Source organism: Paenibacillus sacheonensis (genome assembly GCF_009909195.1).
GTDB lineage: Bacteria > Bacillota > Bacilli > Paenibacillales > Paenibacillaceae > Paenibacillus_Z > Paenibacillus_Z sacheonensis.
The window spans coordinates 1-57,671 of sequence record NZ_JAAAMU010000015.1 but is presented as its reverse complement, the minus strand read 5'-3'; the positions used below and the strand labels follow the sequence as shown (position 1 = coordinate 57,671).

The window sequence follows — 57,671 nt, the reverse complement described above, 5'->3', positions numbered from 1 at the left end:
ACGCCGGCGAACCGATCCTTCCGGATGCGGAAGATGTCCTGCGGCCGGTTGCCTGGAGCCGCCCGTTGAGCGTCATGGAAGATTGCGAAGCGTATGCCCGTCTCGGCATCGGTTACCCGCTAAGCGAGCTTCGCATGTGCTGGAAGCTCGGCGGACAACCGCTCATCCAGCGCCAGCGGGACAAGCACCATTCTTGGGACCGGTACGGGTTATCCGGACTTATCCCGAATGCCATCGCCCAAGGACTGCTCGGATACGCTTATAATTGCCCGGATATGATCGGCGGGGGGATGGACGGGGATATCAACTCGCCCGATTTCCATTTCGACAGCGAGCTGTTTGTTCGTTATGTCCAATGCTCGGTTTTGTTTCCCGTCATGCAGTTTTCCATGGCTCCGTGGCGCGTGCTGCGGGACGACGAGCTCGCGTGGTGCCTCGATGCCGTTCGGCTGCGAACGGCGCTTGGGCCGGAAATCGCGGAGCTCGCGCGGCAATCGGCGGAGGACGGACTGCCTATCCTGCGAAGCATGGAATTCTCGTATCCGCACCGCGGCTACGAGAACATCCAGGACCAATTCCTGCTGGGCGAACGAGTCCTGGTCGCGCCGGTGCTGGAGAAAGGGATAACGTCGCGGATCGTCCGTTTCCCCGATGGCCGCTGGGCCGGAGACGACGGCAGCGTCATCGCAGGCCCGGCCGAGCTGCGCGTGGAGGCGCCGCTTGCCCGCCTGCCGTGGTATCGCAAGGTGGATTAACGTTCGAAAGAGGGAACGCGGATTGGCATAACCTCTACTCTATACTTCATGGGCGAGCGAGCAACCAACTGATTCGCGGTACGTACTTCATGTCATACGCCGCCTGATTGGAAATCCAACTAGTTCGTTCCGCGTATTACGCTCATAAACTATTTGGACGGATAACCTCCGAAGCCGACAAAGAGGTGCGCCATGTGCACCTCTTTGTCGGCTGGTTTAAAGGTTTCGCCATGCGTTGCCCCTGTCCCTTCCATGACCGGCGAGTTCAAGATTCCGCCGCCCCCTTCTCTCGCCTACGCATGGGAAAGAGGCGCACCGCGTGCGCCTCTTTCCCTCCCCACCGCGCACGAACCCGCACGATAGGCTAGCATTCCGGCTAACGGATCAAATTCAGCTTCTCCCCGCACTTCTTCAACGCTGCGATCGTCTCGTCCAGCTCCCCGCGGGTATGCTTCGCGGTGACGATGAACCGCAGCCGGCCCTTGTCGAGCGCCACCGTCGGATAGACGATCCCTTGCGCGAAGATGCCTTCCTCGCGCATCATGTCGGAGAACGTCATCGTGTCCGCGGGACTTCCCGCGATGACCGGCACGATCGGCGTCTCGCTCGCCCCCGTATCGAAGCCGAGCTCCTGCACCTTGGCGCGGAAATAAGACGCGTTGTCCCACAGCTTGTCGATCAAGTCCCCGCTTTGCTTGAGCACCTCGATCGCCGCCAAACACGTTGCCGCGACGGCCGGCGTTTGCGACGTGCTGAACAAGAACGGCCGGGCTTTATGGATGAGATAATCCTTCAGAACTTGATCGCAGGCCACGTAACCCCCGACGGCGCCGACCGCCTTGGACAGCGTGCCGACCTGGATATGAACGCGGCCGTGCAGGCCGAAATGGTCGGTCGAGCCTTTGCCGTTCTTGCCGAGCACGCCGCTCGCGTGGGCATCGTCCACGTAGACGAAGGCATCGTATTTCTCGCACAGCTCCACGATTTGCGGCAGCGGCGCGATATCCCCGTCCATGCTGAAGACGCCGTCCGTGACGACGAGCCGTTTCTTGAAGCCCGCGCTTTCCTTCAGGACCGCTTCGAGCTGTTCCATGTCTTTGTGCGCGTAGATTTTCCGAGCCGCTTTGGTCAGCCGAATGCCGTCGATGATGCTGGCATGGTTCAATTCGTCGCTGATGACCACGTCCTCCGGACCGAGAATAGAAGCCAGTACGCCTTGATTCGTCGTGAATCCGGACTGGAATACGAGCGCCGCCTCCGTGCCTTTGAATTCGGCCAGCCGAAGCTCCAGCTCGCGATGGATATCGAGCGTTCCCGTAATCGTCCTCACCGACCCGCTGCCCACGCCGTACCGGTCAACGGCATCGATGGCGGCTTTCTTTAATGCCGGGTGATCCGTGAGTCCGAGATAATTATTCGAAGACATCTGGATATACGATCGGCCGTCCAGCTCCATCCGAGTGCCCGAGCCGCCGCTCCAAACCGTCAATGGGCGATAGCGGCCTTCCTTCTTCAGCTGCCGCAATTCTTCTCCCAACGTTGCATCCCATTTAGACATAAGTAAGCCGCTCCTTCGTCGTTGTAGTGGATTCGTTCGCATCATGCAGAAACACGATCTTGCCGCACATGCCCCGGGCCATCAGATCGAATGCCTCCTCGTAGTCGCGCAGGGCAAAACGGTGCGTGATCAGCGGGGACAAGTCGATGCGATGGCGATCGAGCAGTCCTTTGAGCTGGTACCAGGTTTGATACATCCGGCGGCCGGTAATCCCTTCGATTCGCAATCCCTTGAAAATGATATGGCGGGACAAGTCGAGCGACACTTCCTTCGTCGGAATGCCGAGGAGCGATACGCGTCCGGCGGGAGCCGCGACTTCGAACCCGCTGCGTATGGCGTCCGGATGGCCCGACATCTCCAAGACGACCTCTGCCCCTTCGCCGTCGGTAAGGTCCATGACTGCGGCTTCCATCGCGATTGCCGCGCTGTTGATGACATCGTCCGCGCCCATGGTCTTCGCCAGCTCTAGCCGGTAGGGATTGATATCGACCGCGATCACGCGGCCGGCACCGCAGGCTCGGGCCACGGCGACGGCCATGAGACCGATCGGCCCCATGCCGATGATCGCGACGGACCGGCCGACGATATCGCCCGACAACACCGTCTGAACCGCGTTGCCGAGCGGATCCTGCAGACAGGCCAGCTCGAACGGCATCTCCGGCGGGTTGGGGATGACGTTGGCGCCTTTCACGATGGCATAGTCCGCGAAGCAGCCCGGCGCCGAGATGCCGAAGCTCTTCGTATGGCGGCAGACGTGCGAATTGCCGGTCCGGCAAGCTTTGCACAGGCCGCAGACGATATGTCCTTCCGCGGATACATGATCGCCGGCGCGCACATGCCTCACCTGCTCGCCGACCTGCTCGACGATGCCCGCGAACTCGTGGCCGAAGACGTTCGGCGTCACGACCGCGCTCTCCGCCCACGCGTCCCATTTATAGATGTGAACGTCCGTGCCGCAGATCGAAGTCGCTTTGACCCGCACCAGCACTTCGTCCGGTCCGCAGACCGGAACCGGGACCTCCAGCAATTCCGCGCCAGGCCCTCTGGTCGCTTTGACCAACCCCATCATCGTTGCCGCCATGACTTTCGCCTCCGGATGTATAATATATTGCACAAAAATGCGTTATTATCTATACCACTATAATATACATACGTACGCTATATTGTACATAGGAAAACGAAAAAATTTTCCTCCCGCATCGCAATCCGGTATAATGGGGACCATGATCGCTCTCAAGGAGGAACTATGGAGCACGAACAGATTCATAAGAAGATCGGCAAAAATCTGCAAAACATCCGCAAAGCGCGGATGCTCAGCCTCGATCAGGTCGCGGAGCTGACCGGCGTCAGCAAGGCCATGCTCGGTCAAATCGAGCGCGGCGATTCCAATCCGACCATCTCGATCATTTGGAAAATCGTCAACGGGCTGCATATTTCCTTCACGTCCCTGATCGAAGAGGACCGCAGCACCGTCACGCATATCCGTTTCGACGACCTCGAGCCCCTGCTCGCGGAGCAAGGCTACCGCTCTTTCCCTCAGATTCCGTTCGAACAGAAGAAGAAGTTCGAGATCTACTCCGTTCAGATGGAGCCGGGCAGCACGCATGCATCCGAAGCGCATCACGAGGGCGTCGAAGAATACATATTGATGGTGCGGGGGAAGCTGCGGCTGTCGATATTGAACGAGACGTACGATCTCGACGGCAAGGACGCGCTTCGGTTCACCGCGGATCAGCCCCATGTTTACGAGAACGTCACGGACGAAGCGTGCGCGTATTACACGCTGATTTACTACCCGGCCTGAGGCTGCTCCGACTCGCCTTCAATGATTGCAGCCAACGCAAAAAACCGCTCCGGCATCGGAGCGGTTTTTTGATGTTTCAAAGGGTAAGCCATCGCAATGCACATGATGGGAATCCGGCAAGCTGCTGCCAAACGGCATTAATTCATCTAGCCTGGCCTCTGGGAGCACCATTAAGCTGCCGAACGTGCGACTGAATGCCGACGGAAATCTAACGATTGCCAGCGTGGCTATTCCACGAAAAATGCCGCTTATGAAACGCTAACGATTGTGACAGATGCTATTGGGCGAAGATGGGCTGATTTGCACGGGGAAATCTTACAATAAGCCTTCTGGCAATCGTTAGCCGACTAAAAGGGGCATTTTGAGCCGAATAGCGATCCTCACAATCGTTAGCCAACCAATAGGAGCATTTTGAGCCACGTCAATCTTCCGGCTGCGCATGATCTGCGGAAGCGCGCGTTCCGCCTGCACCTGACGTGCCGGGTCCAGCAGCTGCTCCGCCGTCAAATCCATGCGATGGATCGGGCATCCCGCGCGAGCGAAGGCCTCGTACATCCGCCGGATCCGCCTGCATAGACAGGCAGGATGCCGAGCTGCGGGAAAGCTGTCACCAGGCTCAGCACATAGGTTTCCGTACCGCCGACGGCCAAGCTGTCCATCACCATCAGCAGCCGGATCCGATTACGCATCATGGCCTTGCTCCTTCTGCGACTTGCCGAAATAATTGCGCGAGCGCTGCTTCTGATGCTTGCGGTGGTAATACAGCACCTCCCGCAGATTGTCCACGTTCTTCGCTCCCGCATGGATGATTTTCGCGATGAATTCGTAATCCTCCGCGCCTTCGATGCGTCTCGTATGTCCGCCGATGCGATCGAACACCGTCCCTCGGAACATCGCCGTTCCGTGGCAGATGCAATGCCCGCCTGCCGCGTAGACCTTCCCGATCTGCTCGCCGTATTTGAGCCAATACACCGGCATCCGGCGCTCCGGATGCCCGTCTTCGAATACTTCGTAGTTCGTGCCGAGCAGCTCGAGGTGCGGATTGTTTTTCAGATAACGGACCTGTCTGGCAAGCCGCTCCGGATGGGACAGATCATCCGCGTCCTGGATGGCGATATACTCGCCTTTGGCCAAATACATGCCGGCGGTTATCGCGCCGGCGTAGCCCGCATTGCGCGGCAGCCGGATCGCGTAGATTCCCTTGCCTTCCCGCAATAACGGCTCGTTGCCGTTCAGCCAATTCATGACGAATTCGTACGACCCGTCCGTGGATGCATCGTCGACGAGAATGAGCTCCCAGCTCCCATAGGTCTGATCGAGCAGGCTGTTCAAGCACTCCGCCAGATAGGGAAGCTTGTTGTAGACGGTGATGACAACACTGACCAATCCCGGTACACGTTGAAACGACAATTGCCTCTCCTCCCTTGTCCTCTAGATGGTCAAAGCAGCCGGATATACGAAATGAAACGCAGCTCTTTCTCGTTCACGATAATCTTCATCGCTCGTCCATCCTCCTGTTCCATGTGAAGCTTCTCGTCTCCATCCCTACTAACGTATACAGGCAGGAGGTAGAACGATAGCGTCATTCCACCAGCGGAGATGAAATGTTCGGTTGCCATCGCAAGACAAAAAGGACACCTTCTCAGGTGTCCTTGGGAGATGAATAGCGGGTCATGCTTTCCTTAGGCGCGCATCGCGGGGAGTCGAATCCTTCTGCCTTCCCGGGAGGAATCCGCCGTCGCGAACAGCGCTGCCAGCGTGCGGAGATTGTCCGCGCCGGAGATCGCCGGCTCCCTTCGTTCGCGGATCGAAGCCGCGAACTCGGCCAATACCCCGTGAATGCTGTCCTTCCCGTTAACTGCGTCAGCCAGCTTCCGGACCTGCCGCTCCTCATCGGTCACGTACACGCCATAACCTTCGCCCATATCGGCGAGATGGACCGTTCCGCGCTGGAACTGGAAGCGCCAAACGCCCTCCCATGGGTCGGCTTTCCCCTTGGCCAGCAGGCTGCTGAGATAGAACACCGGCACGCCCGCCTCGGTATCGTACGCGGCCTGCACGTGCGGGTCGCCTTGATAGCCGCTGCCCGGATCGTTCCAGGTCCTGCCGTTAACGGCAACGATATCCGTATCCAATAGGAAGCGGATCATATCGACGTGATGAACCGACATTTCGAGCAGCGCGTAGTTGTCCATCGCCCGTTGGTACGGCTTCCCGTCATGGTTGCAGAAGAAGTGGGCTTGCGCGAACAACGGCATCCCGAGCGACGCGTCCGAGAGGGCTTGTTTCAAGGTAAGCACCGCCGTAACGTAGCGATAGTTTTGATTGATCATGATGTTGCGGCGTTGCTGCTCCGCCAACTCCACAAGCTCCCGCGCGTCGGCGAGCGACAGCGTGAACGGCTTCTCGATCAGGACGTGAAGGCCTTGCTGCAGCGCGTACTTGGCGATTTCGTGGTGCGCCGGCGAGATGACGACGAGCAGGAGCGCATCGGCGCCCGATTCCGTTACAGCGGCGCGGTAATCGGTATACAGCCGCTCCTCCGGAATGCCGAATTCGGCTCCTGCCGCCTGCAAGGCTTCCCGGTTCAGGTCGAGCAATCCCACGAGCTCGAAGTCCTCGGAACAACGGACGAAATGACGCGCCACGCCGCCTCCATGGCCGCCTAAGCCGGCTTGGAGCAGTTTCAGTTTCTCCTTCATGTTTCACGCTCCGTTTCTATGGCCGGATACGGAGGATCGAACCCGTCCGTCCCCGCATTCGTATTAGGGCCGTGCCGCGTCTTCCTGCGGCTTGTCCCGGTAACGGTACCCGATCGAACCCCCCGGAGGCAAAATGCCGTATATATAAACGGCCGCCATGTCCTCCGTCACGACGAGCGAATGTTCGTCGCCCTGTCTGGTCAGCACCATGTCGCCGGGACCGACTTCGTAAGAATCGCCCTCCGTCGTGCAGATGCCCCGCCCGCTGACGATAATCCAATACTCGTTGCAATCGTGATAATGCAGCGGCACTCGCTGGCCGACCTTCAGATCATTAATGCCATAATGATTGATCTCGCTCCAGTCCGGAAAACGCCCCTGATCCTTTACCCGGATAACCGGCATCGTCATTCACCTCGCCTATAGAATGGATGCATGCCCGCTTTCGAACGCCGAGGCCTGCAGCAGCAGCAGCACCCGCGATTCGATCGGCTGCATATCATCGAAGTGCAGTCCCTCGTTCATGAGCTCGGCGCCCGTTCGAACGAACTCCCCTCCGGTATCGGCGTCCCTCAAGGCATACAGCCGCTCCTCGGCAAGGCCTGCCAATCGGATCCAAGTGGAGGCTTCGCCGTGCTCGAGCCGGAAGACGAACAAGCAGGCCGCCTCTTCCCGCTCCGGCTTTACGTACGAATAAGCGTTCCATCCCGCGCCGTTGCCGCCGCGAACGGCTTGCGGCGTCAGACGATAGAACGTCCCGCCTCGAATGATATCGCGGACATGCGTTTTATAGAACGCGATTTGTTCCCGCATGGTGGCAAGGGCAGTCTCGCCATACCGCGGCAGCGGATGCGAGTATCCCGTCGCATGCAGCATCGCGACGCGCATATGGAACTTGAATTCAGCCTCGCTTAGCTCCGCGCTGCCGAAATCCATGCCCGGGAAACCGTCCCCGCACGTATTCGACCACGCCCAGTGCAGGCAGCGCCGCGGCGGCAGGACGATCGAAGCCGCCCAGAACACCTGCAGCTGATGCTCGGAATAGTCCGGATCGCTGAGGAAATTCACGTGCATGTGCCGCATGATGCCGAGATCGGTGCGTTGGCCGCCCGAGCTGCAGTTCTCCAGAACGACCTCGGGAAACCGCAGGCGAATTCGTTCCAGCACGCCGTAAAGCCCCTCGTAATGCGCGTAAAGACCATCATGCGCGCCGTGCCCGTGATCGTCGCAGTCGCAGCCTTCGCCGGGATCGAGATTGAAATCGATCTTGATCCAGTCGCAATCATACGACTCGATCATGCCGGCCAACGTATCGTATGCCCATCGCCGCGCTTCTTCTCCGCCCAAGCAGACATATCCGAGAAACGCTCCGTCGCGCTTCGCGACGAATTGCGGATTCGCGGCGCACAAGTCCGCCTTCGCGCCAAGCCCTTCGATCTCGCACCATAAACCGAACTTCATGCCCTTGCCGTGCACGTAGTCCGCCAGATAGCGGATTCCGTTCGGAAAGCGCTCCCTATTTACTTTATGCCAATCCCCGCGCACGTCGAACCAATGCTCGCTCCCGTCGTCGGAGCCGAACCAGCCGGCATCGAGCGTGCAGACCTCTACGCCGATCTCCGCTGCCCGATCGGCGTTGCGCAGGAAGACGTCCTCGTTAATCGACTTGTCCTCGTACGCCCACCAGTGATTCCATTCCACCGGCATCAAGTCCGATAAGGCATTTCGCGGCATGACGGCTTCGTACCAGGCATGGTACATGGCGCTGATTTCATTCAGCGAGCCCGTCCTTGAAGCCGCTCCGATGACTTTGGGCGTGGACCATGTCTCTCCGGAATCCAGCCGCTTCGCGACGGACGCCGATGCCATCCCGCCTCGTACCGTGAATCCGGCTCCGGAATCGGACGGCTCGATCTCCAATGTCCAATTGCCCGACCACGCGACGGCATAGGCGTACAGCGTCCCGCTCAGGCCATGCACCAGAAGCAGCGGATGCACGTCGGCCGACGACCGTCCTTTCCGGTTCTCGATGCGCAGCTTGCCGTTCAGTTCCACCGTTACGGGCGCGTACTCCCGGCCCCAGCCGCTTTCGTAGTAGACGGCCCGCACCGCGGAATCGCCGACGAACGCATCCAGACTGAACGCTTCTTGAACCTCGCAGCCCTCGGATTCAAGGCAGGTAAACGCCGTCCAATATTCCGTAACGCCGGCGGCCCCGCATTGAACGGCCGATTGCTCGCGTGTCAGCCCGTTCTTGACCCTCTTCACTTCGCTGCACCTCCGCTTATTTCAAAAAGCGCTCCCCCGAAGCAATCCTCGGCCAACACCCGCGGTGCTTCCGATTTCTGCTTTGGAGGCGCGCTTCCTGCCTATTCCGCCTTGTTATTTCGCAGCCAAATAAGCATCGATTTGCTTCTGCGTCTCGTCGATGACATCCTGCAAACCTGCAGCCTTCATCTTCTTCATGATTTCGTCCTTGACGGTGCCGATATCCGTAACCCCAAGGCCCAAGTTCTCGCCGTATTCGTTCATGACGGCTTGGATCTGGCTGATCTGGGATTTAATCTTGCTTTGGTCCAGCGTGAAGCCGACGAACGGACTGACTTCCGATTTGCCGTCCCATGCTTTCAGTTCCTCGATGTCCGACTTCGCGTAGTTGGTCGAGAAGCGGGCAAGGCGAAGGTCGTTCCACATCCATACGTTCGTGTTGTATTTGTCGGCATCGGCAATGCCGCTCGTGTCGACGGAGCCGTCGGTCAGCTTATAGTTCGTGCCCTCTACGCCGTATGACCACAGATCGAAGTTGGCTTGGTCCTTCTTGATCCAGTTCATTAATTCCACGGCTTCCTTCACGTGCTTGCTCGTGCTCGGAACAGCCAGCATATTGTCCCCGGCCGAGAAAATATAACGTTTCGCCGGTTCCAGGTATACCGTTTCGACTTTCGCTCCGGGAACGTTCTTCGTCAACGTGTCCACGCGCTCGGAGGCTCTGAAAATATTCGCGCCCAGGGCGGCAACCTTGCCGTTGTCGAACCCGGCTTCCGCGTCGTCAAGCTTGGAGGCGTCGGCGGAAATATAGCCTTTTGCGCGCCATTCTTTCTTCTTGTTCACGATATCGGCGAACGCTTGCGTATCCAAGAAGGATTTCACCTTGTGCGCCGGATCGGCGGGATCGACGTATACCGGATACATGCCTCCGTCGCCGATCGGGAAGTAGTAGTTGGCATAGATCGGGAATAACGCTTGCGTATTGGAGCCGACGAACGCATACATGCTCGGATCGTTTTTCAGGACGGCATCGAAATACGACTCCAGGCCGTCGAGCGTCGTGATTTTCGAAATGCCGTATTTCTCGCGCAGATCGCCGCGGATGTCGAACACGTTATTGAAGCCCGTCATCGGAATCGCTCTGGCGATCGCATACTGCTTGCCGTTGATGGCGCCGCCCTTAAGCACGTAATCCGGCGTATTCGCCAGCAGGTCGGGACCTTCGGATTTCAATTCGTCGTCGATCGGCTGGTAGACCCGCTTCGCGACGAGATCGGACAACGTGCTGCTGTGCGCCCAAGCCAGATCGTATTGCGTGCTGCCCGCAATGCTGAGCGCCAGCTTGTTCCAGTAATCGTCGATGTACTTGATGTCGACTTGGATGTTAAGCCCGTCCGCCTTCAGCTTGTCGTTGATCGCCTTGAGCACGTTCGGCGCCGCGGTCGACGCTTGTCCCGGAAATACGGCGGTAAGCTTCACGACATCCGCGCTCGGCTTGCCGCCATTCGAATCGGATGCCGCGGTGCCGCCGTTATTGCTTCCGTTCGATGCGTTATTGTCGTTGTTGGATCCGCAGCCCGAAAGCACGAGAGCTGCCACCGCGACGATGCTCATACCGAAAAACATTTTCCTGAACTTCTTCATTACCGTCTCTCCCCTTTGTCAACAGCCGGATGTGAATGGGTTTTTATACCGCTGTTGTTGAGTATAAAAACGTTCCCCTTGCATGAAGCGCGAGATGCTATCGCAAAAATCTAATTTGCATTAGATGAATGCCGGAATGAAAGTTACCCTTTGACGGCGCCGACCATGATGCCTTTGACGAAATAACGCTGAACGAACGGATATAGCAGGACAATGGGGCCGATCGTCACGAATAACGTCGCCACCTGGAACGTCGCCGCAGGCATGTCCGTGCCGCCCATGGCCCCGTTCTGGCGAACGAAGTCCATGATGGATTTAATGCGGTAAAGCATATATTGCAGCGGATAGAGGTGCGTGTTATCGATAAACCACAGCGCGCTCGACCAGTCGTTCCAATACATGAGGCCGATGAACAGCGCGACGGTCGCGATGATCGGCTTCGATAACGGGATGATGATTTTGACGAACGTCTTCATCACGCCGCAGCCGTCGATTTCCGCCGATTCGACCAGCGAGGCCGGAACCGTCGCAAAATAGTTGCGCATCAGGAACACGTTGAAAGGCGATACGAGCAGCGGCACGATAAGCGCCCAGACGGTGTTCTGCAAATGCAGGAACTGCGTGCAGACAAGATACCAGGGCAGCGTGCCGGCGTTAAAGATCATCGGCAGGTAGAAGAACATGGCGACGACGTTCCGATATCGCACGCGTTGGATGGACATCGCATACCCGGCCATGCCGCAGATGAACAGGGACAGCAGCGTGCCGACGACCGTGACCAGGATGGATACGCCGTAGCCGGTATAGATGAATTGGTTTTGAAACACCATGCGGTACGCCAGCGTCGAGAATTGTTCGGGAATCAGTTGATAGCCGTTGAAGAGAATGCTTTTTTCGCTGCTGAGCGAGACCATGAACGTCACGATAAATGGATATATGCAGCACACGGCGAATGCAAACAGGATCAGATGAATGAATAGCTGTGCAATCCGCTCGCTGGGAGAACGCTTATGCATCGAAACCCTTCCTTTCCGCTTCCGGCACGATTAGAACAGCGCGCTGTCCTTGTTATATCGCTTCACCAGCGCATTCGAACCGAATACCAGGATGAAGCCCACCACGGATTGATACAAGCCTACGGCAGCGGTCGGCCCGAAATCGGCGGCCTGTTTGATCGCGCGGAAAATGTACGTGTCGATGACGTCCGTATGCGCGAACAGCAATCCGTTATCGCCGACGATCGAGTAGATGGTGTCGAAGTCGCCGCGCAGCATGCCGCCGATGCTAAGAAGCGTCATGATGATGATGACCGGCGTGAGCATCGGCAAGGTAATCGTCCGGATCTGCTGCCAGCGCGTGGCGCCGTCGAGCGAGGCCGCTTCGTACAAATGATCGTCGATGCCGGCGATGCTGGCCAGGTAGATGATGGACGAATAGCCGGCCGTCTTCCAGATGTGGGTGCCGATAATGATCCAGCCCCACGGTCCCGATACCTGAGACCAGACGATCGGCTCATGCCCGAACAAATGAATGATCTGGTTCGCAATGCCGTTCTGGTCGGAGAACACGATGTCCGTGACGAGCTTGCCGACGACGACGGCCGAGAAGAAATAGGGCAGGAACATCATGTTTTGATAAAATTTCGTCGCCAGCTTCGACCGGATTTCGTTCAAGAGAATGGCGAAGAGCACGCTGACGAAGGTCGTCCAGACGAGATAGTTCAAATTGATGAAGATCGTGTTGAAGGTCGTCCGGTACGCATAGGAGCTCGTGAAGAAAAACTTGAAGTTATCCCAGCCGACGAACGGGCTTTTGAACTTATCGACGAAATTGAAATCCTGGAACGCCACGATCATGCCCGGCATAGGCAAATAGGAAAACACGAACATGATCAACGCGGCAGGCACCATCATGAGGTAGTACGGATAATTCCGTTTCATCTCGACCATGAACGCGTTCCGTTTCTTGCCGGCCGCGGGACGGACGGACGTCTCGATGCTTTTCATGCTAACACTCCCCTTCCTGATCGCGATTAGCTGGTCCGGCTAACCCGCAGCTCGTGTTTCCCTGCATTCGCGATGGCCACGACGATCGATCCGTCACGCGCCTCTGCCGTGACCGGTTCGCCGTCGAGCGTGACGAAGCAGGTGCCGTCCGCCGGCTGCAGCACGTCCAAGGTAACCGACCAGCCCGGCTGTTCCAGCTCGAAGCGGCACACATCCTCGCCCTCGGAACGGACGACCTCGATATCCAGCGTATTCGCGCATTCGCCCAGGCCGAGCTGAATCCGCTTCGCCGACATGTCGTTCCAGCCGTCCGGGAAACGCGGCCGCAGCGTTAATTCCTTCCGATAGGCGGCTGGCTTGATGCCGAACATGAACGTCATCAGCGGCCAAGTCATGCCGTAGTTCGTCCAGGCCTGCACGAAGCAGCCGTAATCCGGCGACATTTCCGAGATCGATCCGGGAAGGCGCTTGTTGAACGTGGAGGCGATGAGACGGATCATCCGCAGCGATTCGTTCATCCGGTCGTACCGGGCTTCGGCGACCGCCTGCACGCCCGTCGAGATCGTCATCATCTGATCGCGGTACATGCCCGACAGATACGTGCCCCAGGGACCCGTGAATTCCTCGGTTGCCATGCGCTCCAACGCTCTGACTGCCTGCTTCCGCGGAGAGAGACCGGTCTCCATCGGCGTGTTGATGACCCAATTCTTGAACAGCCAGGGCCGTTCGCATGCCGGATCGAGTCCGGCCAGCTCGGCCTTGATCGCCTCGAGATCGCCGACGGCGTCCAGCGCGCCGAAAGCTTGCGCCCGCTCGATATAAATGTCGATCCGGCTCTCGATCTTGCCTGCCGGCGCCATCGCGTCGGCATACAGCCCTTCCTTGTCGATCCACAATTCGCGGTTGATCTTCTCCCCGAGGCGTGCCGCGAGCTGCTCGTACCGCGCCCGCACTTCTTCTTCGCCGAACAGTTCGGCCATTTGGGCGCCCGCGAGCAGCGCGGACCACGTGTAGGCCGCAGAGTCGATCAGTTCGACGTTCAGGCCCTCGATCTCGATTATCCCGTAGCCTTCGGGCAGCAGGTCGCCGTCCGGATCCATGTCCTCGAGCAGCCAGGACAACCCTTTCTTCACCGCCGGATAGACGCTTCGCAGAAACGAGATGTCTCCCGTCCATCGGAACACTTCCCATGCGCATTGGATAAAATGGGCCGTTTCCTGCGTGTTGCCCGGATTGGCGACGAGTCCGCTCGTCGACAGCTCGTGGATGATCCGTCCGTTGCCGTTCGCTTCCTCCGACGCCTTCAAGACGAGCGACAGCGTCTCCTGCGCCATCGCAAGTCCGCCGACGGGCAGCAGACCGAGCAGCGTATAGCTGTTGTCGCAGCCGAACCACCACGGATATTCCGGATGACCGGCGCCCATGCCGCGGCCGATGCCCGGCACTTCCCGGACGAACCAGTCGTTATGGAACTTCACCCAATCGAACACCTTCTGCACGTGCTTGTCGGGTATGCTCACGACGGTCCGATCGGCGATCGCCTCGTACCTGTCGCGCTTGACCTCCCAGAGCTGCGCGCGGTGATCGCGGAGCTTCGCGAAGGTTTGCAGCGCCTCTTGCTCGGAGCGGTTCGATCCCGCCATATAAAAATGGATCGCCTCGGAGCCGACTGCCGGAATCGATACGTTCTCGTAAACCAGCGATCCGCCGATGCCCCTGCCAGACGTCCAATGCGGACCGAACATTTCTCTTCCGACAGCGCCTCCCGAGCTCTGTCGATCAGCGCCGACGACCACATGCCACGGATTGCGTTCGTCCTTCGCAAGGAAGAGTCCGCATGCCTTGTCTATGCGCCCTTCGTCCATGCCGTCCTCGATGCCGTTGCCTTCGGAGAACCACACGGGACTGAGGTCGGTACGCACCAGCATCTTGAGGTCCAAGCTGCGGCCGCGGCCGCTCAAATCGCGGAGAATATAGGTCACGATGATGCCCTCTTCATCGTCCGGGCAGAATTGACGTCGCACGACCTCGAGCTCAAGCGGCTCGAGCCGGTACCGATGCTCGTTGTAGAACGGATAATTGTGGAACGAGTCGGATTCCGTGAGCCACATGGCGGTTGAACCGTCCGAAGCGGCTCCGCCTTCGCGATCGGCGATATGCAGCCAGAAGCCGTCGAGAAGCTTGATCGGGTGCAGCCACAGTCCGCCCATCTCGAGCTTCACGTGATGCCCGAAATCGGGAAAGCCCCCGTTCTGGCTTCCGACCAAATAAGTTCGGTTGCCGGCGCAAATATAGAGGTCCTGCCAAGATAAGCCCTTCGTGTCCCGTCTTTCATGATAAGGGCCCAGTATCGGTCCAAGCTGAAGTTCGAACGGATTGTCAGGCATGATTTGAAGCATATCCTTTGCCTCCTCCAAGATGTCGCGTAATCCCGAAACGTTTCGGATCATGATCAAAAAAATAATGCGAAGCCTATATTGAATAAAATGCTTACATCTGTTCTATTAAGCGCTTTCAACGACCGGAAACGTTTTGGTAAATGCGCGTAAAAAAGCGCCGTGCCGCTAGCTCTTGCTGTCTCTTCTCAGGGGCGCCGTGCTTTCGCGAACCATCAACTCATTATTCAGCACGATCTTATGGTTTACATGCCTGTCTTCAAGCAAGTCGATCAGCAGCTGAGCCGCCTGATACCCCATCTCGTACCTGTCTTGGCGGATCGTCGTTAACTTGGGCGATGAATACGAGGCGATCGCAATGTCGTCGTAGCCCACGATCGATAACGCGTCCGGCACTTTCCGCCCGCTCCGCTCCACGGCCCGCAGCGCTCCGAGCACCATCAAGTCGCTTGCCGAGAAGACTGCCGTCACTTCCGGATAATGCAGCATGATCCGGTACATCGCGTCCGAACCGCCCTCTTCGGAGAAGTCCCCGTTAAACACGAGCTCCGGAACGAACGGTATTCCGTGCGCCTCGAGCGTCTTGCGGTAACCGGCCAGCCGGTCCTTGCTGACGGCGGCGTCATTATGGCCGTTGATCATCGCGATATGGCGGTGGCCTTGCTCGATCAGATGCGTGACGGCTTTCGCGGCTCCGGCGACGTTATCGGTCGTTACGTGGCCTACGTTGCTTCCTTCGGCCGGAATGTCGATCAGCACGCAAGGGAAGCTCGTATCGTTCGTGACTTCCTGCAAATAAGGATCATTCACTCGCAAGCCCGATATGATCGCGCCGTCCACGTTGCGTTCCTTGCATAAATCGCCGTAAGACTTGGAAATCTGCTTCTTCGGGTTGGTGCTGAACAGCATGATCTCGTAATTCAACTCCGACGCCCGGTCGTTAATGCCGCACAAAATTTCGAATGCCAGCGCATCCTTGGCTCCGGCGCGATTGATTTCCGATAAAATGACGCCGATGGAGCGCGATTTCTTCGTAACCAAGCTGCGGGCAAGGACGTTAGGCCGATAGTTCAGCTCCTTGGCTGCTTGTATGATTTTCCGGCGAGTCTCTTCATTGACGTCATAGTAGCCGTTCAACGCTCTGGAGACGGTGGTGACGGAGACGCCGGCATAGTGGGCCAAATCCTTAATGGTAGTCAACCGCGTGCTCCTTTCGATCCGAAACGTTTTCGGTTCCATGGGTCTCATTATATTCCAACTATGAAAGCGCATGCAACACTTTTTTTTCGAACGAGCCGGCATGCGAATCGTATCGCTGACGATAAAACGCGGAACAGCCCTAGGGCCGTTCCGTCGCCGGTTCCATCTTCATAAATAGGTGCATATCGCGGTTTAATCCGGTTACAGCACCCGTAAGTCCGGCCTCTATGGCCTCATCGTTACGAATTCTTCATGAAATTTTGCGATTCGAGATAATTCAGCACGGTCTGCGAGAATTCGAGATGGGATTCCTTCGTGTATTTGGCCCGGGTATAGATTTGAGCGAGGTTTTGCAAGCCTAACCGTTCCGTCATTTCCTTCAGCTCGGGGATGTCCATGTAGCGTTTCCAGCCCTTTTCGTTACGCTCGCTATAGAGATCTAAGATGTCTTCATCCGAGTAGTCACGATACTGCTCCTCGTGTACGAGCGCTCGCTTCGGCAGCCGGTCGCGAAGGGGAGGATTCTCTGCGGGGTACCCCAACGAATAGCCGACCACGGGCACGACGTTCGGCGGCAGGTTCAACAGCTTGCCGATTTGATCGCAGTTGGCAAGCGTCGAGCCCATGTAGCAGATGCCCAGTCCGGCATTCTCCGCGGCGAGCGCGCAGTTCTGCGAGGCCAGCGTGGCGTCGATGGCGCCGATCATGAAGCTCATGAAATTATCGAAATGAACGGGCGCATCATGGAGCGCCAGCCATTTGCGCATGCGGTTGAAATCCGCGCAGAACGTCAACAGCACGGGGGCATCCACGACCATGGACTGCTCCATGTGGGCCGCGTACAGCTTGTTCTTCAATTCTTGGTCTCTCGTCACGATAATCGAATAGGACTGCATGTTCCCGCTTGAGGAAGCACGGATGCCGGCTTCCAGGATTTGACCCAGCAGGTCTTGACCGACTTCCCGATCCTCGTATTCTCTTATGGATCTGTGGCCGTTGATAACATCGTTGAATTCCATAGAAAATAACTCCTTTTCGTCACTTAAGCGTGATCGGCTCGATAGTTAAAATGCCTTCCTAATTGTAGCCGACCGGGAGGGGCATTTGTATCCCTGCGCGTTGGTAGATCATTCCTCGCGAGGCGGCGGATCCGCGGTCGCAATCCGTATCAGGATTCGAAATATTTGCTGTATCGCGGGCGATTCGAATTCGCTGCACTTAGCATTAACAGCGCATTCAATCGGAAAAGGAGACATCCTCTATGTACAACGCGGCTATCGTGGACGACGAGCTGCAGACGGTCCTAATTCGGGCTGTCGCCGATCGCCTAACGCTTATCACAGTGCCTATTCCTCCGAAAAGAGGGCTGCAAAAAAGCTAACGCTTCTGACAGACGTTATTAGACGAACAGGAGTTTATTTATACGGGAAAATGTAGCAATAAGCCTCCTGGCAACCATTAGCGATATAAAATGGGCATTTTGAGCCGAATAGCGATCCGTACAATCGTTAGCGTTTAGGACACTTAGGTTTAGGTTCATTTTCGCCCAAGGATGACGATAATCGCTTGCATTTCCAATCGGCAACCAGACGATATTCATTTCTCGACATTCCGAAAGACCCCAACGCCTGGAGCGTTGGGGTCTTTTGTTACGTTGCTGCGTTGTCATTCTGCGTTTGCCATTTTGCATTTACCATTTTGAGTTTGCCATTCTGCATATGCGCTTCTGCATTGCATGTTTGCGATGGATTCTATTCATCAAGCTCAGGTGCATGGACAATCCGATAATCTACCGAGCGGGCGCACCTGCCAGCGATCCGGCAACGACCGCGCCGCCGAACAATACCGCCTCGCGCTTCGCTCTCCGCGCTACCGCTTCCGAGGAGCAGCTCGCCTGCACGAGGACGGCGTCGGCCTTATCGCCAACCGCGGGCCATACGCGCTTGCCATTGGCATCCAGCGGCAGCACGCCCCCCGTGATGAATCCCAGCGCCTCCGCCAGCGAGCGTTCGTCGGCATACCGGTACAGCTCGGCGAGCCGGCCGGCTTTCTCCAGGCAATCGCCGATGCCGAACGGGGACCAATGATCGGTAATGCTGTCGTTGCCCAGCTCGACGTTGACCCCTTTCTCCCGCAGCATGGGAATCGGCATGATCATCGTTCCGATCGGAACCGTCGAGGCGACGGATATGCCTAATCCCGCAAACCGTTCGGCTAATTCCGCGGCGGCGGCTTCGACAGCGCCCGCGAAGCCGAACGCGTGGCTGACGGTCACCCGGTTCTGCCAACCGGCTTGTTCCGTCAGATCCGCAAGCCGGTGCATCGTCGCCAGGCCAAGCTCGCCGCGGTCGTGAATATGGATGTCGACGCCCGCGTTCGCTTGAACGGCGATGTCCATGATCGTCTGCAGCGACTTCTCGATATTCTCGTCCACGCTTGCCGGATCGACCCCGCCGACATGGGTGGCGCCATGGCTCATGGCGTCCCGAACAAGTCCGATCGCATCCGAGCGGAGCAGTCCGTGCTGCGGGAAAGCGACGACCTCGTGGGTCAGCTTGCCCGAGAACGTCTCGAGCGCCCGCATGGCGGCCTCCAAGTTATGCAAGCCGACGACCGGGTCGATATTGCAGTGGGTCCGGACATGGGTCGAGCCGTATCCGACCAGCATGCCGAGCATGTTTTCGGCGCGCTCCCGCGCCGTCGGCAGCAGCTGCGGCAGCAGCTCGCGTTCCTCCGCGAACCGCTCGAAAATGCTGGCGATCGGACGAACCGCCCGCCACGGCCCGCCGTAGTAGGTTTTATCGATATGAATGTGCATTTCCTTGAAAGCCGGCAGCATGAGAAGCCCCGCCGCGTCATACTGCGGAAGGCCGTCGTTCGGCCGGCTGCCGGAATCCGAGATCGCCGCGATTTTGCCGTCCTCCACGCGGATATGACAGATCTCCGCATGGGTTTCGACGATCCTGCCCTGCTCATAGCCGTAGCCGCTTTCCAAACGAACGTTGATCAGCCAATACGCCGAATGGTTCATGCCCTCACCCTCTCTCGAGCGATCCGGATACGATCGTTCCTTTGTACATGATCGCGGGACGGTTCGCTCTTCTGGCAACCGCCTCCGCCGAGCAGCTCGCTTCCGCGAATACGATGCTCGCCTCGTCCCCCGGCTCCGGCCATGCTTGCCGCCCGTTCGGATCGAGCGGCGTTCGGTCTCCCGTAATGAAGCGGAGCGTATCGGCCAGCGCCTGCTCCGTGCTTCTCCCGAACCGTTCCGCCAAGCGGCCCGCCCGTTCGAGGATATCGCCGTTGCCGAACGGCGACCACGAATCGAAAATGTTGTCGCAGCCGACCGCGACCGGCACGCCCTTCGCATGAAGGAAGGGAACCGGAGGGATCGCGCGTCCCATCGGCACGCTCGTGATGATCGCGATGCCGCGACTTGCCAGCAGCTGCGCCATGTCGTCCGCCTCGAGACCCTCCATGTCGCCAAGAGCAAATGCATGGCTAATCGATACGCGTCCCTGCCAGCCCGCTTCCTCCGTTAATTGCGCGAGCCGCTTGATCGTCGCTAGTCCCACGCTGGCGCCGTCATGCAGATGCAAATCGACATCCGCGTTCGCTTCCACGGCCAGCTCCATCATCTGCTGCAGCGATCGTTCCATGTCGCCGTCCACGGTTGCCGGATCTACGCCGCCGATCAAGCCGCAGCCCCGCTTCAGCGCTTCCCTGATAAGTCCGGCGGATTGCGATCGCAGCAGTCCGTGCTGCGGAAAGGCGACGATCTCGACAGCCATCTTGCCCTCGAAAGAGGCAATGGCTTCCTGCACGGCCTCCAAGTGTCGAAGTCCGACCTCGGGGTAGATGTCGACATGCGTGCGAACCTGCGTTGAACCGGCCTGGAGCAGGATGCCGAGTAGCGCTTCGGCACGCTCCTTCATCGTGGTGGCCAGCTTGGGCAGCGCGTTCTTCTCGATCTCGAAACGCTCGAATATCGTAGATGCCGGACGAACCGGCCGCCAGCGGTCGCCGAGCAGCGTCTTGTCCAAATGGACATGCTTCTCCACGAACGACGGCAGCGCGAGCAAGCCCCGCGCATCAAGAGTCGGCAGCGCTCCGGATGCTATCGTTTCGCCGAGGTTTGCCTCATGCGTCGACTCGCTTGCGGGAGCGATTGCTGCAATCGCGCCGTTCTCGATCCGCAGATGATACAGTCCCGTTGTCGTCCCCGTGACGGAACCGTTTTCCGTCGAATGCCCGTTTTCCAAACGAACGTTCCTCAACCAATACGCTTCCTGCATCGTCCGTCGCCTTTCCGTATGCGTTCATTCTGTCGGGTAGTTTCCGACGTTCCGTACACCTATGCTATCATGAGTAAAACCAAACGAAAAATATATAAATCATTCGTTTTACGAAGGTTTTTCATATAGGAAGAGGTGGCATTACGCCCATGGACATTAGACAGCTTCGCTATTTTATCGCGATCGTGGAGGAACGGAGCATCTCGGCTGCCGCGAGAAGACTCTTTCTCTCCCAACCGCCGATCAGCCAGCTTTTGAAAGCGATGGAAACGGAACTCGGAGCCAAACTAGTGGAACGGTCGGGAAAATATATCGAGGTCACGGAAGCTGGAAAAGCCTTGTATAAGTATGCGCTGCAAATGGATCAATTGATGGAAGAAGCCAAAATGGAAGTGAAGGAGGTCGGTAACGGGGTAAACGGGAGGCTGACGGTGGGCGTAAATACGTTCTCGGTTGCCGAGCTGCCCGAGATTCTGCTGAAATTTCAGCAGCACTATCCGAAGGTCACGTATAAAATTCAACAGAACGAGTCCGCTCATCTATGCCGGTTAGTCAGAGACCGGGAGGTCGAGCTGGCCTTCATTCGTTTGCCGCTCGGGCTGGATGATTTTTCGGTGCTTCACCTTTACAGCGAACCGTTCTACTTGATTACTTCCAAGAACCGGCAGCCGTACGGGAATGAAGTATCGCTTGCGGACATTGAGCACCAGCCTCTCCTGCTGCCGAGCACGCAGGGGTTAGGCGTGCATTATTTGATTTCGGAGGCATTTTCCCGCTTCCACCTGTCCCCTCGCATCGTTGGCGAATGTTCCGATATCGTGCTGCTCATGGATCTGGTGTCCTCCGGCTTCTGCGCGTCGATCGTTCCGGAAACGCTGCTGCGACGCCACAAAGGGCATGCGATACGCGCACGCCGAATTTCCGGTTCCGGCTCGACGGAAATGACTTCCCCGGTGGGGTTAATATGGCTGAAAAATCACCGCTTGTCCAAAACCGCGCAGCACTTTATCGACTTCTTGCAAGAAGCGATGGAGGGAGCCGCTCATCCGGATTAGCGGTTCCGCTCCCGACCTGACAACTCGATCAGCGTTTGCAAGCATTCTGCCACCGTTCGGTTGGCGGTGTCGATGACGATGCGATCCCGGTCCCAGGCATCGTAGTGTCGATTGACGACCTGTTCCCATGTCGGCAGTACCAAGCGGGGAATATCGACTTCACGCGTTTCGATGCGATGCCTGTGTTCATCGTTGTCCGAGCATATCACTTCGATTTCCACGAACGGCATCTCGAGCGACTCTGCCACGCCGCGCCAAGCTTGACGCGTTGCAAGGATGGGATTGACCGTATCTGCAATGACGTCCAGACCGAGCCGGAGCTGCTGCGAAGCCAACGCGTAACACACCATGTAACCCTCGGGTCCGTCAATTCCCATGCCGGCATCCCGCATCGCCTGTTCCACGATATCGACACGGAGATACGCGGCCTTTAACATTTTCGCCAATGCCGACGACAACGTGCTCTTCCCCGTGCCCGGCAGCCCGCCAAAAATATAGAGCATTCAACTCGCCTCCTTCAAACTACGCGTATAACAGCCAAGTGCCTTCGCCGCCCCAGTGGAGCTCGCTTAAAAATGAATCGCCATCGCGGTCTTGTCGTCCGATTTCTTGAAGCGGGTATAGCGAATGCACTCGGGATCGTTTTCTTCAAGCTCGATCAGCTCTTGCGGTATCGATAACGGTGTCGTGAAGCTCTTTCTGGGTTTTCAAGCCTCCGGTTACGCCTTCCTGCCACATAGCGAATGCGGGAGCTTCCAGTTGAGACACCTGTCTCCTCGTCAAAGGACGAACCTCGTCGTCGTACACGGCCAGAATCATGCAATCGCCGGTCTGAATGAACGCCACGCCGTCCGCTTGAACGCGAACGACTGCAGCCGCCGCTCCCCATAGCTCTGCTTTTTTCTCCAAATCGATCTGTTCGAGAACCATTTGTTCCCTTAAACGATCGTTCGCTTCAACCATGCGGTCCAATAGAGTTCGGGAATCGGGAACGGAAAAAGATTCAAAGTGCGTTTTCACCAGATTCGCCGCAATAAAACCGCCCGTTTCCTCTTTGGCGTTCCGATAGGGGACCAATGAGGATACGCCGTCCACGACGCCGTACAGATTGGCTTGGGGACGAAATATGACGGCATCCTCGTTAAGCAAGCCGACGCCTTTATACGAGGTCTTCTCGTAAGTTATATTCAATCTGTCACTCCGTTCTCGCTTGTCTCGTTCGCGCACGTGTTTGCGATTCCAGGCGGACATCCCGAAGAATGACGGTCGCAACCGAATCGAACCGAAAATTCCCAACCGTAACCTAGACGCAAAATACAATCAATGGTTGCGCTGCATGCCCGCGAGCGCGACTTCCGCTCCTACTCTACAACGCTATTTCTACGACTCTATTAGCGTGATCGTTCGCCTAACGTAACCTGACGGAGCCGGTTCCTTCTCCGAATCGCGGCCGATAATCGGATTTGTAACTGTCCCTTGCCATAGGGACAGCCTTTTTTATAGGAATTGGCAAAATCCATGGTTGCCGCCGCGCTCCCCGGGATGGTAATATCACGGGGAATCGCCAATCTAAGGGAATTTCGGAGAGGGGGACGATAGGAGACGCACTGGTAATCCGGCATTAACAAAACCCGAAAAGGAAGGTGTAATCATGAAAAAAAGGATGTTAAAGTTCGTCCTGAGTCTGGCTCTTGTCCTGTCCCTTGTTCCCGCATTAAGCGCAAACGCGGCCATGTACGCTACCACGTCGAACGTCACGAGCAATTCCCTCACGCTGGGCTGGACGCTGGAATCGGGAGAATACGCGGTACAGATCTATAAGAACGGCGCGTTCTTCACGTCTACCGCCTACACGAGCACTTATCCGATCACGGGACTGAGCCCGTGCACGACGTATTATTTCGATGTCAAGGGCATGGGCTCGTACGGAAGCACGTCCACGTATCCCGTTACGACGCTCGGCTGTCCGTCGGCGCCCGTGATTTCCGCCACCGCGACGTACAACTCCATCAACGTGAGCTGGAGCGCCTCCAACGCGGTCGAATACGATCTCTACGTCGACGGCGCGTTCTATACGACGACGACCTCGACCAGTTATTCGTTGTCCGCGACGCCTAGCCGGTCGTACTCGATCAAGGTCGTGGCCCGCAATGCCACCGGCCAAACCGCCCAAGCGACCAAAGGCGTCTCGACGCCGGCGTTCTTCCAAACGTATACGCAATCGTTGTCGGCGGGCAATATCGTGCTCAGTTCCGGCTTTACGAACACGAGCTCGACTAGCAGCACGTATATCTACTTCTCCTTGTACCGGGTTTCCGGATCGAGCAGCACCTACGTCGGCGGAACGTCGGCCTACCTCGCGCCGGGACAGAGCAGCTCGCTGAGCACTACGCTCGCTAGCGGCCAGCCGGCAGGAACATACCGGGTGGAAGCTTCTTCGACCTACGCGGTCGTCGGCGGGTTATCGTACTATTCGATGTAATCCGCGGAATAACGAAGAGACCTGCGCCTCCGAGGCGCAGGTCTCTTCTATTCTCCGTCTTCGTTGAACGATATCCTTTGCGATCCCAGCCGCAGGCTACACGATTCATATCGATTCAGCATCCATTAACACGAGACGCATCTCCGAAAGGATGCGCCCTCGCTGGTGCGATACGCTAAGCAATTCGATTACGGATTAACGATGAAATCGCTCAACTAGAAGTAGTAATTGGTACCGTCGGAGCGAAGCGTCGTGCCCGTCACGCGGATGTACCGCGCGTTGATGATTTTGCGGAAATCGAACAGCGGCTTCGCGGACGTATTGTCCACGATGTTCGCCATGGCCGGATCGAAGAAATTGTTGTAGCTTTGACCCGGAACGGCGGTCCAATTGACGTTGTCCGTGCTGGATTCGATCTTGAGCGCGTACGGGAACGAATAGCCGGCGCGCGGAATCAACCGGATGCTGCTGACGTTCATGGCCGAACCCAAGTCGGCTTGGATCCATTCCGTTGCATTCGCCGTCGTATGACCGACGCTGGACCAGATCGTCTCGACGTTGCCGTCTCCGGCTTTGCTTGCCTCCCAGCCGGTCAAGCCGGATGAGGCCGTCATCGTGACGAGCGGATTCTTGACGACGTAAACCTGCGCGACCTGCAGCGCGTAATTGGCTCCGTCGCTGCCAAGCTTCGTCGCGTACAAGCGGACATATCTCGCATTGACGGCGCTCGAGAATTTAAAGGCCTGCAGAGTGCTTCCGGGATTGGCGTAGTTGGTATACGACTGCCCCGGGATGTCCGTCCACGTCGATCCGTCCGTGCTGGATTGCAGCTTGAAGTCGACGGGGAAGGCGAGTCCCGCATCTCTCGGCTTGACATTGAAGCCGGTTACCGGCTGCGCGCTTCCCAGATCGATCGACAGCCACTGCGTGCTGGCGCTAGTTGCCGATAATTGGCTGGAATAGACGCCGGTCGAGCTTCCTTGGTCGCCATCGATGGCTTTGTTCGCATCCCAACCGGTATTGGTCGTGCTCGCCGTCGCGGCGAACGGCAGCGATTCCACTTTCACTTCGCCGATTTGCAGGTACGAATTGTTATACTCGTCGGCGTTCAGCTTCGTCGCGTACAAGCGGATGTAGCGGCCGCTGACGGGCTGATTGAGCTGGATGGCGGTCTTGGTATACGAATCGCTGTCCGTGAACGCGTACATTTGCGTCTGGTAGTCGATGTCGAACCAATTGCCGCCGTCGCTGCTGACTTGTACGTTGAAGTCTTTGCCGAATCTCGGTCCAGCAAGCATATCCCGCTGTCTTGGCGAGATCGTAATGCGTCCGATGGACTTCATCGACCCTAAATCATAGGAGATCCATTCCGCAGCCGTATCGCTGGAATGGCCGACGCTGGAGTACGTGGTGAGCATATTGCCGTCGATCGATTTGGAAGCTTCATTCCCCGTCAGCTGCGAGGAAGCCGCCGCGCTTGCGATCGCCGCGTTCGCGTAATTTTGCGGAATCGCCGATACCTGCTCCGACGCGATGCTGTCGCCGCTCGCGTTCGTGGCCGTGACGGAGAAGTAATATTTCGTGCCGTTGGTCAATCCCGTTACGGTATACGGGCTCGCCGTAATGCCGGTCAGCGTCGTCGCGTAGCTGCCGCTGCTCGTCCCGTATTTGATTTTGTAGCTGGCTGCCTGCGTGTTCGTCATAAAATCTAGGCGAACGCTGCCGCCGGCCGGATAAGCGCTGAAGATTCTAGGCGCGGCCGGCTTGCTGTCATTGGTATACGTCACCGGGTTTTGGAACGTGTTCCAATTGGCCCATTGCGCCCCGTAGGCATACGCCAGGAAGTTATTGTCCGACAGATTGATATGCCCGGTCTCCGTCCCGCTAAGCCCGCCGTTATGGGAGTAGGGCTTGATATAGTCGACGGTCATGTTGGACGGATAAAACGTCAAGCCGTCGGTCGATTCGTACATTTGCACGTATGCGCTCGGACCGAATCGTCTAGCCGTCGTCAGCGCGACGAACTTGCCGTACGTATCGATATATTTGATGTCCGCGGAATCGGAGCCGTCCAGTTTGGATTTGTCGATCGCCACGCCATGGTCCGTCAGCGCCCCCGGCCAATTGGCATTGGTCGAATCGGCGGTGGCGACTTTCGTATAGTTCGTCGGATTGCCGCTCGCATCTTGACCTAACCACGTGTAATAAACGTAGAGCGTCGTGCCGACGAGCACGAAGCTCGGTTCGCCTGCCCCGTAACGGTTGCTGGCTTCGTTGTACGTGATGAATGGCTGCGGATTGCCGCCCCAGCCGGAACCGTTCCATTTGTCCCAAGGACCCGTAGGCGACGTGGAGCGCGCGACGTAGACGTCATTGCTCGTGCCGCGGTCATCTTCCGTGGACGTGTAGCCGATGTAATAATAGCCGCCGAATTTAATGACGCCCGGGTCGCAGTTCGAATACGTATCGCGCGAGTCTACCGTCGGCGTCATTACGACGTTGTCGTTCGTCCAGGTCGTGCCGTTCGTCGAGGACTTGTGGTTAATGACATCCCACATATGGTTGAAGACGTTCATTTCGTAGTCGCCCGATACGACGGAACCGTTGAAATAGTTCACGTTGTTCGGCTTGCTGCTGCCGGTGTATTTCCAAACGCCGACCATTTCGGTGCCGCCCGAAGCCGCCCATAAGTAGCTGCCGGCAGTCAGGGAGGCAGGCGAGGTCAAGGTGAAATTGACGTTGTCGGGAAAATTCGTATTCGTGGCGCTTGCCACGGGAGTTCCCGCGATCGTGGTGGCGTAATCCGTATTCCACTTGTATAGATTGATCGTCAGATTGCCGATGCTGTTGCCCCAGCTCGGCGTCGTTATCCCGATCGTTTGGAACGAATGGTTCACGTAAAACTTCTGCGCGGCCACGTCCGTGCCCGAAATTTGAACCGGCGCATGCGTTCCGGCAGCCGTGAATTGAGGCGTCCACACGTCAATGCCCGGCGAGCAGTACCACGCATCGTACGTGCCGTCCGCATGCTTCATGATCGAAGGGCCGTACCGATAGACGGCGCCGCCCGATACGACATGCATGTCCGTGCCTTCCGAGGTTGTTCCGCCCACGCTGGCCGAAACCGTCGATACGCCGGCAATCGACGCAATCAACAAACACAAGAGCAAGTAAACCAACTTCTGCTTCATTACGATTTTCCCCGTTTCATCTAGTATTTGAAAGCGTATTCATATAGACTTTATCACGAAATCCCCTGTCGAAAAATGAACGTTCTGGTCTACTTTCTGCACGATTTGGTCGTGAAGAACGGCTCTGCTACACTTCAAGAACACACTAAACGCCGGGTGGTATGACGATGATTGAAGTCCTTCATGCGAAATATTCCATTCATGACAAAGCGGAACGCAGCAAAATTTCCGAAGAATTTCCCTATTATTTCATTCGTCTTCAAGTAGAAGGCGCGTGCAGGGCCGACATCGGCGGCAGGTCGGAGACGGTTCGGGCCGGGGATCTGATCCTTTGCGAACCGGGCATGCCCTGCGAGACCGTCGTCGATGCTGGCGCTGAAGGGCAATCGCCGTTCGGTTGTCTGAGCGCGGATTACTACGTTTTCTGCAGGGGCCCCTGGCTGGACGAATGGTGGGCGAAGCAGACTAGGGCGCCGATCGCGAACATCGCGTTGGAGCAAGGGCTGCTGACGCTCTGGAAGCTGCTTATTTCGGAGAAAATCGCGGAACGCGAGCCGGGCCAAGATATGGCCCCTTACCTCCTTCAGGCGCTCTGCACCTACTTGGACCGCATGCTGAACCAGGTCATGAAGCCGACGCGCAGCTCCAGCAATTTCGACGCCGCGTATCTCATCAAGCATTTCATCGACAAGAACGTAACGACTCCTTTCAAACTGCAGGATATCGCCGACCATGTCGGGCTCAGCGTCACCCGGATCGTGCATCTCTTCAAGAAAACCTACAATCTAACCATCACCGAATACGCGAATCAGACACGGCTCAGCTACGCCTGCACCCAAATCGAATTCTCGAATCTAAGCCTGGAATCGATCGCGGAGTCGGTCGGATTTCATAACTACAGTTACTTTCACCGGCTTTTCCGGGCGCGGTACGGCATGTCGCCCAGGCAGTTCCGCAATCAATAAAAAAAGCCCCTCGGCGGGGCTGTCTCCGAACGATAGGCTCTGCTAGAGCCTCGCGAACGTGATGTAATCGACTTGGACGGGCTCTGCCGACTCCATCCGAAGCGCCCGGTTGATCTGGCCCCGGTGATATTGCCCGTGCAAGAGGACCTGCGACAGGATATCCCTGACGGACGTTTGGAACGGAGCCCCGTTCAAGCTCGCATAGTCGATCATCTCGTCCAGCTCGGATTCCCCGAGCCCTTCGATATAGACGCGATAGTGCTCGGCGTTCTCCTCGAACATCGTCCGGAGCTCCGTCAGATCCTCCGTTTCCTCCCACAAGGAATATTGCGCGCTGCCCTTGCCCTGCAATCGGGACAGCCAGACTCGTTCCGCGACCGCGACGTGCCGAACCAGCTTCAGCAGGTCCTTGTCCTTCGTCCCGCTCTCCGCGAGCGCGTCCAAGATGCGTCCGTCCGCCCAATACAGGTGGTCCATCATGCGCTTGATCGTCTTCATTTCGGTTTCCCCCTCTTCGCCTCATCGATTCCTTATACAACAAATTATAACTTTTGAATGGTCTTATTAATTTACCGATTTTCGTATTGTTCGGCTTCCTTCTCCTTCAGTTCTTCTCGCCATCTGGTCATGAAGCGGTTCTGCTCCGTCAAGTCGCGCAGTTCACGCAACGATGCGTCCTTGTCACCTTCCAGCCAGGCAATATCGCTGCGCAGCTTCCTGTACCACATTTGATCCGGCTGTTCCGACAAAGCCTTCGTGTTCTCGCCGCGGGCTACTTCTAAGTATCGAGCGTCCTTTCCGGCCTCGTATTCGGCGAGGTACAACCGGGCTTTGCGGTCCTGAACTCGATCGGGAACGATTGCCCAAGCCGCGCTCCGATCTAGCTGACGTACAGCATCCGCCTTACGATTCTCAGCGATAGCGTGCTCGGCGGCCGCTTGGAACCGGTCGGATACGAACAACATGACGGAAACCGCCAATGTTGCGGACGCCAATAAGCCAGCTGAGACTTTTAGCAAGGTCCTGCGTCTCGGCACCGGCGCTGCCGCCCCGGACGGTTCGCTCCCGACCGCCGCGCCTAACACGAGCAAGAGGCCCAGCAAATACGGAAACGACAACGAAAAATCGGTCAGTCCGTGCAACAGCAGCGTTCCCATGGCAAGCAGCAGGACTCGGTCGAACAACCCTTCCCGGCCTCCTTTACGCTTCGCCGCCAAAATGCCTCGAACCATAAGCACCGCGCACGCGGCGGCGAAGAGCGTCAAGCCTATGAGTCCCGTCTCCATCATGACTTGCAGCGGCTGACTGTGCACGTAGGCGGTAAAATAACTAGCCGACTGGTAGCGGTACTGCATGGCACTCCAAGCGCCTGCTCCGAAACCCCAAATCGGCGAATCCAAGAACATGGACCATGCGTCGCCATAATATACGAGCCTCGTAAATCCCTCTCCCGTGCGCAAAAGCGCCGTGCTCCAACGACTGGCCATCCCGGAGCCGACGGCTGCCGCCGCGATGCCCAGCATGGGCGCGATAATGGTTAGAGCAAAGCGCGCAGCGCGCTTTGACAAGAGCGCGTCGGAAGCGTAATAGCCGAGCGCACATACAACAGCTGCCGGAATGGCGAGCCAGGGCGACCATTCATAGGCTGCTCCTGCGGCAATGCCCAGCATCGCGTTCGTGAAAGAACGCAGCCAAAGCGGGAAGTTGTTTCGCCTGCTCCACGCGTAAAGAAACACAAAAGCGGCGGACGTCAAGGCAAGCACCGTCCGGGATTCCGTCAGGTAGAGGCCGCCGGCGCAGAAGAAAATTGCAAGCTGCAGCCACCGGGCATACGGAAAGGTCTGTTCGCCCAGGGACAGCGCAAACGCAAGCAGAAGCGCGAGCAGAAGTAAAATTGCATACGCATTGGCGTAATCTATGAACCCCGCCAGCCTCCCGTCGACGATGCGCCCCGTCACGATAGAAAGCGGAACTGACAGCGCCGTCAAAGTCACGAAGAGCGTCCAGATCCGTTCCATCGCGATCCGCGGCACGGATAACGCGAAGACATACACTGGAATCAGCAACGCGGTACGAACGAATGCGGTCAGTGCCTCGCGGTGGTCGGCGCCGTAGCCGATGCCGGCTCCGTAAATAACCGTTAACGCCAACAGAACGTACAGCAGGCGGTCATGCATCGCCCTTCCCCGCATGATGCAAACCAAGTAACCGATCGAGCCCGCCGCAGCCCCGATCATGAGCTCGTTTTCAAAAATAAAACCGCGTACGAAAGGACCGCAAGCCAAGAACAAAGCCAGCAGGACGGTCTCGAACGGCATGGCGCGGACGCTAGAACGTTTCAACATAGGAATATCATCCATCTTTCTGCAATTGAATACGGGAAGAGACCCGATCGCTCGGGTCTCGTGTTTCTTCATTTCATGTGCAGCAAATTGACGAGCATTTGGGCCGCTTCCGCGCGCGTGGACGAACCTTTCGGCTTGAACAATCCGGCGGCGTCGCCTTGAATCAGGCCGTTGGCGTATGCGAACCCGACGGCCTCCGACGCCCAATTGCTGATAGTCGCCGCATCCTTGAAGGCCAGCCCTTGCGGATCGGAAGCGGTTACCCCCGACTGCCTGAGCGCGTTCGCCAGAATGACCGTCATCTCCTCCCGTGATATGGTTTTGGTCGGCGCGAACGTATCGCCGGACAAGCCCTGCACGAGTTTATGCTCGTATGCCGCCGCTACGTCGGAAGCATACCACGCATTGGCAGGCACGTCCTTGAAGCTTGAGGTCCCCGAAGCGGATAATCCGAGCGCATGGACGAGCATCGCCGTGAATTCGGCGCGGGTCACCGCCTTGTTCGGCGCGAATGTCGTCGCCGTGACTCCAGTGATGATTTGCTTCGCCGCAAGCTCCTCGACCGCGCCGCGCGCCCAGTGTGACGCGCCGACGTCCGCGAAGGCTTTATGCATTTCCAGCACGCCGTACTTGCTGAAATGGGACACCTTCGCCACCAGCTTACCGCTCGACCGTTCGGCCGGGACATATGTCAAGCTCCCGTCGTCCGCGATATAATACACGTTCGTGATATGCGCGTCGGCATTGGCGTTCACTTCGAACGTTAGCGTAAGTGGCGCATTGAACGTAGAGAGTTGGACCGACTTGCCGTCTTTCGGCGTGATCGACAGACTGAAGTCGTACACCGTACCAGCCGCATGAACCTCCGTGCCGGCTTGCGTTTTGACAGCGCCCGACAAGTCCTTCGCGTCGATCCGTTTCATGGTCAACATAAATTTCGCGTCGGCCAATTGTTCGCTGCCGACAAGCTTGGCGAGCTGTTGCAGCACAGCCGGAGGAATCGAGACCTTGCCGTGCGAGCCCGCAAGCTCGAGCGTGCGGGACGCGCCTTCTCCGCTCAGCGCACTGCCCGGAATGACGGCTGTTGCGCTATCCTCGATCGGCAGCGTGACGACGCCGTTCACCGGTGCAGGAATATCTTCCGGTTTGAAAATCACGGTATTCGGCGATTCCGGCTGATCCGTGTTCGAATCGCCGCCAGGCGCCACGCCGCCGCCCGGAGCTCCCCCGCCTCCACCTGGAATGCCTCCACCCGGATTGCTGCCATTACCATTACCATTACCATTACCATTACCATTACCGGGCACGACCGTAAAGGAATTCGTGACGAGGGCCTCTTCGTTTGGTCCGATCGGCTGACGGTAAGTGATGCTATAGCTGCCCGGAGCGAATGCTTTGGAGACATCGATGCCGCTCCTCCAGTTAAAAGCAAGCGCTTCGTATATCTTGGTTTGTTTGCTGTCTCTGATGGTGACGATCCCTGGCACTAGATAGCTGTTTCCTGGATTAGTCGCATAAGCGCTGAGCAACTCCATATCCCCGCTAACCAACTCAGGCTTAATCGTCAGAATCGATTGTCCTTTGGATGTTCGCTGGGCGACATGCAGCGAAGAGCGCGCCGCATCGATATGACCGGTGAACGGAACGAGCGTATCCTGATTCGCTGCATATACGCGCGAAAGCCAATTTTGCTGCCATGATTCCTCGTCCGGGGCTGACGCCTCCTTGCCGACGATAAATTGCTGGCGGCCGGCGCTCACGTAGGCCTTATCCATGGATGTTTTCGGAAAATAATAATAGCCGTAATAGTCGGAGATTTCAGAACGAGAGTCAAAACTCTTGAACGGTTCACTACCTTGCAGTTGGACCAGATGCGTGCCGGGATCCGTAGCCGACCAGTTGCCGGACGCCGGATCGACATGCACGTCTCTTCTCAAGCTGTATGCGGCGGAAACGTCATCCGATCCATTAATAATAAGCTCAACATCCTGCGGGTTCATGATGATTTTACCAAATAACAGGCTTGCGTCTTCGTAACCAAATCGGTTATCCGCAAGGGTACGATAAGATTTCCCATAACCGGGAACGGGGAACTCGATTTCCCTGTTATTCACCTTCATACTGCGAGGTAAATCGCTGATCTTGGGTTCTATCGTAATGGCGGAAGCAGGATAGTCGATTTGCTGCAGATCCATGAGCTCCGCGCCAGTCAAGATCAATTGGCGATAATAAATCGCGTCCTCCTCGCTGCCGTCGCTCGAGGTCAAGCGAAGAACGATATGCAAAGCATACTTCTGATCGGGGACGATGTCCGCATCCCGCGGTATGTTCAACCCATTTTGGTCGATCCAGCTATATTCCGGCGTCATTGTTTCAGTCATCGGCTGTATTTCCACTTCTTGGTTTTTAGAATCCGCATACCGGTAGCCGGGCGGCATCGCGATCGCAATGCTTTTATAGTCCTCGTTGAAGTCGGTGATCGATAGATTGGCTTGCCCTGCCAGCTTGACGACATTCGAAGGGAAGCGCTGGTTTGTCAACTTCAGCGCAAACTCGCCTGGATTCAACGGAAGATTCGCTTGCATCACCACTGGCGATTGCCCAGTCAGCGGATTACCGACGGTATGATTAGAGGAATCGTACAATTGGTAATCGAGTATGGACCCGGCCGCTATCTCGGCATTTTGATTGACGGGCGCTTCCGTCGTTTCGTACGAAAATCCGTTCTCCCCATCGGTCTGAACCGTTATAATCTGGTTTTTCCCTGCGTTTGCCACCATGAACGTAACCCCCGGTGCGTCTACGCTGTCCGCGATCCTCGCTACGGGCACGTTCGAAACGTCGACCAAGGTATTATCGAATTGATCCCTGTAATCGGTATAGACGCGGCGGTTCACTTCGCCTGCTTGGAAGCCTTGTTGGTCCAACCGCTTGTTGGCGAAGTCGTGGCCGACCTCGAGCATGACATCCCGATTGGCTTGGTTCAGCGATTTCGCAAACGTGTAACGGTAGCCATCCGATTCAATGAAGTACGCAGCCGTTAGATCCATTCCCTTGCTGGCCAGATAACGTTTCGCGAATCGAGCGCTCTGCGTTAATGCTCCATTGATGTCGACTTTGCTATCGGCAAGTGCCGCGGCCGGTATAATCTCGATCGTCTCGCCGTTCAAGTTAACCGTCTGAACAGCTCCCGAGGCAAGATCGGCAGTTCCGGAAAGCAAGTATCCGGTATCGTTCGCTTCGTCGTACAATTTCGTAATCATGGAAATCTGATTGTCGGACTGCACGTAAAGCTCGGCCTGATGGTTGTCGCCGAACAAAGCGAGCGCCGGCCAAACGGACAATTGATTGCGATCGTCAAGCACGTTGAAGAACAATTCGTCGCCTGGTTTTGCCTGAGCCGCTTCCACTGTCAGATGCTTCAAGCCGGCGCCAATAAATTGAATGTCCTGGTCTTCGCGGGACACGGCGCGGTGATATACGACCACGTGCCGTCCATCCGCGGAATCGCCTGCGACTTCAAGCTCATAATCGCGGCCTTTCAGCAGTTTGTTATACGGAATGACGAAATTCCCGGTTTCCGGCATGTCCGTATCATACGTCAGGACCGTCCGGAAAGCCTTGCCTTCAACATAGCTCTCATTCCAAGGAGGCTGCTTCTCGAATAAATATATATGCCCGTTCGCTAATGGCTGACCGGCTTCGTTTTGGGCGTGAATGACGAGACCCTTTCCCTGGTAACTGCCGCTGATTACGAACGAACTTTTTGCCGTCAGCGGAATATCCAAATCCATTAAGGCAAATTCCGCTGAATAGGATCCATCTGCAAGGAGTGGCTCGAACGTTTGTTTCATGCAGCACAATGTCGTTCCCAATACCGGTATCTCATTTTCAACAATTGTCTTGCCTTGATCATCCGCTACTTTTAGCTTCACCTTTGGAGGTACAACATGGTCCCTATAATCTAAATAATAATAAAATTCCAGTGTATAAATGCCGCTGGTCACGAGGATATTGCTGATTAGGCCATTCGCGTCTGCCTGCAGATTCGACGCTGAAATCTGCAGGTCGCCGGTCAGTAGCTGCGGAACTTGTTCGGGCTCGAACTTGTCCGTTGTCCATTGCATAACTCGGGTACCATCGCTAACAGGCACGCGCTGATCGAAAGCAAGAGAATATACGCCATTCGTCGCGACTAATTGATCGATCATTTCGAATTGGGCGGCTGCCCCCTTCATCCCGATAGAAAGGCCAACGTTTTCGGGAATTTTAGTCGTACTTGCCGATGTCAGGTCGTCTTCGTTAAATGCGATCGCAGTCTCGGGGTTCACGTCAAACGTCTTGTGTAGGTAGTAACCTGTGCGGTCCCCTCTACCGGTGTAACTTAATTCAAGCTTGCCCGGATTCGTCAATATGGAGGTGTGCATGAGGTAGGCGTCGAAGCCTTCGTCGTAAACCTGCTCGGAGAATTTGTCGTGAATAATCGACAGCTTCCGATTTTGCCAGTTAGCCGAAACGTTCACATCGAGCGGTACCTCTACGGCATCCTCATCGATCTTCCATTCATCCAAAGAAGCAAGCTGCTCCGCGGTCATGGTTTTCTCGTCGAGGTAGAGCAGCGTATTCGTACCATTTTGCTTATAGCGAACCGCCATATCGATCGTAAGCAGCGCTCCCGCAGGAAAACTTAAATGGTTCATATTAATGGAGCCGTTGATAATAAAGAAAGTGTTATAAATGATCTGCCCGGATTCGGCAGCGTAACTTACCTTTCCGAAACTAGTCGGACTTAAGACATAGCCGTCAATTGTCCCCATTGGAATGAGCTGCGGTGTAACTCCTGTCCCAGATTCCGCGACAACTTCCTCACCGCCTTGATGCTCAACCCCTGGCAGTGGAAGAACCTGGTTCTCTTTATCGCCGACGTTCTGCTCCTGACCTGCGGGTACCGCAGAGGGCTCGTCCCCTTCCTCCGCATGCGTCCGTACAGGCAGTACAAGCGCGAATACTATTGCGAAACTGATGATGCACGCCATCCAACGTCTTAACATCCAATATGCCTCCGTTATCCATAAATTGTTATGGTGCATTATAACATCTAGTTCCATCATCCTATTGTCGAATAATGTCGATTCACGAAAAATTTAAATAAATCCACTTTCGTTGATAAAAACAAATGACCCGCAGGAGGGTCGTTTTTTTCAAAGCGTCCTTCTTGCGGGTCACGGGTCCCATCGGATCCTTGCTTCATTTTCCTTAAGGCGTTGGGCTTCCGTTTATCTTTCCAATCCTGAACCTGATGATTCCATGCAGCCAGTACCTAAACGGCCGGTTCGGGTCGTACAAACGAAACGACCGCCATATGCGCCCTAAACTTCATTCCCCTTTCCAGATCATTCAACGATCAAGGGCAGCTTCTTTGCGGCGTCTTCCGGATTTGGCGATCGGCCTGGCGGTAGCGACGGTCGCCGCGATCAGCAGCAAGCCGCAGAGCAGCACTCGGATCGACGGCTTGTTGCCGAGCAGCGCATAATCGAGCGCCACTGTCACGGCGGGCTCCAGGCAGAACAAGATCGAGACGGCGACCGGCGGCAGCCGGCGTTGACCGTGCACTTGCAGCAGATTGGCCGCGAGGGATACGAACACGATCATATAAGCGATACCTGCGAGTGTCTCTGGTTGGGATGTCAAAACCGATAACGCTATGACATTCAAGTCCTTGTTGATGCCGACATAGACGGCCGCCGCGGCCGCGAATAGCAGTGCGCAGCCTGCGATGCCCAAAAAGGAAACCTGCGGCACCGTTGCCCGTTCCTTCGACAGCAACCGATCGGTCAGGACGATCGAATAGGCGTACCCAAACATCCCGACAAAGGCCAAGCCATCGCCAATATTCACGCCTTGGTCCTGCGGTCCGATCAAGAGGGCAATGGCCATAACCGCGATCGCGATCGCCCCTTTCTCTTGCCGCGTCGGCTTGCATCGTTCATGAAGCCAACGCAGCAGCGGCACGACGCCGATGATGAAGCTGTTGATCACCACGACATGCGTTGGGGTCGTAAGCTGCACCGCATAAATCGAAAAGAAGCCCAATACGAAATGGCTCGATCCCAGTTGGACCAAGCCCATTCTCCAGATTCGGACTGGAATTGCCCGAAGCGACCGACGGAAGAGCGCCGCATACACTAAGGTTACGGCGCAATACCGCCAAAATTGAAACAGCAGCTGGGGGTACTCCGTCGTCGTGGATTTCATGATGATATAGGACAGCCCCCAGATCAACACCGCGCCGAACACGGCCATATACCCAAACAATTCGCTGCCCCCTATGTTTACTCGCCGTTTGATGTATTCAACGGACCAACGGACGTCGATTGATCGAATGACGACTCGGATACCCACCAAGCCTTCGCCGTATGAGGTTCCATCATGATTTCTTCAGCTTCCAAACGTAGAACGGGCTGCCCGCTCCAAAATTCTTCATGGGCGCCTATCAATCCGGCATACGGATGAGGCAGCTTCTTGGGCCTATAATCGTCGCTAAGATTGAATATCGCCAGCAGCTTGCGACCGGCCCCCTGAGCAACAACGATCGGCAGATCATCCCCATCGTAATCGAAAAGATTAATCGGCACTCCGCGTTGGACCGGTTCCGAAAGAACGGTAGTCAGGAGAGCCAAACCCGCTTCATTTAGCAGGTTCAACGCGTCTCCGAGAACCATATCGCCGCCGGTCACGTAGCAGGCAAGCAGCAGGGTTTGCGCTTCCGCCAGGTTCATCTCTCGACCGGACACCCAATTGGCTCCCGGCTGCCAAGGTTTTTTGGGTAAGCGCCGACTCAGCAGCACATCATCCGTGGTGCTGGCGCATCTGACGATAGCGAAATCGGGATCGGTATTCCCTATCGTTCCTTGCATCCACCACCGGGCCAGCATTGACCTTATATTTTGCCGGATGTGGCTCCAATAATGGTGGATATCTCCCGTCGTTCTGTGGGAATCCGCGACTCCGATGACCGCCTCGTAAGGGGCGCCGCATGCCAGAAGGTAGGCTTCCTCCCCGATCGAACGCCGAATAAGGCCAAAGAGTTCACGAAGCATGCCGACGGGCGTGATGTCGTCCCGCGCGAATCTGGAAGCGCCCAGCAGCTGCTGCGTAAAATCGCATTTGAAGTAGGTAAAGCCTGCTTGCCGTAATCGAGTATACACCGTACCTAAATGCTCCTGCACTTCAGGTACGGTAATATCCAGTTGAGCCATGGAGCCGTACCCCAGGCTAACCAGATAAGGATTACCGGCTTCATCGTCGACAAACCAATTCGGATGCTCCCTATATAAAGCGGTGCTCGCGTTCACCATGAGCGGAGCCGTCCAAATCCCCGGCTCGAATCCGGCCGCGCGAATCGTCTCGCAAAGCGTCTTCAGCCCGTCGGGAAACTTCCATCCTGCATCCCAAATCCCCCACTGGCGCTGGTATCCTTCATCGATGACGATATAGCGAACGGAGTCCGCGAATTGTTCCCGCGCCGCTCTGGTATTCTGGGCGATATCGCGATGCGAAACTGCGCCGGCGTAATAATCCCAGGAGTTCCAGCCGGTTATGCGGGGTTTGCTCAACACGGATTGCGGAAGCCGTTTTCGAACGGACTCCGCGTAGTGTTCCAGCAAGTTATTCCCATCCGTGCCGTGAAGCATGATCAGGTGGGCCAGTGACACCTCGCTATTCCCGATAATTCGTTTAGGCGAGGTTAGCTTGACGCTGATGCCAAATGCACCGTCGCGATGCGCGCTTTCATGCAGAATCGGGAAGCCGACGAAGCAATCTTCATATGGAGGCAAAGCCCCTAGCAGCATCGCTTCGCCAGGCCGTCTACGGGACAATACGGTTACCATGGCAGAGGCTTCGGCAGGATCGGACCAGTCGTTGGGACGATGCACGGGACGCATGCCCGCAAGTCGTTCAAAACATTGCGAATGATAAAGTTGAACATACTCTCTGGCATCCAGGCATGGCGAAGCGATCATCGGTTTCCATTGCAAGTCGACATTCCGCAACTGAATGTCTTGAGAACCGGTATTTCGAATCCTGATGCTCCGGACTTGATCTTGACGGGTAATGGTGACGGTCAAGTCATCCCATCGCCATGTCCGCGCGCCGCTCTCCGCATCCTCCTCCATATGGGCGCTGCAGCAGTCTAACGTGCGATCGGAGCATGCGATCCGCACAGTAAGCCGTTCGAATCGAAACTGATTGCGCAATTGCAAATCCTTCCCCCCATTCGTACTCCCATTCACCATAAACCGGATGACAAACAAAAAAAAGTGCAAGATCTGCACTTTTCTCTATTATGGAACGGTAAGTTGTCAGTTCCTAACGCTACTCGGCAAGCATTGCCGTTATACGCGCAGCGCTTGACCGCAGCGCGGGCAATAGCAGCTTCGCTCTCTCTCGATGAGCGAGACGGCAAGCGGCACGTAGACGCGTGACCATACGGAACCGCCTCCTTGTCTCGTATAGGAGTTGACCCTAGCAGCACCAATTACAATGTCTTGTTAGCTTCCCGAACGACAGCTTCCTGATAGACGTCCGCGTAGAGCAGCCCCGTCCCGTCGGTCAGCGCGACAGGTCCGACCTTGAAGAGGTATTTTTGCAGTTCAAAGTCCAAACGGTTGACGCCAACGCCTAACGATTGTCAGCGATGCTATTCTTCAAATAACGCGGCTAAAAAAACGCTAACGCCTCTGACAGACGTTATTCGGCGATTAGAGGCCGATTGCAAGTCAAACTCGCACATTAAACCTCCTGGCAATCGTTAGCGATAGAAAATGGGCATTTTGAGCCGATTAGTCATCCGTGCAACCGTTAACTGCAGAGGCAGACCATTCTGACCAAATACTTAGCGGCCCTCGTACGGCTATACGTGCCTTTGAAGCCGGACATTGCATGCTGACGTTGTCTCCGTGACGTATTCGATATAATTCACGGCGCCGTTAAAGCTCAAATAAGCTTCATAACGCATGCGAATGGCGGGTAATGTAATCCAATCCAGAACCCGTTCCTTCGGCACCCACCTGCATTCGATCGATTCCTCCGTCGATACGGCCAACTCTCCGCCAACGGCTTTGCACGCGAAATCAAACATGACCTTCGTAGGAACATCCGTCACGCCGTCATGCCACTTGTGGATCGCCGTATTGGACACGACGCTTATTAAATGGCTGACGGAGGCAACGATTCCGCTTTCCTCTTCGATCTCGCGAATTACGCCGTCGATCAGGTTCTCTCCGATTTCGGTAATCCCGCCGGGATATACCCAGCCATCGTCACGGGCTTTCACCAATAGAATATTGCCCTCGCCATCTTCCACAATCCCGCCTGCCGATACGATATGCGTCGGAAACGCCATTCAACGACCTCCTAGTACGATAAAGTCGTATGTGTATTCCACTTGTTTCCTGTATTTTCCTGCCCGCGAATATAAAGAAGGGCTGCCGGATTGGCAGCCCAAGACGATATAGACAATAATCGTTTCCCCGTTAATCCGCAGAGCCTGAAGCAAAAACAGTCGTCCGTCCACTGGTGGTCGAAATACTTGTATAAGTACAACCCGTGATTGTTCAGCACATGTCCATCAAACTCGCTGCTCGTATCGATAAAGCTGAATCAGATGATAGAGAACCGTTTTGTCTTCATTAGGAAACCGGCACGATTTCGATTTTCATCTCGCCCCTCCTCTGCCAAGGATTCGAGGTCGAGTACGCTTATAACCGAACTATCCTGCCTGTTCGTCGATCATATCCGTTTCCCGCGGTCCAAGCGCTAGCCATTCACTAAGAAATGCAGAATGCGCACGGCAAAGCCCGTACTCGCCTCCGCCTTGTCCACCGCGATTCGAACGTCGAGCCCATGGCGGCCCGAGGTCAAACCTTCCGCCAGCAGGACGGTCTTCGGCCGGTAAAACTCAGCGCACATCGGATCGAAGAGCCGAATAAGCTCGAAATCGCCGCCGTCGATCGCGTACTCGATATCGCCGAGATCCATGCCGGCCAACACCGTGAAGCCGATGGCGGTACCATGGAACTCCAGACTGAAGCGCGCTCCCGCCGTCTCCCCGATCAAGGCTTCCTTCGGCAGCTTCCAATAGCACACATGCTCGAACGTCCACGAGCGCTCATGACGCCAGCCCGCGGCGTCGGCGGCCGCGCCGGGAACGAGCAGTCCCGCACGCTCGTAGCAGGACGGGTCAAGAGGGGACGGCAAGGCAGGGACTTCGCATACCTCGACATCATCGAGCTTATCGGAGTCATCGGGGTTATCGGGGTTATCGGGGTCGTCGATGCGATCATCGCTCTCCTCCTTGCCCGTCGATGCGCCTCTATCCGGCCGGAGCGCCTCATCCAGGAACGCTTCGACGAAGCTGCCGTACAACGCGAAGCCGGCATCGTTCGGATGCACCTCGTCGCCGCTGAAATCCGACCACCGGAGCTCGCCGGAACGGATGCCCTCATAGACGCTCCGGGCGATCGAGACGGACGGAAGCCCGTAATGCGCCGTGACCTCCTCGTGGTATCCGATGCTCGCTTGAACCTCTCCTTGTTCCCGAAACAGCCGCAGCCCGGCCTCGTTCGGCGAGTAAAGAAAACAAATCTCCATGCGCGGATTCGCGTATTTGGCCTGCCGCACGATCCCTTCCATACCGCGGATCGCCGCTTCCCGGCCCCCCGCGTCGTTGACCGCGAACTCGACGAATAACAGATCGACCGGCCCCTGCTCGAGCACATGCCGCCGGAACCGGAACGCGCCATAGACGGAATCGGTTCCTCCGATGGCAGCATGAATGAATTGAAATCGAACTCCCGGCCAGCTGCGCATCAAATATCGTTCTGTCAGCGCGCGGTAGCTCTTCCGTTCCCCGTCCGAAGCGCCGGCGCCTTCCGTAACCGAACCCCCGATGAATGCCACCGTCGCTTTATCTCCGGCTTGAAGCTTCTTCGCCGTGGCGCCTAATCCGCCGCGAAGGGTATACCTTGCCTCCATGCTGCTTCCCCCTTCCTTAATGCTTCATTTGCCCCTTCTCCGTTCTCGCGGCCATCAAGACGGAGCCATAGTCCATCGTCCCGCTTTCCGTCCGATTGCCGCGAACGAACTCCCGGGACGAGTCGCGCCATCAAGAAAGGGCTGTCCCGAACCCCCTGCGGAATTCAGGAACAGCCCTGGCTTGCGATTTCGCCAGTCCGCGCGAGCTTGGCAATCGGCGCGGATAGCGGCCGGCTATTTTGCTTCTCAGGCTTGAATGTCCGCCGGCAAGCCTACTTGCCGTTCTTCGCCGCCCAAGCCGCCAGCTGCCTGTTCAGCTCGGCTTGAATCTTTTCGCTGCCCGCCTTCTTCAGGGCTTCCAAATATTTTGGCAGGACCTCGCTCGGATCGGCCGTTCCCGTCTCGAGCGGAACCGCGTATTCCGCCTGCACGGCGGCAACGGCGGCGACTTCCGTCTTCAAGCTCGAGTCGTCGAACTTGAAGCCGTTGATCGGATGAATCCCGGCCTGCTCGTTCAGCTGCTTCGTCTGCTCGAAGACGTCGGCCGGCTGGCCCGGGCGAAGCAGCCCGTTAAATTGATTGCCGAACACCCAATCCACTTGCGGCGCATAAGCCGAGTTCTCGACTGGCGCGTACACGCCGTTCGCCACGGTATAATCCTTCCCTTCGACGCCGTAGCAGAGCAGATCGTACAGCTTCTTGTCGTTGTTGACGAGCTCGAGGAGCATGAGCGCCCGCTCCGGATTTTTCGATGCTTTGCTGATCGCGTTCATCGAGGTCGTGACCCCGGTGAAGAGCGGATCGGTAATGGCCTTTCGGACGACCTCGTTGCCGCCGTTCTTGGCGGGGTAGCCCGCTTCGCCGCCCGGTTTGAACGTCACGTCCGTCATGACGGCGATATTGCCTTTGGCCATCAGTTGGTTGAAGTCCTTGACCGTAGCGAGATCGGAGTAGATATAACCCTTCTGGTACCATTCGTGCATAAGGTCCAAGTAGGCTTTGTACTCCGGCGTCCCGCGTTTGTCCACGCTCTTATACGGGTCGTTCTTGTAGTACGTGACCGGACCGTAATCCAGCAGGTTCCCGTCGATCGGACCGTTGTTGCCCGCTTGGAAGGCGAACGGCACGACGCCCGGCTCGTTCTTCTTGAGCGTCTCCAGGAACGGCGCCAGGTCGGCTTCCGTCTTCACGCTGTTCACATCGAATTTGTACTTGTCGACGAACCGCTTCTGGAAGACGAAGCCGAAGGACGTAGCCGCCACCTGATAGCTCGGCACCGCGTAGATTTTGCCGTCCGTATCCGCTTTCACGTCCTCCCAGAATTTGGCCGGCATGAGATCGCTTAACGTCTTCGGCGCGTACTTCGGCAGCAGATCGTCGATCGCCAGGAAAGCGCCCTTCTTGACGTTCTCGTTATACTTGAGCAGCCAGGAGCCCGTCGTCCAGATGATGTCCATGTTCTCGTTGGAAGCGATGGTGACGTTCATTTTCTGGTCATAGCTGCCAAAATCGACAGGCTTCAGCTTCACCGTCGCGTTCAGCTTCGTATTCTCTTTCAAGTATCGGTTGACCGCGTCCTCGACGTCCTGCTGACCCGGCTGCTGCGCGCTTACCCCGTAATACCAAGTGAGTTCCACCGGGGGAAGCGTTTCGTTCTCCGCGTTCGCATCCGTATCCGGCGTATTCGCGCTAACGGACGTCCCGCTGTCCGCGGGCTTGTTCGCGGCCGTCTCCTCGTTCGACTTGCTGCTGCACCCCGTCATCGCCATCGTCAGCACGACCGCGAACAACGAGAGGCGAAATGTTTTCTTCCTCAAATGCCCCATCTGTATGAAACCTCCCTTTTAATAACAGTGCTCTAGACGAATGCTCCATTCGAAGCTTTGGCTTCGAACGGAAACCAATCGTCTGTGCTTGTATGAAAATAATAACATGGGAGCAAACCGCCATTCCGCCTTGCCTCCCTCCGATCGGTTTGCCCTCTCCGTTATTAGACTCACCTGAATGGAATCTGCCGGCCTTCTCCCGATGTCAGCCTTTCAGCGAACCGACGGTCAACCCCTGCACGAAGTAGCGCTGGAAGAACGGGAAGACCATCATCATCGGCCCCGCGGCCAGCACGACCATCACCATGCGTGCGGACATCGTCGGGAATTGGCTGACGTCCAGGTCCGGAATACCGAGCTGATCCAGATTTTGCGTCAAAAGCTCCATGCTGTTCAGCATGCGGACGAGCAGCAGCTGCAGCGGAACGAGGCTCGGCGTGTCGATGAACAGCAGCGCGTTGAACCATTCGTTCCAATAACCGAACGCGACCAATAAGCCGATCGTCGCGAGCGCCGGAGTAGACAGCGGGATGATGATCGTGAAGAAGATCCGCCATTCCCGGGCACCGTCCATCTTGGCCGATTCGATGATTTCCAACGGAGTTTTTGCGAAGAAGCCTCTCAGGATCATGACGTTCCAGGCGCTCATCAGCCCCGGCAGGATCATCGCCCACAGCGTATCCTTCGCATGCAGGTATTGCGTCATCAGCATATAGAAAGGGACAAGTCCCCCGCTGAACAGCATCGTGAAGAATACGTAGAAGCTCGTGACGTTCTTGTACTTGTAATCCGGCCTGGATATCGTATAGGCCATCATCGCCGTCATCAGCAGCCCGGCGGCCGTGCCGATTAACGTCACCAGCGCGGTAACGCCATAAGACCGAACGATGACCTCAGGCACCTTGAAAATATACCGATAAGCGGTCAGCACGAACGAATCCGGTACGAACCGGTAGCCGTTCCTGGCGAGCGAAGCTTCGCTCGTGAACGATATCGAGATGACCAGAATGAACGGGATGACCATCAGCAGGCTTAAACCCATAAAGAACAGATTGATGACGGCGGCCGTCTTGTTGCCGTGACCCACGCGGACACCTCCTAGAACAATGCGTTCTCGTCATTGATTTTGCGAACGATATAGTTTGCCGCGAGCACGAGGACGAACCCGACGACGGATTGGTAGACGCCCGCGGCCGAGGACATGCCGATATCGCCCAGCATGCGCAGCGACCGGAACACGTACGTATCGATAATGTCCGTCGTCGGCAGCGCGAAGGCCGAATCGTTCGGCACGAAGTAATGCAGGCCGAAGTCGCCTCTGAAAATATTGCCGATCGCGAGAATCAGCATGATGGTCATGAGCGGCAGCAGCAGGGGCAGCGTGATTCGCCGCGCCATCTGGAACTTCGATGCGCCGTCGATGCGGGCCGCCTCGTAATAGTCCTGATTGATGCCGAGCACGCCGGCGAAATAGATCAGCGTCGCGAAGCCGATGCTCTTCCACTCATGCGCGATGACCAGGATGTACGGCCACGGCCCCGATTCGAAATACCACTTGCGCGGCGCAAGCCCGAGGTAGCCGAGCGCCTGATTAAGGTAACCGGAGGTGTTGTCCAGGAAGGCCAGCGAGATATACCCGACCACGACCCACGACACGAAATACGGCAGGAACAGCACCGTTTGGTGCAGCTTGACCCAATTCTTCCCTACCTGGGAGAGCAGGATGGCAAGCGTCACGGCGATCAGCATGCCGACGACGATATACGTCGCGGAATACAGCACCGTGTTCCGCGTGATCCGCCAGGCATTCTCGGAAGCGAACAGAAACTCGAAGTTCTTGAACCCGATCCAATCGCTGCCGAGAATACCCTTGTCGTAGCGATAGTCCTTGAAGGCGATGACGATGCCGAACATGGGCATGTACGAGAAGATGAATAAGTAGATCAAGCCGGGCACGGATAAGCTGAACAGCTCTCCATGCTTGAACCTGCCCTTGCGCTTCCCGAGGATAGAGGTCTTCTCCGCCTTAGGACGATAAATTTCCGCGTCTTTGATGATCATGCACGTTCTTCTCCTTTCCGTCTGACTTTCTCGTTTCATAGCCCCATTCTGGCGAAAATAAGCGCCGGAGAACAGTCCAAAATCCCGGTTTCGTTCCAAGATCGGAGTCCGTTATTCCCATTGCCGTCCTAAGGGATGCTAATTGGGCAAAACCGCGCGGCTTTGGCCCGATGGCCGGCGCGCATGACAAAAAGACCGCCCTTGCGGGCGGCTCCGGGCAGTGCGTATTCCATTGCTCATTCGGCCAAATTCCGTTTGATCCGGTATTCCTTCGGCGTCGTGCCGTACTTGTTCTTGAATAGCCGGAAGAAATTGCTGCGGGTGCCGAAGCCGATCCGTTCGATGAGATCGTTGATCGTATAATTGCCTTGTTCCAGATACTGCACGGCTTGGCGGAGCCTGGCGTCGTTAATGAATTCGGCGACGGACACGCCCTGCTGCTTCTTGAACAGCTTTCCGATGTAATCGGGCGACAGCTTCATCGTATCTCCGATCATCTGGAGGCTGAGGTTCGTATCCGCGTAGTTCTGCCCGATGATGTCCCGGATCGTCTCGACGAGAATCTCGTTGCGCTCCTGCTCCGGACTCCGTTTGTTCACGTGGATCTCCCGGTACACGCCGAGCAGAATGAGCCTCATGCCATCCAGCGAAGGGCTGTCCATGATCTTCCGGTTGAGGTCCGCCAGCTCGATCGAGAGCGGGACGATCCGATGCTCGTTCATTTCCTTGATGACCTGCTTCATCAGAATGAACACATGCAAGGCCATGTACACCATGTAATCGTAATGCTGCGAGGCGATGAATTCGAAGATTTTGTGCAGCGTCTTCTCGAAGGCTTCTTCCTGGTTCGATTTCATGCTCTCCGCCAGCTTCTTCTCCAGCTCCGCGGGCAAAGCCGCCTCCTGGTCGCTGGCGTTATGCCTGATCATGGCCGGCGTAATGAGCGATTGAGGACCGTAAACCAATGTATACCTGGCCTGCTGCAGGGACAATGCATAGCGATCGGAGAGATTACGATGCTCTTGTATCCCTTCGCTCAGAACGGCCGAGAAGGTGACTCCGTACATCTTGGCGATGACGTCCTGAATTCGCGCGAATTCCCGCTGGACCCGCCCGAGCGTCGGGGCCGATACGTCCGGGACGCTGATCAGCGCCGCAAGATGATCGTTCTTCAGCTCGACGGTTTCGCTCGGGTAGGTTTGGGCGAGCAGCTCCTGCGCGATGTTCGCGATCGCGAAATGCAGCAGCCGGCGATCCGACCCAGGCGTTTCGATCGGAGCGCCGTCCGCTTCGTCGAGCTTCATCACGCCCAGCAGATAGGGACCGGCCGGCTCGATCATCAGCTTATGGGCATGGATCAGCTCGCTCAACTCCGCAGGCGGGATGGCCGCGCTGTCCGTGATGATCTTCCGAATATAGTAGGAGCGCACGATGTGGCGCGTCGTCACCTGTTCGTTCCTCGCCGAGAGCAGCCGATTTCTCGTGTCCTGATAGATGCTCGACATGTAGGACAGCTCATCGCCGTCCGGCGGCTTCGGCCCGGCTTCGTCGTCGGACCCCTGCCGGATGAAATTCACCAGCTTGCCGAGCGGCCGGTAAAGCCGATGGGCGATGCCGAGCGTCGCGAGCAGGGCAAGCAGCAGGAAGATCGCGGTCAGCACGATCGACGTATTCTTCAACGAATCGGCCTTGCTGACCAGCGTCTCGTAGGACTGAATGCTGATCAGCGTCCAGCCGTTGATTCCGGCGTCCATGTAATTGACGAGCTTCGGCTTGCTGCCGAGCGAATACTTGAAATAGCCGTTTTTCTCGGCCGCCTCCTGACGGACATGCGCCAATATCGCCTGTTTGAACGCTCCGTCTACGGGCGCCGTTCCCGTATCCGGCGAGAGAATCGTGCCGTCGTCCGACAGGATGAACACGTTCTCGTTCTCCTGCCAGGCCAGCCGGTTAATGAGCTTGATATTGTCGAACAGCCATTGCGGCCGGATATTGAGCACGAAGACGCTCTCCCCTTGCCGGTAATCGATGGAATCGTAGTCGAAGATCGAGAATACATCCGCATGGCTCCCGTCCCGGCTCAAGCTCATCGGTACCATGCTCAGCTTGGGAATCGGCTCGGTTCCTTGGAACAGCGACCTCATGTTGGCATAGATCGGCGCGTCGCGGTCCTGCACGGCGGGATCTCCGCCCCAAAGAAACCGGTCCGTCTTCGCGTTATAGATCATGATCGAATGAATGAAAGGCGTGTAGTCGGCAAACTTGTCGATCCGCGACCGCTTCGTCAACGTATCGAAAATATCGGAATCCTCGGTCGCCGTCATCAAGGGAACGATGTCGTTATCGTAATAAAGCGACATGACCAGCCGCTGAATCACGTCGTTCAGGTAGGTCACGTTGAATTTGATTTGGGAGAGAACCTTCGCGTTCGCCTCCCGCTGCATGTCGAGGATGATTTTCCCGGCATTGGCGTAGAGCGTGCCGGAAAAGACGACCAGCAGCAGCAGCACCAGGATGGAGAAGCTGAGTACAAGGCGCTGCAGATACTTCTTCGATCGATACATCCGGATGATATTCATCGTAGTTCCTTTCCCGAACGGCCGGTCCTCGAACGCGGTTTTACTCAAATCATGCCACAGTCCCTGCAATCCATCCACTCCGAAATTCCGGTTTCAGTCCAAAATCCGGGCGGAATGCCGTTCTGCAAAAAAAAAAACGACTTCCCAAGCACCGTCCGCGGCTGCTTGCTAAATCGCTTACTATCAACCGCCCGATTGCTTCGCCGGCTTGTTCCCGTTCAGGCACCCGTATCCTCGGCCCGTCCGATATACACGGGATTCGTCAAACAGGTCACGACGGACTGATCCAGTCCTTCCACGACGCGGCGCGCCTCCAGCCGGTAGAACAGCCGGTCCGCCGAGCCTTGGAAGTGCAAGCGTACGCGGCCGTTCTCCGTCTCCGCCATGCGAGGCGCGACGCCGGATTCGGCGGCAGCCCCGGCCGGGATCGCGGGCACGCAGCCCTCCTTGTCTTCCGACGCGTCGAAGGCCAGGATCGCGGCGATCTCCCGCTGCACGCTCCAGCCGCCGGCCTGCGCGGCCTCCGTCTCCCACTCGCCGGCCTCGGCCGACGCCGGCAGCGCAATGTCCCATAGGGCTTCGATGCCGCGGTCGGACCACAGCGCGACACGGTCGCCTCGGGCGCCGCAGACGTCGATGGTCAACGGAACGGCGCCCTGCTCCCCGATGGCATGCCGCGGAATCGTATCCCCGATGCCGTACTCGCCGGAGGCGAGGGCCATGCAGGTCTCGTCGGGATTGAACTGCAGCACGACGCGGCCCTGGCGAATGCCCGCCAGCACGCCTTGCACCGTATCCGACTCCGTCCACACGGACGCCGTCGGACGCCCATGCTTCACGAACCGGTCTTCCCGGTGCGTGTCGCTGCCGCCCAAGGCGATTACCCGGCGCCCCTGCGAGAGCTGCGCCTGCCACCAAGCCAGAGCCCGTTCGTTGAGCGCGCGCCATGGGCCGTTCCACACTTCGATGGCATCATAGGGCACGTCGAAGCCAAGCTCCCAGGGACAGGACGGACAGAAGGGATGATTCAGCGATACGAACCCGCCCCGTTCCCGCGCTTCCCCGAGCACGCCGTCCGCCTGCCCCGAAGTCGTCACGCGAAAATCCCGCAGCGCATCCGGCCGGCCAAGCACGTTGGCATGGCCGTAATAGCTCGTCATCTCCACGCCGGGAACGAGCAGCAGCTGCTCGTCGGGAGCAAGCGCCGCGAAATTCTGGGAAGACGTATTGTGATCCGTCAGCGCCATGAATTCCAGCCCGCGGGCCTTGCACGAATCCTTCGCCTGCTCGATCGTGTAGCCGCCGTCGCTGTGCACGCTGTGCATATGCAGGTCGCCCTTCATCCAGCGTCCGTGCGGCCGGGCGAGCTCCACCTCGACGATGACCTCCGCGCCCCCCTCGGGAATCTTGTACGCCCCGAGCAGCACGGCCCATTCGCCCTCGGCGATCGGTCCCGCCAGATAACCCGGGGTCGCCTTCTCCGTTCCGACGAAGAACGCTTCGCGGGCGCCGCCGCTCCAGCCGACGATCCGCTCCGGCGAACGGAGTCCGATATCGACGACCGTCTTCTCCGCTCCTCCGCGTTCGTAGCGGTACGCGATATCGATGCGCTCCACCGGCCCGTCCACCGCGAACGGAACCTCCAAATAAGAACGTTCCTCTTCTTTGCCGATCCATCTGCGCAGCGCGAGCCGCTGTTTCTTCGTCTCCATCGTCCGTCCTCCTATTCTTTGCTGGCGCCGAGCAGGATGCCCTTCATGAAATATTTCTGCACGAACGGATACACCGCGATGAGCGGAAGGATGCTGATGACGATTCCCGCCATCCGCACGTTCGTCGTCACCATATAGGTGCCGGAATTGCTGCTCGTATCGATGATCATCGCTTTCAGCGCCACCTGCAGCGTGTATTTCATGGAATCGTTAATGAACATGACCGGCGCCGTGAACATGTTCCACCGTCCGACGAACTCGAACAACGTCACGGTCGCGAGACCCGCGGCCGCGAGCCGCAGGTACATCGTCAGGAAGATGCGGAACTCCCCGGCGCCGTCGATCTTCGCCGATTCCGACATCTCGTAAGGCACGTTCAGGAAGAAGCTCCGCATGAGCAGGATCGAGAAGCCGGAGACGAGGCCCGACAGCACGAGCGCGCTCAGCGTATTGATGAGATGCAAGTCTTTGTTGACCACGTAGAGCGGAATCATGATCGCTTCCTGCGGCACCATCATCGTAATCAGCACGAACGTCAGCATCGCCTTCTTGCCCGGCAGGCGGGGATAGATGAACACGTAGCCGGCCAGGCTGGACAGCAGCACGTGCAGCGCCGTGCCGATCACGGTCACGATGACGCTGTTCAGCAGCGGACGCCATATATCCAGGCTTTTCCACACGATCTCATACCCTTCCGCGCTGAACTGCTTCGGCCACAGCACGATCTCCGGCCGCATGGACGCGATGCCCGAGGAGAACGAGAGCGCGAGCACGTTAATAAACGGAATAATCATGGTCAGCATCAGCGCGAACAGAAACAGGACGTTTAACGTATCGAATGCTTTATTCTTCCAGCCAAGCCGTTCGAACCGATCGGACATTGTCGTTACACCTCATCGAATCTTGTCATTCGCCGCGCGACGAACGTCAGCGCGAGCGTTAATACGAGGACGAAGAAGCTGGCCGCCGCCGCGGGGCCGAGCTTGATTTCGAGAATCCCCTTTTGGAACGTATACATCATGAGCACGTCCACCTTCGAAGCAATCGTCGGATTGCGAAGGATGAACACTTGGTCGAATATCCGCAGGATGCCGAGCGTATTAAGCAGGAAGACGACCTTCATCGTGTTGCTGAGCTGCGGCAGCGTCACGTACGTCAATTGCTGCCAGCGCGTCGCGCCGTCCATGCGCGCCGCTTCGTAGAGCGACGGATTGATCGACACGATTCCCGCCAGGAACAAAATGCAGGTGTAGCCCATCTCCTTCCACGTCGAGAGGAGAATCATGATCCAGCGCGCATACCCGGAATCCGCCAGAAAATTGATCGGCGCCCGGTGGAACACATGGACCAGGATCATATTCACGATCCCGCTGTCGGGCGACAGCATGAAGATCCAGATGCCGCCGACCACGACCCAAGAGAGCAGATGCGGCACGTAGAGGATCATTTGCGCCAGCTTCTTAAACCAGCTTCGCAGCACTTCGTTAAGCGACAGCGCAATCACGAGCGGCGCGGCGAAGCTGAAGAGGAGGATGCCCGCCCCGATGACGAGCGTGTTCACCATGGCTTCCCAGAACAGCGAATCGTGCAGCACCGCGTCGTAGTTCGCGAACCCGACGTACGGCCGGTCGCCCATCAGCTTGTAATCCTGGAAGCTGGTCTGCAGCCCTTTCACGAGCGGGTAATAGGCGAATACGAGAAAATAAGCGATCACCGGCACCATCATGACGTAAAGCGCGCCGTACTTCTTCAACGATCTCATGCTCTTATCCACGTCCTTATCTGGTAAACGGTACCATTATTCGGCTGAAATGAAGGCAAGCAGGGGATCCGTGCTCCCCTGCCTGCTTGTCGTTCGGATGCCGTCGGAATGGCTTACTCGTCGATTAGTTTTTTGCCAAGCAGCTCGTCGTGCATCTTCTTCACGGCCTCGGCGGCGTCCATTTGGCCGGACATCGCCTTGAGCGCGTAATTCTTGACGATCTTCTCCGCGTCGGGCCAGCCCGGCAGCGACAGCTCGAGCGTCGCGTCCTTCGTCACGAGATCCTGCGCTTCCTGGACGCCCGGCAGCTTGCCGAACGGATACTTCACGTTCTGGTTGTACCAGAACGGCACCCCGTGATCCATGTTGTGCTCCGTGCCGGCAGGCGTAAGCTTGTACGCGTCGCCTTCCTTGGTATAATCCTCGCCCTCGATGCCGAGGCTTCCGAGCGTAATGCCCGGTTCCGTATGCCAGAACTCCAGGAATTTCTTCGCGGCGTCCGGATGCTCGGCGTTGGCCGGAATGATCCAGAAATCCGGATCTCCGCGGCGCATCAGAATCTTGCCGTCCGCGCCCGGAATGCCCTCGAGCGCTTCCGCTTGGAACGTCGTGTTCGGATCCGCTTGTTTGCGCGTGTTGTTGAACATGCCGACCCACGCATCCCAGTACGTGACCATGCCGACGCGGTCGGAGAGGAACAGGTTGCGCATCTTGCCCGTGTCGTTGGTCACGAAGTTCGGGTCCATGATGCCTTCCTTCACGAGCTTCGCGAACCATTCGTACATCGGGACGGCCGCTTCCGTCGCGTACGGAATCGTGCGTTTGCCGTCCTTCATCACGTAATGCGCCTTCACGCCGGCCGCGCTCATGAAGCCTTGAATATCGTAGAGATCGGACGTGCTGAGGCCGTACGTATCGTTCTTGCCGTTGCCGTCGGGATCCTTTTCCTTGAATGCCTTGAGGACGTTATAGTACTCGTCCAGCGTCTTCGGCTCCTTCAAGCCGAGCTTGTCGAGCCAATCCTTGCGCACGATCGGCATCGTTCCGCCTTGAAACTTGCCGAACACGGCGACGATCTTGCCGTCCTTGTTCTTCAGTTGATCCCATTCGGCCGTCGGGACGACCGAGGGATCGGACAAGACCTTGGAGCCGGTCACGAAATCGGTCAGATCCGTGACGACGCCTTGGTCCACGAAGGTCGCCAGCTTGCCGAGGTCGCTGAGCTCGATCAGGTCGTACTTCTCGCCGGAGCCGAGCGCGGTCAGCACCTTCTGGTCGTAATCGCTCGCCGGCTTCTCGATGGAAGCGTCGATGCCGGTCAAGCGCTTGATCTCCGCTTGGTACTTCGCGTTCTCTTCCGGCGTCTTGCCGCCGACGTTGGCGTCGAGAATGCGCAGCTTCATGTCCGCCGCCGGCGTCTCTGCCGGGGCATTGGCCGGAGCGCCGGCGCCGGCGTTCGCGTTATTGCCGGCCGGCGCGTTCGTATCGGCCGCGTTATTCGTTCCGTTCTCCGAACCGCAGCCGGACAGCAGCAGCGTACTTGCGACGGCAACCGTCGACATCGTCAACAAAACTTTTTTCATGGGTGGATAACCTCCTGAAATGTTGTAGCGAATTGGGACCTTGATTGGCGGAGCGAAAATACTGTTGAGCAGCAAGTACAAATGCACGAATGCGATAGGGAACGGACCGGCAGCCTCATGAGCCGCGCGCGGCCGGGGCCGCGCAGGAGCCGCGAATGACGAGTTCCGTCGGAACAAGGACTCGCTTGGCGCTTTTCTGCGCCGCGTTCAGCTGCTCGAGCAGCAGCTGGAGCGCTTCGGCGCCCAGCCGGTCGGCATGGAGCCGCGTGCCGGTAAGCGGCGGCGAGAATTCCGGCGAGAGCACGCTGTCGTCGCTGAACGCGAAGACCGACAGCTGCTCCGGGATGCGCAGCCCGAGCCGCTCCGCCGCCTTGTAGACGCCGAGCGCCATCATGTCGGTATCGGCGATGACCGCCGTAATGTCCGGCGAAGCGATCAGCTTGGCCAGCGCCGCCTCGTAGCCGAAGGCGTGCGCGGTTTCGCCTCTCAGCGGCTTGTGCATCATCAGCTCGGGCTTCGGCCGCAGGCCGGCTAACGCGAGCGCGTTCCTATAGCCGGCGCCCCGGTCTTCCGATACGGTTCTCGAGACCGGCGCGTTCAGGAACAGGATTTCGGTGTGCCCGAGTTCGATCAAGTAACGGGTGACTTGCGCGGCCATGCCAGCATTGTCATTGTCGACGTAGCTGACCTGCGCCTCGTAAGGCCCCGGCGGACGTCCGATGACGACGATGGGCATGCCGCTCTGCAGCCGTTCCTCGATTCTGCCGTCCGATTCGATGGGATCCAGCAGGATTTCCCCGTCCACCGGGTCCGAGGAGATGTTCTCGACTTGGCTGAGAAAGGCGGGCGACAGCGTATTGACCAGCAACCGGTAGCCGTTGTCGTAACAAACCCGCAGGACGCCGTTGAGCAAGGAATGATGAAATTGTCCGAATTCAAGCGATTCGCCTCGAATATTCAATCCGAGGATGCGAGTGGTCCGGCTGGCGAGGCTTCTCGCCCAGTAGTTCGGCTTGTAGTGCAGCGATTTGGCCGCGGCGAGCACGCGCTCGGTAACCTCTTTGCTGATGGGGCGCTTCTTGCTGAATACGCTCGAAACGGTGCCCTTGGAAACGCCGGATGCCTTCGCGACGTCGTCGATGGTAGCCAAGAATCGTGAACCTCGCTTTCTCCCATGGTGATCCGATCCGATGTGGGAACGGTACCGGACCCGTTTACAAGCTTAAACCGGTTTTGTAAATTCCGTTTCAACGGCATGATTAGTTATTGTAAAAGTCGCTATTTTCTTCGAAATCATCATTCCATTGCGAATATATAGGAGGATTTTCCCACTAATTAGGAATAAAGCATCATTAAACCGCTTTAATAACGCAGATCGAGCATGAACGATTCGCTGCGATTCCAAAAAAACAGCAGCGGCCATGGACTAGAAAATCGTCCTGGGCTGCTGCTGTTTGATGGACCAATTTAACGTTTCTCCTATTCGCTTCATCAATGCCGCAGCAATCATTCCGCTATGCCACAGCAATCATTCCGCAATATCGAATCAATCAAGCGCTGCCTACGGCGTTACCCGAATGGAATCCAGCAGCATGTACGTGCCCGATTTCTTCACGGCCTTGAGCGTGTGGCTGCCGCTCGTCAAGCCCGTCGCCTTGTAAACGACCTGATTGGTCAGCCGCGTCGGATTGGCCGTGTTGACCGTCGTCTGCAGCACGTTATCCACGTAGATGTCGACGTTGCCCTGCGAGACGTCCTTCTCCGTGATCATTTCCACGCCTGTGCCGGTGAAGGCGAACTGGAAGTAATCGTTGTTCGTCTGGGTGAAGTGCACGTCGTTGTTGAAGTCCCCGAAGCCGCGATTGCCGTTCAGCGACCAGGAGCCCGTATAGGAGATGCCGGCATCCGTATCGTTGTACTGCTTCTGGCTGGTCTTGACCCGCAGTTGATCGAGCAGCATGTACGTGCCCGATTTCTTCACGGCCTTGAGGGTATGCGATCCGCTCGCAAGCCCGCCGATGCCGTACACGGTTTGCGCGGCCAGCCGCGTGGCGTTGTACGTGTTGACGGTCTGCTTGAAGACGTTGTCGACGTAGATATCGATATTGCCTTGGGAAGAATCCTTCTCCGTAACGAGCTCGATGCCCGTTCCGTTAAACGCGTATTGGAAATAATCGTTGTTCGTCTGCGTGTAGCGGACGTCGTCCTGATAATCGCCGTAGCCTCTGGCGCTGCTCGTCGTCCATGTGCCCGTGTACGAGATGCCGGGATCCGAATCGTTCACGAGGATCGGCGCAGGCACGCTGAATTGCAATTTGTCGACGAGCATGAAGGTGCCCGATTTCTTGACGGCCTTCAAGGTATGCGGGCCGTTGGCGAGCCCGGTGATGCTGTACACGGTCTGCTGCGCCAGGCGGGTCGCGTTATACGTGCTGACCGTTTGTTTGAAGACGTTGTCGACGTAAATGTCGATGTTGCCCTGGGAAGCATCCTTCTCCGTAACGAGATCGATGCCCGTGCCTTGGAAGCCGTACTCGAACGCGTCGTTATTCGTCTGCGTGTAGTGCACGTCGTCCCCGTAATCTCCTAAGCCCCGGCTGTAGCTGCGCTGCCACGCGCCGGTGTATTTGATGCCGGTGTCGTCGTCGTTCGCGGTCACGGAGCCGCCCGCTGCCGTGACTTTGAGCAGCCGCGAAGCGTGGGCGGGCAGGTTGACGGAGCTGTAGCCGGTATTAAACGTCCCGAGGTCGCTGTGACTCCATAGATCCCGGACGGTCGCGGCGCCGTTCAACCCGATGTCGCTCCAGTTCACGTTGACCGTCGCGGCGGAGCCTCCGAGATTGTATAGCCCGACCGTATACGAACCGTCCCCGTTGTTGGCGTACCACGCTTGTTGGTTTGAGGCGGTGGATACCGGATGCGCCGGCCGCCCGGCCTGATTGACCGCAATTACCTCGTCGTTCGTCAGCAATGATAATCCGAAAGCGTCCAAATTCGTCAAGTCGTTGCCCGTGTAGAGCTGGGCCGACGACATCGCCCATAACGACATGGCGGTTCGGCGTTCATCCTGCGTTAAGCCGTCCATGGCGCCGTTCCCAACATTGAGCGAATCGAAATCGTTCCAGCCGCCCGGACCGGCATCGCGCCACCACGTCGCGGCATCCGGGAACAGCCTCGCGATGTTCGCCCACGTCGTCAGCGCGGTGTTGGCGCAATAGCATTCGACGTCCCAATCCACGCGCCAGCCGTTGGCATACTGCTTCCACGTGTCGACGTAGTCGTGGTCCAGCGCCCAGGAGATCTCGAACCATATATTGTGCGCGCTCAGCGCCTGCGACCAAGCGGCGACGTCGCCGCGCGCGTCGATCGAAGTGTCGTTATGTCCGGAACCCGGCGTGACGCTGTCGAATTTCACGAAGTCGACGCCCCAGGTCGCGAACAGGTCGGCGATCGAATTGATGTAGCTCTGCGCGCACGGGTTGGCGAAATTGATCTTGTAGCCCAAGTTCCAGTAGTCCGCCGTCGTGAGCGGCTGGGCGGCGATGTCCTGCATGGAACAGCCGGCGGCCGCGCCGTAGATCGGCAGATCGGCAGTGTACGCTTGCGGCGAAATGCCCGGAATCATATAGAGGCCGAACTTTTGGCCGTTCGCATGCACGTAATTAATGAGCGCGGCGAAGCCGCCCGGGTACAGCGTGCTGCTCGGGACCGGTCTGCCGTAGCCGTCGATGCCGCCGTTCCAGCCCGCGTCGACGTTGATGTAATTGTAGCCGTGCGACTGCAGGTTCGCATGCATGGCGTCGGACTGCGCCTTGATCTGCGTCTCGTTGATCCAAGCGGAATTGCCGGAGTACACCTGCATGCTGTAGCTGCTCCAGCCCATCAGCGGCTTGAGGGCAAGCCCGTTGTTGGCCGCGTTCGCGGTCTGCTTGCCCGGAATCGCGAAGCCCGCGGCCGCCAGCAATAATGCGAATGCGATAAAGCCTGTTCTTCTTAATGCCTTCTTCATTAATTCATCTCCTTCGTAGTGGACGTGCGCAATCAAGAACGAGCGCCGCGTACGGGGACAGGATGCAGTGCGGCAGCGAAATGGCAGCGCTTTCTTTGATCCGATCATAGCGGTTTGCCGAAGCCGCGAACAAGGTACAGTTAAGCGCTTTCAGGTACAATTTTCCGTATAGGCGGGAAATTCGGGACTTCGACGGCCACATTCCCCTCTTCGCTGCTTCTTCGCGGGTAGCGAGTTTCTCCAAAGCACCGCATGTTCCGGGAGACATAAAAAGGCTCCCCTCACGCTGAGGCCGCTGAAGAACTTAAGTTTTTTATGGAATATGGATCAATGACAAATAAAAGGCGGCTTTCAATCCGTTAGTTGGATTGAAAGCCGCCCTTTTCATGTTCCATCCTTCACATTCTTAGTCCGTTAGTTTCAAGATCCGTTTCAA

General features: G+C 57.1%; 42 protein-coding genes (1 of these 42 running past the window's edge). 5 read left to right on the top strand and 37 right to left on the bottom strand.

The genetic code is table 11. The features are described from left to right. Nucleotides 1-755: the 3' portion of a glycoside hydrolase family 31 protein gene (locus tag GT003_RS23475; protein WP_161702475.1), read on the top strand. The gene continues 784 nt to the left of window position 1, outside the view; the window shows 755 of its 1,539 coding nt (coding positions 785-1,539); its start codon lies beyond the left edge, outside the window; the stop codon is at nt 753-755. Nucleotides 756-1,131: 376 nt separating this feature from the next. On the opposite strand, the gene GT003_RS23470 is transcribed toward GT003_RS23475, so the two are convergent. Both GT003_RS23470 and tdh read right to left on the bottom strand, forming a co-directional pair. Next, nucleotides 1,132-2,313 carry a glycine C-acetyltransferase gene (locus GT003_RS23470; protein ID WP_161702473.1) on the bottom strand — a complete coding sequence of 394 codons (1,182 nt, stop codon included), beginning with the start codon at nt 2,311-2,313 and terminating at the stop codon, nt 1,132-1,134. Continuing rightward, nucleotides 2,306-3,394 (bottom strand): L-threonine 3-dehydrogenase, encoded by a 1,089-nt coding sequence (gene tdh / locus GT003_RS23465; RefSeq protein WP_161702471.1) that lies wholly within the window; start codon nt 3,392-3,394, stop codon nt 2,306-2,308. Before tdh ends, GT003_RS23470 begins: the two co-directional genes overlap by 8 nt. Before the next feature lie 165 nt (nt 3,395-3,559). Here tdh and GT003_RS23460 point away from each other — a divergent pair, with 165 nt between their 5' ends. Next, nucleotides 3,560-4,117 (top strand): helix-turn-helix domain-containing protein, encoded by a 558-nt coding sequence (locus tag GT003_RS23460; protein WP_161702469.1) that lies wholly within the window; start codon nt 3,560-3,562, stop codon nt 4,115-4,117. 339 nt (nt 4,118-4,456) lie between these two features. On the opposite strand, the gene GT003_RS32300 is transcribed toward GT003_RS23460, so the two are convergent. The 14 genes from GT003_RS32300 to GT003_RS23395 form a co-directional block, all read right to left on the bottom strand. Then, nucleotides 4,457-4,630: a hypothetical protein gene (locus GT003_RS32300; RefSeq protein WP_204798946.1), complete on the bottom strand. Its 174-nt coding sequence runs from the start codon at nt 4,628-4,630 to the stop codon at nt 4,457-4,459. Beyond that, nucleotides 4,621-4,809, bottom strand: coding sequence for a hypothetical protein (locus tag GT003_RS23455; RefSeq protein ID WP_204798947.1), 189 nt, complete (start codon nt 4,807-4,809; stop codon nt 4,621-4,623). Before GT003_RS23455 ends, GT003_RS32300 begins: the two co-directional genes overlap by 10 nt. Continuing rightward, on the bottom strand, nt 4,799-5,527 hold the full coding sequence (locus GT003_RS23450; protein WP_161702467.1) for a glycosyltransferase family 2 protein: 729 nt from the start codon (nt 5,525-5,527) through the stop codon (nt 4,799-4,801). The genes GT003_RS23455 and GT003_RS23450 overlap by 11 nt, the downstream gene beginning before the upstream one ends. A 272-nt stretch (nt 5,528-5,799) precedes the next feature. Then, on the bottom strand, nt 5,800-6,819 hold the full coding sequence (locus GT003_RS23445) for a Gfo/Idh/MocA family protein (RefSeq protein ID WP_161702465.1): 1,020 nt from the start codon (nt 6,817-6,819) through the stop codon (nt 5,800-5,802). A gap of 63 nt (nt 6,820-6,882) precedes the next feature. Further along, the gene (locus GT003_RS23440; protein ID WP_161702462.1) at nt 6,883-7,230 is read right to left on the bottom strand and encodes a cupin domain-containing protein; all 348 of its coding nucleotides are present in this window, start codon (nt 7,228-7,230) and stop codon (nt 6,883-6,885) included. A gap of 9 nt (nt 7,231-7,239) precedes the next feature. Beyond that, nucleotides 7,240-9,087 carry an alpha-galactosidase gene (locus GT003_RS23435; RefSeq protein WP_161702460.1) on the bottom strand — a complete coding sequence of 616 codons (1,848 nt, stop codon included), beginning with the start codon at nt 9,085-9,087 and terminating at the stop codon, nt 7,240-7,242. A 114-nt stretch (nt 9,088-9,201) separates the two neighbouring features. Further along, a complete protein-coding gene (locus GT003_RS23430; RefSeq protein ID WP_161702458.1) occupies nt 9,202-10,731 on the bottom strand; it encodes an ABC transporter substrate-binding protein in 1,530 nt (509 codons plus the stop codon). 143 nt (nt 10,732-10,874) lie between these two features. Beyond that, nucleotides 10,875-11,747 (bottom strand): carbohydrate ABC transporter permease, encoded by an 873-nt coding sequence (locus GT003_RS23425; RefSeq protein ID WP_161702456.1) that lies wholly within the window; start codon nt 11,745-11,747, stop codon nt 10,875-10,877. Between the two features lie 30 nt (nt 11,748-11,777). Then, nucleotides 11,778-12,737 carry an ABC transporter permease gene (locus GT003_RS23420; RefSeq protein WP_161702454.1) on the bottom strand — a complete coding sequence of 320 codons (960 nt, stop codon included), beginning with the start codon at nt 12,735-12,737 and terminating at the stop codon, nt 11,778-11,780. A 26-nt stretch (nt 12,738-12,763) separates the two neighbouring features. Further along, a complete protein-coding gene (locus GT003_RS23415; RefSeq protein WP_161702452.1) occupies nt 12,764-15,136 on the bottom strand; it encodes an alpha-L-rhamnosidase-related protein in 2,373 nt (790 codons plus the stop codon). 165 nt (nt 15,137-15,301) lie between these two features. Next, nucleotides 15,302-16,333 (bottom strand): LacI family DNA-binding transcriptional regulator, encoded by a 1,032-nt coding sequence (locus GT003_RS23410; protein ID WP_161702450.1) that lies wholly within the window; start codon nt 16,331-16,333, stop codon nt 15,302-15,304. 239 nt (nt 16,334-16,572) lie between these two features. Next, nucleotides 16,573-17,352, bottom strand: a complete 780-nt coding sequence (locus GT003_RS23405) for a nitroreductase family protein (RefSeq protein WP_161702448.1) — start codon at nt 17,350-17,352, stop codon at nt 16,573-16,575. Between the two features lie 770 nt (nt 17,353-18,122). Beyond that, nucleotides 18,123-19,364, bottom strand: a complete 1,242-nt coding sequence (locus GT003_RS23400; protein ID WP_161702446.1) for an amidohydrolase family protein — start codon at nt 19,362-19,364, stop codon at nt 18,123-18,125. 4 nt (nt 19,365-19,368) lie between these two features. Further along, the gene (locus tag GT003_RS23395) at nt 19,369-20,628 is read right to left on the bottom strand and encodes an amidohydrolase (RefSeq protein WP_161702444.1); all 1,260 of its coding nucleotides are present in this window, start codon (nt 20,626-20,628) and stop codon (nt 19,369-19,371) included. Between the two features lie 149 nt (nt 20,629-20,777). Between GT003_RS23395 and GT003_RS23390 the strand changes: the two genes are divergently transcribed. Beyond that, nucleotides 20,778-21,683: a LysR family transcriptional regulator gene (locus GT003_RS23390; protein WP_161702442.1), complete on the top strand. Its 906-nt coding sequence runs from the start codon at nt 20,778-20,780 to the stop codon at nt 21,681-21,683. On the opposite strand, the gene GT003_RS23385 is transcribed toward GT003_RS23390, so the two are convergent. Next, a complete protein-coding gene (locus tag GT003_RS23385; RefSeq protein ID WP_161702440.1) occupies nt 21,680-22,186 on the bottom strand; it encodes a P-loop nucleotide/nucleoside kinase family protein in 507 nt (168 codons plus the stop codon). The two genes, GT003_RS23390 and GT003_RS23385, sit on opposite strands and share 4 nt — an antisense overlap. A gap of 145 nt (nt 22,187-22,331) precedes the next feature. After that, nucleotides 22,332-22,874 carry a protein phosphatase 2C domain-containing protein gene (locus GT003_RS23380; protein WP_338045996.1) on the bottom strand — a complete coding sequence of 181 codons (543 nt, stop codon included), beginning with the start codon at nt 22,872-22,874 and terminating at the stop codon, nt 22,332-22,334. 460 nt (nt 22,875-23,334) lie between these two features. Here GT003_RS23380 and GT003_RS23375 point away from each other — a divergent pair, with 460 nt between their 5' ends. Then, complete coding sequence (locus GT003_RS23375) at nt 23,335-24,165, top strand: hypothetical protein (RefSeq protein ID WP_161702438.1); 831 nt, start codon at nt 23,335-23,337, stop codon at nt 24,163-24,165. Between the two features lie 215 nt (nt 24,166-24,380). On the opposite strand, the gene GT003_RS23370 is transcribed toward GT003_RS23375, so the two are convergent. Then, a complete protein-coding gene (locus GT003_RS23370; RefSeq protein ID WP_161702436.1) occupies nt 24,381-27,356 on the bottom strand; it encodes a discoidin domain-containing protein in 2,976 nt (991 codons plus the stop codon). A gap of 167 nt (nt 27,357-27,523) precedes the next feature. Between GT003_RS23370 and GT003_RS23365 the strand changes: the two genes are divergently transcribed. Continuing rightward, a complete protein-coding gene (locus tag GT003_RS23365; protein WP_161702434.1) occupies nt 27,524-28,321 on the top strand; it encodes an AraC family transcriptional regulator in 798 nt (265 codons plus the stop codon). A 42-nt stretch (nt 28,322-28,363) separates the two neighbouring features. Here the strand turns inward: GT003_RS23365 and GT003_RS23360 are convergent, their stop codons facing one another. The 18 genes from GT003_RS23360 to GT003_RS23275 form a co-directional block, all read right to left on the bottom strand. Continuing rightward, nucleotides 28,364-28,819: a DinB family protein gene (locus GT003_RS23360; protein ID WP_161702432.1), complete on the bottom strand. Its 456-nt coding sequence runs from the start codon at nt 28,817-28,819 to the stop codon at nt 28,364-28,366. Between the two features lie 71 nt (nt 28,820-28,890). After that, nucleotides 28,891-30,666 carry an O-antigen ligase family protein gene (locus tag GT003_RS23355; RefSeq protein ID WP_161702430.1) on the bottom strand — a complete coding sequence of 592 codons (1,776 nt, stop codon included), beginning with the start codon at nt 30,664-30,666 and terminating at the stop codon, nt 28,891-28,893. A gap of 68 nt (nt 30,667-30,734) precedes the next feature. Beyond that, on the bottom strand, nt 30,735-35,366 hold the full coding sequence (locus GT003_RS23350) for an S-layer homology domain-containing protein (protein WP_161702429.1): 4,632 nt from the start codon (nt 35,364-35,366) through the stop codon (nt 30,735-30,737). Nucleotides 35,367-36,063: 697 nt separating this feature from the next. Then, complete coding sequence (locus GT003_RS23340; protein WP_161702427.1) at nt 36,064-36,981, bottom strand: DMT family transporter; 918 nt, start codon at nt 36,979-36,981, stop codon at nt 36,064-36,066. Nucleotides 36,982-36,998: 17 nt separating this feature from the next. After that, nucleotides 36,999-38,930 (bottom strand): glycoside hydrolase family 36 protein, encoded by a 1,932-nt coding sequence (locus GT003_RS23335; protein WP_161702424.1) that lies wholly within the window; start codon nt 38,928-38,930, stop codon nt 36,999-37,001. A gap of 275 nt (nt 38,931-39,205) precedes the next feature. Then, the gene (locus GT003_RS32895) at nt 39,206-39,331 is read right to left on the bottom strand and encodes a hypothetical protein (protein ID WP_275589189.1); all 126 of its coding nucleotides are present in this window, start codon (nt 39,329-39,331) and stop codon (nt 39,206-39,208) included. A 249-nt stretch (nt 39,332-39,580) separates the two neighbouring features. Beyond that, nucleotides 39,581-40,072: an NUDIX hydrolase gene (locus GT003_RS23330; RefSeq protein ID WP_161702422.1), complete on the bottom strand. Its 492-nt coding sequence runs from the start codon at nt 40,070-40,072 to the stop codon at nt 39,581-39,583. A gap of 413 nt (nt 40,073-40,485) precedes the next feature. Beyond that, nucleotides 40,486-41,703: an SGNH/GDSL hydrolase family protein gene (locus GT003_RS23325; protein ID WP_161702420.1), complete on the bottom strand. Its 1,218-nt coding sequence runs from the start codon at nt 41,701-41,703 to the stop codon at nt 40,486-40,488. A 272-nt stretch (nt 41,704-41,975) separates the two neighbouring features. Then, on the bottom strand, nt 41,976-43,529 hold the full coding sequence (locus GT003_RS23320; protein ID WP_161702418.1) for an ABC transporter substrate-binding protein: 1,554 nt from the start codon (nt 43,527-43,529) through the stop codon (nt 41,976-41,978). Nucleotides 43,530-43,734: 205 nt separating this feature from the next. Further along, complete coding sequence (locus GT003_RS23315) at nt 43,735-44,616, bottom strand: carbohydrate ABC transporter permease (protein ID WP_338045997.1); 882 nt, start codon at nt 44,614-44,616, stop codon at nt 43,735-43,737. 11 nt (nt 44,617-44,627) lie between these two features. Further along, entirely contained in the window at nt 44,628-45,590 is a 963-nt protein-coding gene (locus GT003_RS23310) for an ABC transporter permease (RefSeq protein ID WP_161702416.1), read from the bottom strand. 236 nt (nt 45,591-45,826) lie between these two features. Then, entirely contained in the window at nt 45,827-48,238 is a 2,412-nt protein-coding gene (locus GT003_RS23305; protein ID WP_161702414.1) for an AraC family transcriptional regulator, read from the bottom strand. A 149-nt stretch (nt 48,239-48,387) separates the two neighbouring features. Next, nucleotides 48,388-49,881 carry a CehA/McbA family metallohydrolase gene (locus GT003_RS23300; protein ID WP_161702412.1) on the bottom strand — a complete coding sequence of 498 codons (1,494 nt, stop codon included), beginning with the start codon at nt 49,879-49,881 and terminating at the stop codon, nt 48,388-48,390. 11 nt (nt 49,882-49,892) lie between these two features. Next, the gene (locus GT003_RS23295) at nt 49,893-50,762 is read right to left on the bottom strand and encodes a carbohydrate ABC transporter permease (RefSeq protein ID WP_161702410.1); all 870 of its coding nucleotides are present in this window, start codon (nt 50,760-50,762) and stop codon (nt 49,893-49,895) included. A gap of 5 nt (nt 50,763-50,767) precedes the next feature. After that, nucleotides 50,768-51,643 (bottom strand): ABC transporter permease subunit, encoded by an 876-nt coding sequence (locus tag GT003_RS23290; RefSeq protein WP_161702408.1) that lies wholly within the window; start codon nt 51,641-51,643, stop codon nt 50,768-50,770. Nucleotides 51,644-51,756: 113 nt separating this feature from the next. Then, nucleotides 51,757-53,226: an extracellular solute-binding protein gene (locus GT003_RS23285; protein ID WP_161702406.1), complete on the bottom strand. Its 1,470-nt coding sequence runs from the start codon at nt 53,224-53,226 to the stop codon at nt 51,757-51,759. A 115-nt stretch (nt 53,227-53,341) separates the two neighbouring features. Beyond that, nucleotides 53,342-54,376, bottom strand: coding sequence for a LacI family DNA-binding transcriptional regulator (locus GT003_RS23280; RefSeq protein ID WP_161702404.1), 1,035 nt, complete (start codon nt 54,374-54,376; stop codon nt 53,342-53,344). A 411-nt stretch (nt 54,377-54,787) separates the two neighbouring features. After that, nucleotides 54,788-57,235, bottom strand: coding sequence for a glycoside hydrolase family 27 protein (locus GT003_RS23275; RefSeq protein ID WP_161702402.1), 2,448 nt, complete (start codon nt 57,233-57,235; stop codon nt 54,788-54,790). Nucleotides 57,236-57,671: the final 436 nt, after the last annotated feature.

Coding starts and splice junctions, on each gene's coding strand:
- GT003_RS23445 (WP_161702465.1), bottom strand. CDS start 6,819: ATGAAGGAGAAACTGAAACTGCTCCAAGCCGGCTTAGGCGGCCATGGA.
- GT003_RS23460 (WP_161702469.1), top strand. CDS start 3,560: ATGGAGCACGAACAGATTCATAAGAAGATCGGCAAAAATCTGCAAAAC.
- GT003_RS23320 (WP_161702418.1), bottom strand. CDS start 43,529: ATGGGGCATTTGAGGAAGAAAACATTTCGCCTCTCGTTGTTCGCGGTC.
- GT003_RS23360 (WP_161702432.1), bottom strand. CDS start 28,819: ATGAAGACGATCAAGCGCATGATGGACCACCTGTATTGGGCGGACGGA.
- GT003_RS23375 (WP_161702438.1), top strand. CDS start 23,335: ATGAAAAAAAGGATGTTAAAGTTCGTCCTGAGTCTGGCTCTTGTCCTG.
- GT003_RS23370 (WP_161702436.1), bottom strand. CDS start 27,356: ATGAAGCAGAAGTTGGTTTACTTGCTCTTGTGTTTGTTGATTGCGTCG.
- tdh (WP_161702471.1), bottom strand. CDS start 3,394: ATGGCGGCAACGATGATGGGGTTGGTCAAAGCGACCAGAGGGCCTGGC.
- GT003_RS23325 (WP_161702420.1), bottom strand. CDS start 41,703: ATGGAGGCAAGGTATACCCTTCGCGGCGGATTAGGCGCCACGGCGAAG.
- GT003_RS23285 (WP_161702406.1), bottom strand. CDS start 53,226: ATGAAAAAAGTTTTGTTGACGATGTCGACGGTTGCCGTCGCAAGTACG.
- GT003_RS23455 (WP_204798947.1), bottom strand. CDS start 4,809: ATGATGCGTAATCGGATCCGGCTGCTGATGGTGATGGACAGCTTGGCC.
- GT003_RS23400 (WP_161702446.1), bottom strand. CDS start 19,364: ATGAACCATTCGGCGTATTGGCTGATCAACGTTCGTTTGGAAAGCGGC.
- GT003_RS23355 (WP_161702430.1), bottom strand. CDS start 30,666: ATGTTGAAACGTTCTAGCGTCCGCGCCATGCCGTTCGAGACCGTCCTG.
- GT003_RS23390 (WP_161702442.1), top strand. CDS start 20,778: ATGGACATTAGACAGCTTCGCTATTTTATCGCGATCGTGGAGGAACGG.
- GT003_RS23405 (WP_161702448.1), bottom strand. CDS start 17,352: ATGGAATTCAACGATGTTATCAACGGCCACAGATCCATAAGAGAATAC.
- GT003_RS23295 (WP_161702410.1), bottom strand. CDS start 50,762: ATGTCCGATCGGTTCGAACGGCTTGGCTGGAAGAATAAAGCATTCGAT.
- GT003_RS23430 (WP_161702458.1), bottom strand. CDS start 10,731: ATGAAGAAGTTCAGGAAAATGTTTTTCGGTATGAGCATCGTCGCGGTG.
- GT003_RS23300 (WP_161702412.1), bottom strand. CDS start 49,881: ATGGAGACGAAGAAACAGCGGCTCGCGCTGCGCAGATGGATCGGCAAA.
- GT003_RS23425 (WP_161702456.1), bottom strand. CDS start 11,747: ATGCATAAGCGTTCTCCCAGCGAGCGGATTGCACAGCTATTCATTCAT.
- GT003_RS23440 (WP_161702462.1), bottom strand. CDS start 7,230: ATGACGATGCCGGTTATCCGGGTAAAGGATCAGGGGCGTTTTCCGGAC.
- GT003_RS23350 (WP_161702429.1), bottom strand. CDS start 35,366: ATGAACCATTTAAGTTTTCCTGCGGGAGCGCTGCTTACGATCGATATG.
- GT003_RS23365 (WP_161702434.1), top strand. CDS start 27,524: ATGATTGAAGTCCTTCATGCGAAATATTCCATTCATGACAAAGCGGAA.
- GT003_RS23290 (WP_161702408.1), bottom strand. CDS start 51,643: ATGAGATCGTTGAAGAAGTACGGCGCGCTTTACGTCATGATGGTGCCG.
- GT003_RS23470 (WP_161702473.1), bottom strand. CDS start 2,313: ATGTCTAAATGGGATGCAACGTTGGGAGAAGAATTGCGGCAGCTGAAG.
- GT003_RS23395 (WP_161702444.1), bottom strand. CDS start 20,628: ATGCAGGAAGCGTATTGGTTGAGGAACGTTCGTTTGGAAAACGGGCAT.
- GT003_RS23385 (WP_161702440.1), bottom strand. CDS start 22,186: ATGCTCTATATTTTTGGCGGGCTGCCGGGCACGGGGAAGAGCACGTTG.
- GT003_RS32300 (WP_204798946.1), bottom strand. CDS start 4,630: ATGGATTTGACGGCGGAGCAGCTGCTGGACCCGGCACGTCAGGTGCAG.
- GT003_RS23420 (WP_161702454.1), bottom strand. CDS start 12,737: ATGAAAAGCATCGAGACGTCCGTCCGTCCCGCGGCCGGCAAGAAACGG.
- GT003_RS23310 (WP_161702416.1), bottom strand. CDS start 45,590: ATGATCATCAAAGACGCGGAAATTTATCGTCCTAAGGCGGAGAAGACC.
- GT003_RS23275 (WP_161702402.1), bottom strand. CDS start 57,235: ATGAAGAAGGCATTAAGAAGAACAGGCTTTATCGCATTCGCATTATTG.
- GT003_RS23415 (WP_161702452.1), bottom strand. CDS start 15,136: ATGCTTCAAATCATGCCTGACAATCCGTTCGAACTTCAGCTTGGACCG.
- GT003_RS23330 (WP_161702422.1), bottom strand. CDS start 40,072: ATGGCGTTTCCGACGCATATCGTATCGGCAGGCGGGATTGTGGAAGAT.